This is a genomic window from Streptomyces sp. NPDC005551 (assembly GCF_042871785.1).
GTDB lineage: Bacteria > Actinomycetota > Actinomycetes > Streptomycetales > Streptomycetaceae > Streptomyces.
Genome location: NZ_JBIAJE010000002.1, coordinates 55970 through 113640 on the forward strand (window position 1 = coordinate 55970; position 57671 = coordinate 113640).

General features: G+C 72.4%; 43 protein-coding genes (2 of these 43 running past the window's edge). 22 read left to right on the forward strand and 21 right to left on the reverse strand.

All coding sequences use genetic code 11. The features are described 5' to 3' along the window. The 3 genes from ACFYP4_RS04515 to ACFYP4_RS04525 form a co-directional block, all read left to right on the forward strand. Positions 1-501, forward strand: partial view of a winged helix-turn-helix domain-containing protein gene (locus ACFYP4_RS04515; RefSeq protein ID WP_358851644.1) — the 3' portion only. 81 nt of this gene lie to the left of the window's left edge; 501 of the gene's 582 nt are visible here — the last part of the coding sequence; its start codon lies beyond the left edge, outside the window; the stop codon is at positions 499-501. 64 nt (positions 502-565) lie between these two features. Further along, on the forward strand, positions 566-1558 hold the full coding sequence (locus tag ACFYP4_RS04520; protein WP_388782797.1) for an NAD-dependent epimerase/dehydratase family protein: 993 nt from the start codon (positions 566-568) through the stop codon (positions 1556-1558). Positions 1559-1819: 261 nt separating this feature from the next. Then, positions 1820-3367, forward strand: a complete 1548-nt coding sequence (locus tag ACFYP4_RS04525) for a DUF1996 domain-containing protein (protein WP_358851642.1) — start codon at positions 1820-1822, stop codon at positions 3365-3367. Between the two features lie 112 nt (positions 3368-3479). Here the strand turns inward: ACFYP4_RS04525 and ACFYP4_RS04530 are convergent, their stop codons facing one another. After that, complete coding sequence (locus ACFYP4_RS04530) at positions 3480-3947, reverse strand: hypothetical protein (RefSeq protein WP_358851641.1); 468 nt, start codon at positions 3945-3947, stop codon at positions 3480-3482. Positions 3948-4059: 112 nt separating this feature from the next. Here ACFYP4_RS04530 and ACFYP4_RS04535 point away from each other — a divergent pair, with 112 nt between their 5' ends. The 4 genes from ACFYP4_RS04535 (at position 4060) to ACFYP4_RS04550 (ending at position 10572) form a co-directional block, all read left to right on the forward strand. Next, complete coding sequence (locus ACFYP4_RS04535) at positions 4060-7176, forward strand: alpha-N-acetylglucosaminidase (RefSeq protein ID WP_388782801.1); 3117 nt, start codon at positions 4060-4062, stop codon at positions 7174-7176. Positions 7177-7199: 23 nt separating this feature from the next. Then, on the forward strand, positions 7200-7718 hold the full coding sequence (locus tag ACFYP4_RS04540) for a tetratricopeptide repeat protein (protein ID WP_358851674.1): 519 nt from the start codon (positions 7200-7202) through the stop codon (positions 7716-7718). Positions 7719-7773: 55 nt separating this feature from the next. Continuing rightward, positions 7774-9684 (forward strand): hypothetical protein, encoded by a 1911-nt coding sequence (locus tag ACFYP4_RS04545; protein ID WP_358851639.1) that lies wholly within the window; start codon positions 7774-7776, stop codon positions 9682-9684. Between the two features lie 186 nt (positions 9685-9870). After that, positions 9871-10572: a TetR/AcrR family transcriptional regulator gene (locus ACFYP4_RS04550; RefSeq protein WP_358851638.1), complete on the forward strand. Its 702-nt coding sequence runs from the start codon at positions 9871-9873 to the stop codon at positions 10570-10572. 10 nt (positions 10573-10582) lie between these two features. Here ACFYP4_RS04550 and ACFYP4_RS04555 read toward each other — a convergent pair whose 3' ends face one another. The 7 genes from ACFYP4_RS04555 to ACFYP4_RS04585 form a co-directional block, all read right to left on the reverse strand. Then, complete coding sequence (locus ACFYP4_RS04555; protein ID WP_358851637.1) at positions 10583-10939, reverse strand: 5-carboxymethyl-2-hydroxymuconate Delta-isomerase; 357 nt, start codon at positions 10937-10939, stop codon at positions 10583-10585. Between the two features lie 149 nt (positions 10940-11088). Beyond that, positions 11089-16518: a pullulanase-type alpha-1,6-glucosidase gene (gene pulA / locus ACFYP4_RS04560; RefSeq protein ID WP_388783803.1), complete on the reverse strand. Its 5430-nt coding sequence runs from the start codon at positions 16516-16518 to the stop codon at positions 11089-11091. A gap of 235 nt (positions 16519-16753) precedes the next feature. Continuing rightward, positions 16754-18136 carry an alpha-amylase family protein gene (locus tag ACFYP4_RS04565; RefSeq protein WP_358851636.1) on the reverse strand — a complete coding sequence of 461 codons (1383 nt, stop codon included), beginning with the start codon at positions 18134-18136 and terminating at the stop codon, positions 16754-16756. Positions 18137-18341: 205 nt separating this feature from the next. Further along, complete coding sequence (locus ACFYP4_RS04570; protein WP_358851635.1) at positions 18342-20018, reverse strand: glycoside hydrolase family 13 protein; 1677 nt, start codon at positions 20016-20018, stop codon at positions 18342-18344. A 170-nt stretch (positions 20019-20188) separates the two neighbouring features. Continuing rightward, positions 20189-21097, reverse strand: a complete 909-nt coding sequence (locus ACFYP4_RS04575; protein ID WP_358851634.1) for an ABC transporter permease subunit — start codon at positions 21095-21097, stop codon at positions 20189-20191. Between the two features lie 12 nt (positions 21098-21109). Then, entirely contained in the window at positions 21110-22114 is a 1005-nt protein-coding gene (locus ACFYP4_RS04580; RefSeq protein WP_358851633.1) for a sugar ABC transporter permease, read from the reverse strand. Between the two features lie 131 nt (positions 22115-22245). After that, positions 22246-23517 (reverse strand): extracellular solute-binding protein, encoded by a 1272-nt coding sequence (locus ACFYP4_RS04585; RefSeq protein WP_358851632.1) that lies wholly within the window; start codon positions 23515-23517, stop codon positions 22246-22248. A gap of 465 nt (positions 23518-23982) precedes the next feature. Here ACFYP4_RS04585 and ACFYP4_RS04590 point away from each other — a divergent pair, with 465 nt between their 5' ends. Next, entirely contained in the window at positions 23983-25017 is a 1035-nt protein-coding gene (locus ACFYP4_RS04590) for a LacI family DNA-binding transcriptional regulator (RefSeq protein ID WP_358851631.1), read from the forward strand. Between the two features lie 108 nt (positions 25018-25125). Next, on the forward strand, positions 25126-25992 hold the full coding sequence (locus tag ACFYP4_RS04595; RefSeq protein ID WP_358851630.1) for a phosphatase PAP2 family protein: 867 nt from the start codon (positions 25126-25128) through the stop codon (positions 25990-25992). Between the two features lie 69 nt (positions 25993-26061). Here the strand turns inward: ACFYP4_RS04595 and ACFYP4_RS04600 are convergent, their stop codons facing one another. Then, entirely contained in the window at positions 26062-29058 is a 2997-nt protein-coding gene (locus tag ACFYP4_RS04600; protein ID WP_388782810.1) for a bifunctional [glutamine synthetase] adenylyltransferase/[glutamine synthetase]-adenylyl-L-tyrosine phosphorylase, read from the reverse strand. A gap of 205 nt (positions 29059-29263) precedes the next feature. Here ACFYP4_RS04600 and ACFYP4_RS04605 point away from each other — a divergent pair, with 205 nt between their 5' ends. From ACFYP4_RS04605 to ACFYP4_RS04620, 4 genes are all read left to right on the forward strand, one after another. Next, entirely contained in the window at positions 29264-29704 is a 441-nt protein-coding gene (locus ACFYP4_RS04605; protein ID WP_388782813.1) for a VOC family protein, read from the forward strand. Between the two features lie 111 nt (positions 29705-29815). Continuing rightward, positions 29816-30703: an alkaline phosphatase family protein gene (locus tag ACFYP4_RS04610; protein WP_388782816.1), complete on the forward strand. Its 888-nt coding sequence runs from the start codon at positions 29816-29818 to the stop codon at positions 30701-30703. A 1-nt stretch (position 30704) separates the two neighbouring features. After that, positions 30705-32090, forward strand: a complete 1386-nt coding sequence (locus ACFYP4_RS04615) for an MFS transporter (protein WP_388782819.1) — start codon at positions 30705-30707, stop codon at positions 32088-32090. 5 nt (positions 32091-32095) lie between these two features. Continuing rightward, positions 32096-33118, forward strand: a complete 1023-nt coding sequence (locus ACFYP4_RS04620; protein ID WP_388783806.1) for a TolB family protein — start codon at positions 32096-32098, stop codon at positions 33116-33118. On the opposite strand, the gene ACFYP4_RS04625 is transcribed toward ACFYP4_RS04620, so the two are convergent. Together ACFYP4_RS04625 and glnA are read right to left on the reverse strand one after the other, a co-directional pair. Beyond that, on the reverse strand, positions 33040-34023 hold the full coding sequence (locus ACFYP4_RS04625) for an aminoglycoside phosphotransferase family protein (RefSeq protein ID WP_358851624.1): 984 nt from the start codon (positions 34021-34023) through the stop codon (positions 33040-33042). The two genes, ACFYP4_RS04620 and ACFYP4_RS04625, sit on opposite strands and share 79 nt — an antisense overlap. A 123-nt stretch (positions 34024-34146) precedes the next feature. Then, positions 34147-35508, reverse strand: a complete 1362-nt coding sequence (glnA, locus tag ACFYP4_RS04630; RefSeq protein WP_358851623.1) for a type I glutamate--ammonia ligase — start codon at positions 35506-35508, stop codon at positions 34147-34149. A gap of 354 nt (positions 35509-35862) precedes the next feature. Between glnA and ACFYP4_RS04635 the strand changes: the two genes are divergently transcribed. The 3 genes from ACFYP4_RS04635 to ACFYP4_RS04645 all read left to right on the forward strand — a co-directional run bounded on the left by ACFYP4_RS04635 (position 35863) and on the right by ACFYP4_RS04645 (position 39449). Then, entirely contained in the window at positions 35863-36525 is a 663-nt protein-coding gene (locus ACFYP4_RS04635) for a DUF3105 domain-containing protein (RefSeq protein WP_358851622.1), read from the forward strand. Continuing rightward, entirely contained in the window at positions 36522-37154 is a 633-nt protein-coding gene (locus tag ACFYP4_RS04640) for a DUF305 domain-containing protein (protein WP_388782823.1), read from the forward strand. Before ACFYP4_RS04635 ends, ACFYP4_RS04640 begins: the two co-directional genes overlap by 4 nt. 354 nt (positions 37155-37508) lie before the next feature. Next, positions 37509-39449 (forward strand): protease pro-enzyme activation domain-containing protein, encoded by a 1941-nt coding sequence (locus ACFYP4_RS04645; RefSeq protein ID WP_388782826.1) that lies wholly within the window; start codon positions 37509-37511, stop codon positions 39447-39449. An 84-nt stretch (positions 39450-39533) separates the two neighbouring features. On the opposite strand, the gene ACFYP4_RS04650 is transcribed toward ACFYP4_RS04645, so the two are convergent. The 6 genes from ACFYP4_RS04650 to ACFYP4_RS04675 all read right to left on the reverse strand — a co-directional run bounded on the left by ACFYP4_RS04650 (position 39534) and on the right by ACFYP4_RS04675 (position 46615). Then, a complete protein-coding gene (locus ACFYP4_RS04650; RefSeq protein WP_388782829.1) occupies positions 39534-40397 on the reverse strand; it encodes an alpha/beta fold hydrolase in 864 nt (287 codons plus the stop codon). Continuing rightward, positions 40394-41122, reverse strand: a complete 729-nt coding sequence (locus tag ACFYP4_RS04655) for a DUF998 domain-containing protein (protein ID WP_388783809.1) — start codon at positions 41120-41122, stop codon at positions 40394-40396. The genes ACFYP4_RS04650 and ACFYP4_RS04655 overlap by 4 nt, the downstream gene beginning before the upstream one ends. A 574-nt stretch (positions 41123-41696) precedes the next feature. Continuing rightward, entirely contained in the window at positions 41697-42926 is a 1230-nt protein-coding gene (locus tag ACFYP4_RS04660) for an MFS transporter (protein WP_358851618.1), read from the reverse strand. 149 nt (positions 42927-43075) lie between these two features. Next, a complete protein-coding gene (locus ACFYP4_RS04665; RefSeq protein ID WP_358851617.1) occupies positions 43076-44113 on the reverse strand; it encodes an endonuclease/exonuclease/phosphatase family protein in 1038 nt (345 codons plus the stop codon). A gap of 221 nt (positions 44114-44334) precedes the next feature. After that, positions 44335-44958: a TetR/AcrR family transcriptional regulator gene (locus ACFYP4_RS04670; protein WP_358851616.1), complete on the reverse strand. Its 624-nt coding sequence runs from the start codon at positions 44956-44958 to the stop codon at positions 44335-44337. 67 nt (positions 44959-45025) lie between these two features. Next, positions 45026-46615 (reverse strand): MFS transporter, encoded by a 1590-nt coding sequence (locus tag ACFYP4_RS04675; RefSeq protein WP_358851615.1) that lies wholly within the window; start codon positions 46613-46615, stop codon positions 45026-45028. Positions 46616-46837: 222 nt separating this feature from the next. Between ACFYP4_RS04675 and panB the strand changes: the two genes are divergently transcribed. The 3 genes from panB (at position 46838) to ACFYP4_RS04690 (ending at position 49751) form a co-directional block, all read left to right on the forward strand. Further along, positions 46838-47719 (forward strand): 3-methyl-2-oxobutanoate hydroxymethyltransferase, encoded by an 882-nt coding sequence (panB, locus tag ACFYP4_RS04680; protein WP_358851614.1) that lies wholly within the window; start codon positions 46838-46840, stop codon positions 47717-47719. Between the two features lie 131 nt (positions 47720-47850). Beyond that, positions 47851-48879 (forward strand): ATP-binding cassette domain-containing protein, encoded by a 1029-nt coding sequence (locus ACFYP4_RS04685; protein ID WP_358851613.1) that lies wholly within the window; start codon positions 47851-47853, stop codon positions 48877-48879. Continuing rightward, the gene (locus tag ACFYP4_RS04690; RefSeq protein ID WP_358851612.1) at positions 48876-49751 is read left to right on the forward strand and encodes an ABC transporter permease; all 876 of its coding nucleotides are present in this window, start codon (positions 48876-48878) and stop codon (positions 49749-49751) included. Before ACFYP4_RS04685 ends, ACFYP4_RS04690 begins: the two co-directional genes overlap by 4 nt. Before the next feature lie 30 nt (positions 49752-49781). On the opposite strand, the gene ACFYP4_RS04695 is transcribed toward ACFYP4_RS04690, so the two are convergent. After that, a complete protein-coding gene (locus tag ACFYP4_RS04695) occupies positions 49782-53165 on the reverse strand; it encodes a BTAD domain-containing putative transcriptional regulator (protein WP_388782836.1) in 3384 nt (1127 codons plus the stop codon). A 320-nt stretch (positions 53166-53485) separates the two neighbouring features. On the opposite strand from ACFYP4_RS04695, the gene ACFYP4_RS04700 reads away from it, so the two are divergent. Continuing rightward, a complete protein-coding gene (locus ACFYP4_RS04700; protein WP_358851610.1) occupies positions 53486-54280 on the forward strand; it encodes a site-2 protease family protein in 795 nt (264 codons plus the stop codon). Here the strand turns inward: ACFYP4_RS04700 and ACFYP4_RS04705 are convergent. The 3 genes from ACFYP4_RS04705 to ACFYP4_RS04715 all read right to left on the reverse strand — a co-directional run bounded on the left by ACFYP4_RS04705 (position 54277) and on the right by ACFYP4_RS04715 (position 56346). Then, complete coding sequence (locus ACFYP4_RS04705) at positions 54277-54459, reverse strand: hypothetical protein (protein ID WP_388782839.1); 183 nt, start codon at positions 54457-54459, stop codon at positions 54277-54279. The two genes, ACFYP4_RS04700 and ACFYP4_RS04705, sit on opposite strands and share 4 nt — an antisense overlap. Positions 54460-54527: 68 nt before the next feature. Further along, the gene (gene npdG / locus ACFYP4_RS04710; RefSeq protein ID WP_388782841.1) at positions 54528-55244 is read right to left on the reverse strand and encodes an NADPH-dependent F420 reductase; all 717 of its coding nucleotides are present in this window, start codon (positions 55242-55244) and stop codon (positions 54528-54530) included. Positions 55245-55281: 37 nt separating this feature from the next. Then, positions 55282-56346 carry an exo-alpha-sialidase gene (locus tag ACFYP4_RS04715; protein ID WP_388782844.1) on the reverse strand — a complete coding sequence of 355 codons (1065 nt, stop codon included), beginning with the start codon at positions 56344-56346 and terminating at the stop codon, positions 55282-55284. Between the two features lie 117 nt (positions 56347-56463). Between ACFYP4_RS04715 and ACFYP4_RS04720 the strand changes: the two genes are divergently transcribed. Then, a complete protein-coding gene (locus ACFYP4_RS04720; RefSeq protein WP_358851606.1) occupies positions 56464-57066 on the forward strand; it encodes a hypothetical protein in 603 nt (200 codons plus the stop codon). A 62-nt stretch (positions 57067-57128) separates the two neighbouring features. Then, positions 57129-57671 carry the start of an MFS transporter gene (locus ACFYP4_RS04725; protein WP_388782847.1) on the forward strand. The gene runs 789 nt beyond the window's last position, so 543 of the gene's 1332 nt are visible here — the first part of the coding sequence; its start codon is at positions 57129-57131; its stop codon lies off the right edge, out of view.

A 57671-nucleotide genomic window follows, 5' to 3' on the forward strand; every position in this document is an offset into this window, starting at 1 on the left:
GTCGACCGGGACGAGGTGGTCGATGTCGCGGACTTCCTCCCGCCGGGAGCCACCTGGCTGCCGGCTCCCCAGCACACCCTGCCGACGCTGCCGGGCCGCCCGCCGATGGTCGGCTACCTGGTCCTCGTCCCGGCCGACCAGCAGCCGCTGCTGCCGGTCGCCGTGCCGGACGCACCCGACGCGAGGGCGCTCGGTGAGGACGCCGGCGAACCGCTCGTCCGGATCGACCCCGTGCAGCGCACCGCGCGGGTCGACGGCCGGACGCTCGACCTGACGTACCTGGAGTTCGAACTGCTCGCCCACCTGGTCGCGCACCCCCACCGGGTGCACACCCGCGACCAGTTGGTCACCACGGTGTGGGGCTACGGGCACGTGGGCGACGGCCGTACCGTCGACGTCCACGTCGCCCGGCTGCGGCGCAAGCTCGGCGCGGAGCACCGCAAGGCGATCCAGACGGTGCGGCGGGTCGGGTACAAGTACGCCCCGCCGAGCGGACGCTGACCCCGAATCTCCTGTCAGCAGATTCCCGTTCCGTCCGGGCCGCCCCCCGGGCAGAGTCCCCGGCATGAGACTTCTGATGCTGGGCGGTACGGAGTTCGTGGGGCGCGCCGTCGTGGAGGTGGCGCTCGCCGCCGGCTGGGACGTGACCGTCTTCCACCGCGGGCGGCGGGCCGCCCCCGCGGGCGCGCGGACGCTGCACGGCGACCGCACCGCTCCCGGCGGGCTCGCGGCGCTCACCGAGGGCGAGTGGGACGTCGTCGTCGACACCTGGTCGGCGGCGCCGCGGGCGGTGCGGGACACGGCACGGCTGCTGGCGGGCCGGGCCGGGCGGTACGTGTACGTGTCGAGTTGCTCGGTGTACGCGTGGCCGGCCCCCGCCGGGTACACCGAGGACGCTCCTCTCGTCGGGGGCGCGTCGGCCGGCGCGCAACAGAGCGAATACGCGCGCGACAAGCGGGGCGGTGAGCTGGCCGTGCTGGAGAGCTTCGGTGCCGGCCGCTCGGTGCTGGTGCGCTGCGGGCTGATCCTCGGGCCGTACGAGAACATCGGGCGGCTGCCGTGGTGGCTGAACCGGATCGCGCGCGGAGGTCCCGTGCTCGCGCCCGGCCCTCGCGACCTGCCGCTCCAGTACGTCGATGTCCGCGACCTCGCCGAGTGGACCCTCGGGGCGGCGGAGGGTGCGATGAGCGGGGCGTACAACCTGGTGGGGCCGCCGGGGCACACGACGACGAGCGGGCTCCTCGACGCGTGCGCCCGGGTCACCGGCGGGCGGGCGGAGCTGCGGTGGACCGAGCCCGGGGCGATCCTCGCGGCGGGGATCGAGCCGTGGACGCACCTGCCCGTGTGGGTGCCGCCGGGCAGCGGGCTGCACGACGCGCTGCACGGGGCGGACGTGTCCCGTGCCCTCGGTGCGGGACTGCGGGTGCGGCCCGTCGAGGAGACGGTCGCCGACACGTGGAGCTGGCTGCGGAGCCTCGGAGGTGTGGCCCCGCAGCGGTCCGACCGGCCGGTGGTGGGACTCGACCCGGCCGTGGAGGCGAAGGTGCTCGGCAGGTGACCCGGGCGTGCCCGTGCCGGGTCGGTGCGGGCCCGCCCCCACCGCCGCGCCCGACCGCGCTGACTATGGTTCAAACCTGATTCGGAACATCAACTCCCTTGATTTCACAGCGTTCTGACCCCTTTGTACCGGAACTGGCCCCATGGGTTCACAAGTTCTTCCACGGTTCCTGAACACCCCACACGCCTCACGCGTATGGAAGGGAGCCGCTTCACTCCTGTCGGGCGCCTCGCTGCCCCGCAAGGAAGTCAGAGGAGTTCCATGGGACGCAACACGCGAAAACGCCGTTCACCGCTCGCCGTCCGCGCCATCGCCGCATCGGCGGCGCTGGCGATCGGCGGCGGCGGACTGGTCTGGGCGAATTTCTACGCTTCCGCGCACGAGGAGAACTCGGCGCAGAACAGCACCAAGGCCGCCGCCGCTCAGGTGGCCACCATCAAGTGCCCGGACGTGGGTCAGCAGTTGACCACTGTCCCGTACCGGGCACGATCCGGCGTCGACAGGGAGCTGGCGGCCCTCGACAAGCAGATCACCGAGGCCTACGCCCGGCTCGCCGCCACGCGCGACGCCGCGACGAAGGACACCGCTTTCGTCCAGAACGCCATCCTCGGCCCGCTGAAGGACAAGCGGACCGCGACGATCGAACGGATCAAGATCGGATTCAAGCGGGTCGGCAGCACCGCGCCGAGCTCGTTGGACGCTCTCGCGCCGTGCACCGGTGTCCCCGCGGCTCCGCCGCAGACCACCGACGGCCAGGCCGGCAACGGTCAGGGTCAGAACGGCGGTGGCCAGAACCAGAACACCGGCGGCCAGAACGGCAACGGTCAGGGCCAGAACGGCGGCGGTCAGGGCCAGGGCAACGGGGGTCAGGCCGGGATCGGCGGGCAGGCCGGCAACGGTCCGGTCGCGGCCGACTTCGTCGACATCACAAAGGTGCGGCCCAACGTGGCCCGCAAGGCACGGACCCGCGCGGCCGGCTCGTCCGGCACCTTCACCAGCTCCTGCGGTGTGAACGCCAACAAGAAGTTCAACACCGACAACGTGATCGTGGCGCCCGGTGTCACCAACGGCGCTCACCACCTGCACGACTACGTCGGCAACCAGTCGAACGACGCGTTCGCCAACAACGACACGTTCGCCGCGGCCCAGACCAGCTGCGCGAACCAGGGCGACAAGTCGTCGTACTACTGGCCGGTGGTGCGGATCCAGGACGGTACGCAGGACTTCGACCAGAACAACGACGGCGGCGGCAAGGAAGGCAACGTCGGCAAGGTCCTGCAGACCAAGCAGGCGTCCATCAAGTTCGTCGGCAACCCGCGGAGCAAGGTCGTCGCGATGCCGAAGTTCCTGCGGATCATCACCGGTGACGCGAAGACCACGACCAACGGTCTCGCGAACGCCAACGCCCACTGGAGCTGCACCGGCTTCGAGAACAAGGTGCAGCTGACGGAGCAGTACCCGATCTGCCCCCAGGGCAGCAGCGTGGTGCGCTCGTTCGCCTTCCAGAGCTGCTGGGACGGCCAGAACGCCGACAGCGCGAACCACCGTACGCACGTGGCCTTCGCCGACGCCCAGGGCAACTGCGCGAACGGTTTCAAGGCGATCCCGCAGCTGACGATGCGCCTCGTGTACGACGTGCCGCCGCCGACCGTCGCGAACGGTCAGGTCAAGAACGCCTACGCGGTGGACGGTTTCCCGGAGCAGCTGCACAAGCCGAGCACCGACCACGACGACTTCATCAACGTCTTCGACGAGAACCTGATGAACAAGATGGTCAACTGCATCAACACCGGCAAGAAGTGCAAGTGACCGGCTGAGCCGACTCACCGAGGAGGCCGGCGGCGGGAGATCCCGCCGCCGGCCTCCGGCGTTTCCCCCAGCGCTCCGGGAGTGCCCCCAGGGCACCCGCGAACCCGCGTGGTCAGCCGCTGTGGTGTCCGGAGTGCGCGGTCCCGGTCTCCGCGCCGCCACCACTCCCCGAGTGGTGCGAGGTCCCCTCCTCCATGGTTCCGCCGAGCCGGCCGCGCAGTGCCGTGACCGTCCTCGGCTCGCCGACGGCGACCCACTTGCTGCCGACGAGATACGAACCGCCGTAGTCCTTCGCCTCGTTGAGCCACTCGCGCTGACCGCGGTCGGTGGCGAAGGTGGCGAGGATGAACTTGCCGTCGGTGTTCTTGCAGACGGCCTGGCGGATCTCGTCGGCGTCCGTCTGGATGTCCGGCTCGCACTTCGCCTCGGAGGCCAGGTCCTCCAGGCTGCCGGTGGCCGTGGCCGGGACCTTGTCGTCCCCGGCTCCGGCGTCGCCCGACCCGCCGCAGCCGGTGAGCAGCAGCAGCGCCGCGGCGGCCCCCGTCGCGGCGGCCGCAAGCCCTTCGCGCGTCAACCTCATACGTTCCTCCGGTCCTATACGGCGACATGAACTCGCCAGCTCCGTTCGCACCGTTGAGCACGGACGCCCGTCCGGTTAGCGTGCCGCACCTGTCGAGACAGGGGGCGCGCAGATGAACAGTCCGTCGCGACGCACGGTGCTGGGCACGGCCGGTGCCATCGGCCTCGGGACCGCCCTCGGGGTGACGGTCCCGGCCCACGCCGCAGGGAGCCCCGGCGAGGGCCCCGCCTTCGATACGGCTCCCGCACGCTCCGCGCTCAATCGGCTGCTGCCCGGACATGCCGAGCAGTACCGCCTCGGTCCGGTCGTGTCCGCGGACGGGCGGGACCGTTTCCGGGTGACGGGCTCCACGGGACGCATCGAGGTGACGGGGACGAGCCCGGCCGTGCTGCTCACCGGCGTCCACTTCCATCTGAAGTACGTGTGCGGTGCCCACCTGGCCTGGAACGGCTCCCAGCTCCGCCTGCCGCGCCGGCTGCCCGCGCCCGCCCGCCCACTGGGCCGGGACACCGCGCTCCCCCACCGGTTCGTGCTCAACGACACCAACGACGGCTACACGGCCCCGTACGCGGACTGGCCGTACTGGGAGCACCAGATCGACCTCCTCGCCGCGCACGGGTGCAACGAGGTGATGGTCGTCGCCGGCATGGAAGCCGTCTACCACCGCCTCCTGCGGGACTTCGGGTACACCGACGCCGAGGCCCGCGGCTGGCTGCCCGCCCCCTCCCACCAGCCGTGGTGGCTGCTGCAGAACCTCGCCGGGTACGGCGGTCCGCTCTCCCCCGCGCTGATCGCCCGGCGCGCGGAACTGGGCAGCCGCATCGCCGGCCGGCTGCGCGAGCTGGGCATGGCCCCGGTGCTGCCCGGCTACTACGGGCACGTCCCCCAGGGCTTCGTGGCGCGCAACGGCGGGGACGCTCACGTCGTGCCGCAGGGCGTCTGGCACGGCTTCCAGCGCCCGGACTGGCTGGATCCGCGCACCGGCGCCTTCGCGGAGGTCGCCGCCTCGTTCTACCGCCATCAGCAAGACGTGTTCGGCGGGGCCGCCCACTTCAAGATGGACCTGCTGCACGAGGGCGGCACCGCCGGGGACGTGCCGGTGCCGGACGCGGCCCGCGGGGTGGAGCGGGCCCTGCGGCGGGCCCACCCGGGCGCGACCTGGGTGATCCTCGGCTGGGAGGCCAACCCGCTACCCGCGCTCCTCGACGCCGTCGACAAGGAGAGGATGCTGATCGTCGACGGTGTCTCGGACCGCTTCAGCGGCGTCACCGACCGCGAGCGGGACTGGGGCGGCACCCCGTACGCGTTCGGTTCGATCCCGAACTTCGGCGGCCGCACGACGATCGGCGCCCGGACGCACCTGTGGAACGAGAAGTTCTTCGCCTGGCGGGACAAGGCGGGCAGCGCGCTGGCGGGCACGGCGTTCCTGCCGGAGGCCGCCGACCGGGACCCGGCCGCGTTCGAGCTCTTCTCCGAACTGGCCTGGAGCCCCGCCCGGATCGACCGGGCCGCCTGGTTCTCGTCGTACGCCGACTTCCGGTACGGGCGGCGGGACCCCCGTGCCCGCGGCGCCTGGCGGGCCCTGCACGACACCGCCTACCAGCAGCGGGCCGTGGAGCGCAGCGACCCCCACGACTCGCTGTTCTGCGCCCGTCCCGACCTGGCGGCCGTCCGTGCCGCCGCGTACGCGCCGCGCGCCCTCACCTACGACCCCGGCCGCTTCGACGCCGCGCTGGCCGGGCTGCTCGCGGTGGCCGGGGACCTGCGGGGCAGCGCCGCGTACCGGTACGACGTGGTGGACGTGGCCCGGCAGGCGCTCGCGCACCGCAGCCGCCAGTACCTGCCGCAGCTGCGGGCCGCCCACCAGAGGCGGGACCTGCCCGCCTTCCGGGCGCTGGCCGCGCTGTGGCTGCGGCTGATGCGGCTGTCGGACGAGGTCACCGGGACGCACCCGGCGTTCCTCCTCGGGCCCTGGGTCGAGGACGCCCGCAGGCTCGCCACGGACGACGGGGAGCGCGCCGAGTTCGAGCGGACCGCCAAGGCGCTGATCACCGTGTGGGGCGGCCGGGCCACCTCCGACGCCGGGGACCTGCACGAGTACGGCAACCGGGAGTGGAACGGCCTGCTGGCCGACTTCTACCTGCCGCGCTGGCAGAAGTGGTTCGACGCGCTGGAGGCCGCCCTCGTCACCGGGACGCCACCCGCCCCCGTCGACTGGTTCGCGTTCGAGGAGCCGTGGACCCGGGAGCGCAAGGACTATCCGCTGCGGCCGTCCGGCGACCCGTACCGGACGGCCGCGCGCGTCCGGGACGTCCTGGCCCGCGCGCCCTACCAGGGCTCCCTCGCGGTCACCGCCGACCCGCCCGCCTTCCCGCCCGGCGGGCACGCGCGCGTGGAGGCCGTCTTCACCAACGTCAACGGCCTGCGCGCCACCGGCCGCGTCGACTTCGCGCTCACCGGTGTCACGGCGCATCCCGACGGCCCCACGTCCCTCGCCTCGGTGCCCGCCGCCGGGACCGGAACCGTCCGCTGGCGGGCGGACGCCCCCGGCACTCCGCTGGACCGCCCGCTGCGCCCCCTGCCCTACACGATCGGGGTCCGCTACGGCCCGCGGGGCGAGGACCGGGTGCGAGCCGACTTCGACGGCACCCTCTTCGAGGCGGGGCCGCTCGCCGACGGCTGGACGGCGTACACGAACAACGCGGCCGTCTTCGGACAGCTCGGCGACCGGTTCGCGATCGACGGCGGGGGCGCCGACCTGTGGAAGGGCACCGCGGAGTTCGGCACCCTCTACCGGGCGGGAGCCCTGACGGACGGGGCCGTCGTGACGCTGCGCGTCGACGCCCAGGCCGTCACCGGTCCCTGGGCCCGGGCGGGCATCGTCGCCCGCGACAGCCTGGCGACCCCCGGGTCCGGGGGCTTCCTCGACCTGGCGGTCACCCCGGCCAACGGGGTCGTGCTGTCGTACGACTCCAACGGCGACGGCACCCTCGACACGTACCGGCGCCTCATTGGGATCGGGGCGCCGGTGCTGCTGCGCCTGACGCGCGCCGGGGCCTCGTACACCGGCGCGTGCTCCACGGACGACGGGGCGACCTGGCGGGCGGTGGCGACCGTGCCGGTGCCGGGCGGGGCCGACGCCCAGGACGTGGGGATGTTCACGAGCGCGGCGAACGGGGGCGGGGGCGCGCGCGGGACCGCGGAGTTCAGCGGCTGGAGGATCACGTGACGCCGTGGTCCGCACCGGCACGCCTGTGCGAGGGTGGGTCTGTGAACGACGACTGGGAAAAGCGCGTGGCGTCCGCCTGGGCCACCTTCGACGACTACGACGAGGCACGGGCGGCGGACTTCCGTGCGGTGATCGACGAACTCGTCGCCGAGCTGCCGGACGACAGCCCCGTCCGCCCCTTCGAGCAGGCCTGCGCCTGGGACTCGACGGGCCACTCGGACCGGGCGGTGCCGCTCTACCGGGAGGCACTGGCGGGCGGACTCGACAGCTACCGCGCCCGGCGCACCAAGATCCAACTCGCCAGCTCGCTGCGGAACATCGGGCAGGCGGAGGACGGCGTCCATCTCCTCACCCCGGAACTGGTCGCCCCCTCGGACGAGTTGGACGACGCCGTACGCGCCTGCCTCGCGCTCTGCCTGGCCGACCTCGGCCGGGAACGCGAGGGTCTGGCCCTGGTGCTCGGCGCCCTGGCTCCCCATCTGCCGCGCTACCAGCGGTCGATGGCGAACTACGCCCGGCTGCTGGTGGAGCCCGACGCGTAGGGCCCCGGCCCGCGGGCCGAGGTGACCAACCAACGATCCGCTCGTTCTGCTGAACGTGCAGTCACAGGATGTAGCCCCGCGCCCCGCACCCGGAACGGCCGTCGACGTCGAGCAGGCCGAGGCCGCGCTCGTCGAGCACTATCCGCGGCTCGTCCGGCTCGCCTATCTGGTGCTGCCGCCCAGCCTCGGCCGTGACCGCCGGGTGCTGACGGCGCACGCCCTGACCCAGCGGGCGCTGCCGCGCGGACGGACCGCCGCGTGCGTGATCCCCGCCCAGGCGAACGGCCGCGACGGCGACCCGGGCTATGCCGTCGTGCGCCTCCACGTGGTGCGCGGCGCGCTGGACGCCGCCCTGCCCCTGAGGCGGCGGGCCTGGCCCAAGCGGTCCCAGCTGCCGCCGCTGCTGCCGCAGGTGTGGGGTCTGCGGCTCTTCCCGCGCTCCGGCGGCGCCGACGAACTCGCGCTGGACCGGCGGCTGTCCGGCCTCACCGGACCGGCCCGCGCGGCCTTCGCCCTGCGCGCCCTGGAGCAGCTGTCCGACGCCGGCGTGCGCGAGGTGCTCGACGCGGCGGGCGTCGACAAGCCGGGTGCGGCGCTCGCGGAGGCCCGCGCCCTGACCGGCCGGGACGAGCTGCTGCTCTCCCCCGCGTTCGACCCCTGCTCGCTGCACGCCCGCCCCACGGACCTGATGCGGCGCAGGCAGCACATGAAGGCCGCGCTCGCCGCCGCGGCGGCCGTCGCGGTGTGCGGGGCGCTGCTCGGGCTGCCCGGCGGCGGCTGGGGCCCGGACGGGGCCGCCGCACCCGCGTACGCGCAGAACCCGGCCGCGGAGGCAGCGCTGGACCCGGCGCGGGTGGTGAAGGTGCCCGCGACGCAGTGGCGGACGTCCCCGCGCACCGACTTCTCCGTGTGGCCCGCGCGCGGGAACCTGACCGGGGACAGGGCCCTGCTGCGCCGGGCCCTCGCCGTGTGGGCCCGCCCGGGCGAGACCGTGCGGGTCTCGGCGACCCCGGGCACGCCGTCCGGCGCTCCCCCCGGCCCGGCCCAGCTCCTGTACGCGGGTGACGTCGACTCCGCGCGCGTGGTGCTCCTGTACGACGGACTGCGCATCGTCCGGTACGCCGAGCCGAAGGGTTCCGCGAACGGCGCCGCCCTCGACTTCGCGCGGGTGGACGGCGCGAGCGACGCCGAGTCGGGCGCGGTGGTCCTCGACCGCGCCGACGGCAACGTCCGTTATCTGACGGCGCCCTGGGTGCGCGGGGCGGCCGAGCTGGATCTGCTGAAGCCCGCGCTCGCCCCCGTCGACCTGGGCCTTTCGCGGGACGGGGTGACGGGGCCGCTGGCGAGCCCGGTCCAGCAGAGGGGCACCTGCCGGTCCTGGCGGGCGCTGCGGCTGGCGGGCGGTACCGGCGGCGCGGGCCCGCGCCTGCTGAGCGACCTCGGCGAACTGACCCCGGCCCACCTCACCGCGGGCCGGCCCGGCGCGCCCCGTGAGGCCACGCCGCAGAGCTGGTCGCCCTACGCCTGCTCCCTGGCCTCGGTGCGCTCGCAGGGTGTGCGGTCGGTGAACGCCTGGCAGTTCGCGCGGCAGTCGCTGCCCGACGGGAGCGGGGCCGGCGCGTGGGTGTGCACCCGGGCGGAGACCTGGCGGGGTGCCGACGCGCGTGTGCTGGCGCAGTTCCACACGCCGGGCGGGCGCTTCGGGGCGGTGGCGGCGAAGTCCGAGAACGCTCCCGCGTGCGGGTCGCGCGATCCGCACGTGCTGGCGGGCGTGCTGTGGAAGTCGGCCGCGGGGTCCTGGTACCTGCTCGCCGCCGGCAGCAGGGACATGGTCTCGGTCAGTGCGACGGGCGGGGTCCGCGGGACGGCGCAGGGGAATCTGCTGACCCTGCGGACGAAGCAGGGGGCGCGGGCGGAGCTGACGGGGACGCTGACGAACGGCGCCTCGGTCACCGGCCTGCGCTGAGCCGCGGTGACGGCCGACAGGGCCTCCCGTCGGACACCGTGACGCCCCGTCAGCGGACGCGGAGCGTGACGGACCGACGCTGGTCCGTGTCCCGCGGGCGAAAGGCGAGCGCAGCATGCCCGTCAGCTGAACACCCCTGGCCGGACCGGCACGTTCCGGTACGGCTCCGATCGGTAAGGTGTTCGTATGACGACCGGGGTGCGCCGCAGGATGGGTGTCGAGGAGCGACGGGAACAGTTGATCGGCGTCGCCCTCGACCTGTTCAGCCGGCGCTCGCCCGACGAGGTCTCCATCGACGAGATAGCCTCCGCCGCCGGCATCTCGCGACCGCTGGTCTACCACTACTTCCCCGGCAAACTCAGCCTGTACGAAGCGGCGTTGCAGCGGGCGTCCGACGATCTCGCGGGGCGTTTCGTGGAGCCGCGGGAGGGGCCGCTCGGGGCGCGGCTGCTGCGGGTCATGCACCGTTTCTTCGACTTCGTGGACGACCACGGGCCCGGCTTCTCGGCGTTGATGCGCGGCGGCCCCGCCGTCGGCTCGTCGACCACCAACGCGCTGGTCGACTCGGTGCGCCAGGCCGCGTACGTCCAGATCCTCGCCCACCTCGGGGTGGAGAAGCCGCCCGCCCGGCTGGAGCTGGTGATCCGCTCGTGGATCTCGCTGGCCGAGTCGACGGCGCTGATCTGGCTGGACGGGCGGCGGATTCCGCGGGGCGAGCTGGAGACGCAGCTCGTGCACGACTTCGGCGCGCTGGCCGCCGTGAGCGCGGCCTACGACGCCGAGACGGCCGCGCTGCTGCGGCGGGCCTTCGAGAGCGAGCCGGCCGAGGGGCCCTTCACGGACCTCGCGGTCCGGCTGATCTCGCTGGCAACACCCCCGGCGCCGTAGCCGCGGACGCTCACGCCTCGAACTTGCGGTACGACGGGTCGAGGTCGCGCACTTCTGCGGACACGTGCAGAGCGAGGCCCCCGGCGGGCTTCACATACGTCTTGAGCAGCTCCACGACGGCCTCGGTCAGCTCGGCCTTGGTCTCCACGCTCCGCCCGGCCAGGAGCCCGAGGGTGACGTGGACGACGGCGTGCCCGCCGGTGTCGGCGCCTACGACGGTGTCCTCGGCCGGACGGAACTGCGTCTTGCAGGCGCCGATCTTCGCGGCTGCCGTGTCGACGACCCGCGCGTGCAGCGCCTGCGCGAACCCGCTGCGGTCGAAGGCGTCGGCGAGCGTCGCGGAGTAGTCGACGGTGATCTGCGGCATGGGCACTCCTGTTCCAGGGGACGTTCCCGTCACCCTAAGGGCTGTCCCGCGTGCGGTGCGATGCCGTCCCTGGACGGGGGCCCGCGCGCAGCCCCGCGCCGGGGACCGGTGGGGGCGGGCCCGCGGGCCCGCCCCCACCGCCCGCACCGCTAGCGCGAGGTGCGGGCGAACACCGCGACGGTGCGGGCCGGGACGGTGAACGTGCCGGATCCGGCCGTGTAGGCGGCGCGCTTGACGGTGGCGTCCGCGCCCGCCGCCTGCACCGGATGCAGCGCGTACGCCGTTCCGGCCAGGGCGTGGACCGTCTGTTCCCGCTTCTCGGGCGTCGCGTTGAAGACGACGACGAGGTCACCGAGCTCCATCGTGATCACGCCGGGTGTCTCGTCCTTGCCCGACAGCGGGAAGGAGAGCTCCGACTGGACCCGGCCCGCGGTGCCGAGCCGGAACGCGTCCTCGGTGGTACGGATCCTCAGCAGGTCCCGGTACGCGGCCGAGGTGCCCTCGATCTGCTCGCAGCCCACCTCGACCGATGTCAGCAGGGGCTTGGCGTAGGGCCACTTGGACTTGTTGTCGGCGGCCGGGGGCAGCCCGCGCCCGAAGCCGTTGCCGTCCTCGCAGTTCCAGTGGACGGCGTTGAACCAGTCGCCGCTGTCGTAGGAGTTGCGGTCCAGCGACTTGGAGCGCAGCAGGTCCGAGCCGGCCTGGGAGAGCGAAGGCCCCTGGGAGAGGGCCGCCGTCGCCATGGCGAGGACCTGCATACGGGCCCGGCTGTCAGCCGGGGTGCCCTCGGGCAGCTTGTACGTCAGCGCGTCGAACAGCGACTCGTTGTCGTGCGCGTCGGTGTAGGCGAGGGCGTCGCCCGGTGCGTCGGCGTATCCGGCGGGCGCGCCGTTGTAGTCGACCTCGGAGCCCTTGACGTCCTTGCCGCCGGAGTCGGTGAAGCGGTATGCGGCGAGGTTGCCGCTCAGACCGACCTTGATGAGGTCCTGGTAGTGCAGCAGGCGTGCCTTCTGCTCGGCCGAGGTGCCGTTGGCGGTGGAGGAGTTGGGGTCGGTGTACAGGCCGGAGGCGAAGCCCTGGACGCCGGGGTCCTCGTCGAAGGGGCCGCCGCCGCGCACGGCGTCCCGGGCCCGGTCGGAGAAGGTCGCGATGCCCGTGCCTGCCATGTTCTTCTGGGTGGCCTGCACGAAGCGGGCGTCGTCGGCGACCTCGCCGAAGTTCCAGCCCTCGCCGTACAGGACGATCTTCTTGCCGTCGACGCCGTCCTTGCGGAGGGTGAGCGCGTCGAGTGCCTTCCTGACCGCGAGGATGTTGGCCTTCGGGTGGTGCCCCATGAGGTCGAAGCGGAAGCCGTCGACCTTGTACTCCCGGGCCCAGGTGACGATGGAGTCGACCACCAGCTTGCCCATCATGGCGTTCTCGGTCGCCGTACCCGCGCAGCAGGTGGAGGTGGCCACCGAGCCGTCGGCCAGGAGCCGCTGGTAGTAGCCCGGCACGACCCGGTCGAGCACGGAGGTGTCGGCCTGGCCGCTCGCCGCGGTGTGGTTGTAGACGACGTCCATGACGACCCGCAGGCCGTCCTTGTTCAGCGACTTGACCATGTCGCGGAACTCGACCGTGCGCCGGGTGCCGTCGGGGTCGCTCGCGTAGGAGCCTTCGGGGACCGTGTAGTGGTACGGGTCGTAGCCCCAGTTGTAGGCGTCCTCGGCGGCGGTCCTCGCCACGCACTCCTGCTGCTTCTCGGAGTCGGCCGCGTACGAGGCGAGGTCGCAGCCGGTGCTCGTGCGGCCGGTCTTCCTCTCGGGGATGGTGGCGATGTCGAAGGCGGGCAGCAGGTGCACGTACGACGTGCCGGCCGCGGCCAGTTCCCTGAGATGCTTCGAGCCGTCGCCGTCCCGGTCGGTGAAGGCGCGGTAGGTGCCCCGGTCGGCGGCCTTCACCGTGCGGTCCTCGACGGAGAAGTCCCGGATGTGCAGCTCCTGGATCTGGGCGTCCTTAAGCGGCACCGCCTTCGGCTTCTTCAGGGACGACCAGCCGGCGGGCGCGAGGGACCGGTCGGCGAGGTCGACGACGAGGCTGCGCGCGGAGCCGGCGGTCAGGGCGACGGAGTACGGGTCGGTGACCTTGTTGGTGACCACCTTGCGGACGGTCGGCGCCCACACCTCGACGACGTACCGGTAGGGCTGGTTCTTCCAGGACTTCTTCCCGGTGACGGACCAGACTCCGGTGGCGTCGTCCCGCTTCATCGCGACGGTGGAGCCGCCGAGTTCGAGGCGCACCGACTGTGCGGTGGGCGCCCATACGGCCAGCGTCGGCCGGCCCCGGTGGAACGTGGGTCCGAGGTGCGCCTTCGTCGCGTCGTACAGGTCGTCCAGTACGCCGGCGAGCTGCACGCCCGTCGCCGCGAGTACCGCGCCGTTCGCGGCGCGCTGGGAGGCGACGACCTGGCCGCGCAGGGCGGCGCGCACCCGGTCGCGGTCGCGCGGGTCGACGGACCAGGCCGTGTACCCCTTCAGGTGCGGGAACCGGGCCTTCTGCGCGTCGGTGAGGCTGGTCTTCGACAGCCGCAGCCAGCGCTCGTCGTCGCTGGTCAGCGTCCCGTTCTCGACGGTGATCGAACCGTGGCGGGAGGCGAGGAGCTGGGTCGAGGCGGCCCCGTCGGCGCCGTTCCAGGCGACCGTGTCGCGGTCGATCCACACCGCCTTGGAGGTGGTCGGGTCGAGTGCGGCGGCACTGCCCGCGGGCTGCGGGAGCAGGTACTTCTCCTGGCCGCCCAGCATCCACACCTCGTGGCCGTCCGCCGTGAGGTCGAGGGACTGGTCGGTGGGGAGGTCCTTCGTGTCGCCCTTGTGCAGGATGTAGCTGAGGCTGGTGGCGCCCTCGGCGAGCGGCACCTCGAAGACGGCGCCGTACGCGTCCTTCCTGGCCGGTTCCAGGGGCTTGGACCAGTCCGTGCCGTTCGCGGCGCCGGTCCACACGTGCAGGCCCCAGCCGTCGTAGTCGCCGTCGGCGCGGTGGTAGTGCAGGACCGCCTTGGACCTGTCCGGCGCCGGGCCGTCGGGCCGCTCCGTGCGGAGGGCCTCCTTGCCCTGTTCGACCCAGACCTCGCCGGTCTTCGTGACGTCGATGGTGCGGTCGGCGGAGACGTCCTTGTTGCCGTCCTTGTCGATGACGAGGAAGCCCACGGAGGAGGCGCCCGGCTTCAGCTTGACGTAGGCGAAAGCGCCGTAGGCGTCCCGGCCGACGAAGTCGTGCCCCGCGGGCCAGCTCGTGGACTCGCCGTCCGCGAGGTCGCCCCAGGCGTACAGCCGCCAGTCGGTGTAGTCGCCGTCGGGGCGCTTGTAGTGGACGACCGCGTAGTTCCGTGAGGAGGCGGTGGGCACCTCGGCGGCGGGCGGGGTCCCGGTGGTGCTCGTGGCCGTCGCGCTCGCGGTGCGTCCGGCGGAGTCGACGACGACCGCCTTGTAGCGCAGGGCGGTGCCGGCGGGCACGTCCTCGCCGACGGTCTGGGTGACCTTGTACGGGGCGTGGTCGGCGGAGCCGAGGGTGCGCCACTTTCCGTCGCCCACCTGGGCGGCGAAGACGACCCGGTTCATCCGGCCGCCCTCGACGTCGGCGGAGACTTCGACGGTGCCGGTCGCGCCCGCGGCGGGGGACTTGAGGGTCAGGGCCGGCTCGGCCGCGGGGGCGGCGAGCCTGCCCGCCGCCTTCAGGACGACGGCGGATCCGGCCGGGACGGTGACCGTCACCTTCTTCTCGGCGTCACTGGTCACGACGGAGGAGGTCCCGTAGATCCCGCGGAACGGCATGTCCGCCGAGCCCGTCGCGAAGGTCGCCTCGCGCTTCTCGTCGGCGTTGTTCACGGCGACGACGTACTCGACGCCGGTCCTCGCGTCCGTGCGGGAGAAGGCGTACACCCCGGGTCCGTCGGCCGCGTACCGCTCCGTCTGGACGCCGTCGGCGAGCGCCGGGTTGTCCTTGCGGAGCTCGGCGAGTGCGGCGATCCGCCGGTAGAGCGGGGCGCTCGTGTCGTAGGCGTCGCTCGCGTGCGTGCGGTCGGTGCCCAGTTCGTCGTCGTCGAGGTAGTCGGCGGCCTTCGCGGCGAACATCGGCTGGCGGGCGTCCTTGTCGCCGCCCGCGCCGGTGAAGCCCTGCTCGTCGCCGTAGTAGACGACGGGGTTCCCGCGGCCGAGGAACATCAGCTCGTTGGCGAGGCGGTCCTTCTTCAGCAGTTCGGCGTCGCTCGCCTTCGGGTTGTCCTGCTTGAGGAAGGATCCGATGCGGCCCATGTCGTGGTTGCCGAGGAAGGTGACCTGCTCGTACGCGTTGGCCTTGTCCGTCGTGTACTTGTAGTCGTCCCCGAAGACGGCGGCCAGCTTCCTGGCGCTGCCGCCCTGGGAGGCGTACGAGCGGGCCGCGTCCTGGAAGGGGAAGTCCAGTGTGGAGTCCAGGCGCCCCTGGGTCACGTACGGCGCGGTGACGGACGTGTCTGCGGAGTACACCTCGCCGAACATGAAGAAGTCGTCCCGGCCTCGCTTCTTCGCGTAGGCGTCGAGCGCCGTCGCCCACTGCGTCCAGAACTGCATGTTCACGTGCTTCACGGTGTCGATCCGGAAGCCGTCGATGCCGTAGTCGCCGACCCACTTCTCGTAGATCCGCTCCATGCCCCGCACGACTTCGGGACGCTCGGTCCACAGGTCGTCGAGGCCGGAGAAGTCGCCGTACGTGGAGCTCTCGCCGGCGAAGGTGGAGTCGCCGCGGTTGTGGTACATCGTCGGGTCGTTGAGCCAGGAGGGGACCTTGGCGTTCTTCTTCGCGGCGGGCACGACCGGCGTGCGCGGGAAGGAGTCGCGGTCGACCGGCGGGAACGGCTTCGTGCCGTCCGCGTGGTCACCGTCGTCGAACGGCTCGCCGTCCTTCGTCAGATAAGGGAAGGCGCCTTTGGAGAGGTAGCCGTAGGACTTCTCCTCGTAGTCGACGACGTCGGCCGTGTGGTTGGTGATGACGTCGAAGAAGACCTTCATGCCCTTGGCGTGGGCCCTGGAGATCAGCATCTTCAGGTCCTTGTTGGTGCCGAAGTGCGGGTCGACCCGGGTGAAGTCGGTGATCCAGTAGCCGTGGTAGCCGGCGGAGGCGTCGGCTCCCGCACCCTGCACGGGCTGGTTCTTGAAGATCGGCGCCATCCAGATGGCGGTGGTGCCGAGGCCCTTGATGTAGTCGAGCCTGCTGGTCAGGCCCTTGAGGTCGCCGCCCTGGTAGAACCCCTTGTCGGTGGGGTCGTAGCCGGTCGACAGGCGCGACCCGGTCAGGCCGCCGCGGTCGTTGGAGGTGTCCCCGTTGGCGAAGCGGTCCGGCAGGACGAAGTAGAACTGCTCGCGGGTGGCGTCGTGCCGGGACGGCTCGGCGGCCAGTCGCGCGTCGGACGGCGGCGGGGGCGGGGCCGCGGCGTGGGCCGCGACGGGCTGCACGAGGGCGGCCGCGAGGGCGCCCACGACGACGGCGGCGAGCCGTCCGCGGTGCGGGGTCAGTCCGGAGTGCGCGGCGCGGCGCGCCCCGGGCGCCCGCCATCTCGGTATCAGGGCCACAGGCGTGAACTCCTAGCGAATACGGCTCGATTGGGTCCGACCCCACCACCGCGGCCCGGCTTCTGTGCCGGGCGCCGGCGTGACCGTACCGCTCACGCAAGCTTTACAGCAAGAGTCTTGAAAGCAGCGGCAAGAAGTTTCACAGCGGGCCCGGTCCGGAGGGTGGTCCAGCACACGGCCCGGCCCGCCGTGGGGCGGCGGGCCGGGCCGTGGCGCGTGGTGCGGGGAGTCAGCAGCTGGACTTGCCGACGTGGATCGCCAGTGCCGTGTTGGCCGCGAGGGTGGCCGTGAACTGGCCGGAACCGTTCACCGTGACCGTCGTGTTGTTCTGCACGTTGCAGTACGTCCCGGCGGCGAGGGAGGTCTGGAAGGTGCGGCTCAGCGAGCCGGACTCGTGGTTGACGGCCACGAAGCCCTTGCTGCCCCGGCCGAAGGCGATGGCGTCGCCGCCGTTGTCCCACCAGTTGGTGACGGCCTGGCCGCGGGTGGCGTTGCGGAAGGCCACCATGGACTTGATCTCGGGCCAGGCGTGCTGGCACTTCCAGCCGTTCTGCCAGCAGGCGTTGACCGTACCGCCGTTGGGCGGTCCCGCGTCCGCGTCCGAGAACTCGTAACCGGAGTTGATGTCCGGTGCGCCGTACGGCCAGGCGAGCATGAAGACGTTGGCCAGGGTGTAGGTGGCGCCGTCCTTGTAGCTGAGCGTGGAGCCGTTGCGCTCGGTGTCGTGGTTGTCGACGAAGACGCCCGAGACGCCGCTGCTCAGGTAGCCCCAGCCCTCGCCGTAGTTCTTCAGGTAGGCGAGGTTCTCGTTGTTGAAGACCCGCTTGAGGTCGTAGGCGTAGCGGAACTCCTGGACGTCGCCGTTGCCGGTGTACTCGCCGGGCTGGACGGCCTCGCCCGAACCGTAAATGACCTCCTGCTTCCAGTAGGCGGAAGGGTTGGTCAGCCGGGACTTGATGTTCGCGAGGTCGGCGGCGGGTATGTGCTTGGCACCGTCGATGCGGAAGCCGTCGACGCCGTAGCCGAGCAGGGAGTTGAGGTAGCCGGCGATGGTGGCGCGGACGTACTCCTCGCCGGTGTCCAGGTCGGCGAGCCCGACGAGCTCGCAGTTCTGCACGTTGGCACGGTCGCCGTAGTTGCCGACGGTGGCCGTGCAGTCGTTCATGTCGTTGGCCGAGTACAGGCCGGGGTAGTTGTACTTCGTGTAGGACGAGCCGCCGGTGCCGGTGCCCGAGCCGGCGGACATGTGGTTGACGACGCTGTCGGCGACGACCTTCACACCCGCCGCGTGGCAGGTGCTGACCATGTTCCGGAAGGCGGTGGCGTCACCGAGGCGGCCGGCGATCCGGTAGCTCACGGGCTGGTACGAGGTCCACCACTGCGCGCCCTGGATGTGCTCGGCGGGCGGGGACACCTGGACGTATCCGTACCCGGCCGGGCCGAGGGTGCTGGTGCACTCCTTGGCGACCGAGTCGAATTTCCACTCGAAGAGGACGGCGGTGACGTCCTTGGTGCCGGGTGGGGACGCCTGGGCCACTCCTGTGGGAAGGGTGACCGAGGCCGCCATGCCCGCCGCGAGGACGGATATGGCGGCCAGAGTTCTCCTGGCCATGTGATCTCCTGCACTTCGTCGTGCGGGTGGGGGAGGTGCGGGGACCGGAGGTTGCGGACTGAACAACGCCGGTGTGATCGGGACCGTAGCGCTTGCCGACAAGTTTCAGCAAGATGTCGCAAGAAATTCCAACTCGCTTCGCGGTACGGCCCCTTGGCCCGCCCTCACCCCTGCCCGCCGAGGCACAGGAAGCTCACCCGTTCGGTCAGACGCCCCACCAGACGGTGGTGTCCGCGGGCAGCTTCACCTCGTCGTCCACGACGGTCACCGCACCGTTGGAGACCAGCACCCGCCCGTACGCCGGGACCGTCACGGACGCGGCGCCGGTGTTCGCCGTGCAGACGAAGTCGCCGCGGCGGAAGGCCAGTACGCCCTCGGGTGCCGGCAGCCACTCGACGGCGTCGCCCGCCCCGAGGTCGGCGCGCTCACGCCGCACGGCCAGCGCGGTGCGGTACAGCTCCAGGGTGGAGCCCGCCACTCCCGTCTGCGCCTCGATGCTCAGCTCGCCCCAGCCGGCCGGCTGGGGGAGCCAGCTGCCGCCGTCGCCGAAGCCGTACGAGGAGCCCTCGCGGGTCCACGGGATCGGCACCCGGCAGCCGTCGCGGAATCCGTCCTGCCCGGCGCCCCGGAAGTACGCGGGGTCCTGGCGCACCTCGTCCGGCAGGTCCACGACGTCCGGCAGGCCGAGCTCCTCGCCCTGGTAGAGGTACGCGGAGCCGGGCAGCGCCAGCATCAGCAGGGTCGCGGCCCGCGCCCGCCGCAGTCCGAGCTCACGGTCGCCCGCGGTGCGGATCTGCGTGCCGAGGCCGGCCTCGTTGGCGAAGCGCGTGGCGTGCCGGGTCACGTCGTGGTTGGAGAGCACCCAGGTGGCGGGGGCGCCGACCGGGCGCATCGAGTCCAGGGTGCGGTCGATGACGGAGCGCAGTTCGGCCGCGTCCCAGTAGGTGCCGAGGTACTGGAAGTTGAAGGCCTGGTGCAGTTCGTCGGGGCGCACGTAGTTGGCGGTGCGCTCGATGGTCGGGGTCCACGCCTCGGCGACGAAGATCCTCTCGCCCGCGTACTCGTCGAGGATCGTGCGCCACTGCCGGTAGACGTCGTGCACGCCGTCCTGGTCGAAGAACGGCATGACATCGTTGCCCAGCAGTTTCAGCTGCTCGTGGGATCCCAGGTCCGGCAGGCCCGTGGCCTTCACCAGCCCGTGGGCGACGTCGATGCGGAAGCCGTCGACGCCCATGTCGAGCCAGAAGCGCAGGATCGAGCGGAACTCGTCGCCGACCGCCGGGTGCTCCCAGTTGAAGTCTGGCTGCTCGGGTGCGAAGAGGTGCAGGTACCACTCGCCGGGGGTGCCGTCCGGCTCGGTGACCCGGGTCCACGCCGGGCCGCCGAAGATGGACTCCCAGTCGTTGGGCGGCAGTGCGCCGTCCGGGCCCTTGCCGGGCCGGAAGTGGTAGCGCTCCCGCAGCGGCGAGCCGGGGCCCTCCCGCAGCGCGCGCTTGAACCACTCGTGCTGGTCGGAGGAGTGGTTGGGCACCAGGTCGACGATGATCCGCAGGCCCAGCCCGTGGGCGTCGCGGATCAGCGCGTCGGCGTCCAGGAGGTTGCCGAACATGGGGTCGACGGCGCGGTAGTCCGCGACGTCGTAGCCGGCGTCGGCCTGCGGCGAGGCGTAGAAGGGGCTCAGCCACACGGCGTCGACACCGAGGTCGCGCAGGTACGGAAGTCGGGAACGTACGCCCTCCAGGTCGCCCATGCCGTCGCCGTTGCTGTCGGCGAAGCTGCGCGGATAGACCTGGTAGATCACCGCGTCGCGCCACCAGTCGCGGTGTGCGGCGACGGTGGCGAGAGCGGAGGTCGGGGCCTGGTCGGTGGAGTGCTGGCTCATGGCGTCCTTGATGCGATGGGGGTCCCCCCGGGCGGCCGGGGCCGGGAGCGGGGGGAGCAGTTCGGGTCATGGAAGCGGGTGATGAGGCGGCCGCGACGCCGGCGGGGTCGGATGGGCGTCGCGGCCGCCACCCGCGCGCGGTGCGCGCGGGAGTCCTGGCGTGGCGGGCGTCAGCCCTTGGTGCCGCCCGCCGTCAGGCCGCTCACCAGGTTCTTCTGCACAAGGTAGAAGAAGGCGGAGACGGGTATGGCGACCAGCACCGCCGTGGCGGCCATGAGGTTGCGCTGCGCGTCGTGCTCGCTGACGAAGCTCTGCAGGCCGACGGCGAAGGTGTACTTCGTGTCGGACAGCATGAACGTCGAGGCGAAGGCGACCTCGCCGAACGCGGTGATGAAGCTGTAGAAGGCGGCCACGGCCAGGCCCGGCTTGGCGAGCGGCAGGATCAGCCGCAGGAACGTGCCGAAGGGGTTCAGCCCGTCGACGCGGCCCGCCTCGTCGATCTCGAAGGGGATGGTGTCGAAGTATCCCTTGAGCAGCCAGGCACAGTACGGCACCGCGGTCGAGCAGTAGACCAGGATGAGGCCCAGGTAGCTGTCGATGAGCTGGAGGTCCGACAGGATCTGGTACATCGGCACGATCAGGACGGCGATCGGGAACATCTGGGTGACCAGGAGCACCCACATGAACTTCCGGTAGCCGGGGAAGCGCATGCGGGAGACCGCGTAGCCGGTGGTGGCGGCGACCATGACGCCGATGGCCGAGGTGCCGAGCGAGACGATGAGCGAGGTCTTCATCCACGCGAAGAAGTTCGTGTGCTGAAGCACGAACGCGTAGTTGTCGAACGTCATCTTGTCCCAGATGCGCCCGGGGTGGAGGTAGTCGTCCTTGTCCGGGCCGAGGGACAGGTAGACCAGCCAGGCGATCGGGAAGAGCGCGATCAGGCTCGCGACGATCAGGACGCCGTGGGACACGACGGAGCCGGCGCGGGTGTTCTCTCCCCGCCGGGGACCCCTGCGCGGAGCGTGGCCCGGGGAGACCTGGTCCGCCGGGGCGGACGTCGGAAGGGTCGTGGTGCTCATAGGGCTCCCGCCTCAGATCGCGAGCTGCTGGTCATTGCGGTTCAGCCAGCGGCGGTAGAAGGAGGTGAAGACGATCAGGATGGTCAGCAGCAGGATGCCGTAGGCCGCCGACTGCGCGAAGTCACGCGGCTGCTGGCCGAAGCCCAGGTAGTAGGCCCAGGTGACGAGGATCTGCGCGTCCGGGGCGGTGTTGCCGAACAGCAGGAAGATGACGGCGAACTGGTTGAACGTCCAGATGACGCCGAGGAGCACGACGGTGGAGCTGACGGACCGCAGACCCGGCAGGGTGACGTGCCGGAACCGCTGCCAGGCGTTGGCGCCGTCCATCTCGGAGGCCTCGTACAGGGTGGAGTCGATGGACTGAAGGCCGCCCAGCAGCGAGACCATCATGAACGGCACACCGCACCAGGTGTTGACCATGATCGCGGCGAACCGCTGCCAGAAGGTGTCCTCAAGCCACAGCGGTGTCGGCAGGTGCACCGACTCCAGCACGGAGTTGATGACGCCGCCGTCGGCGAGCATGAAACGCCAGCCGAAGACGGTGACGAACGTCGGCACGGCCCAAGGCAGGACCAGCAGCAGGCGGTAGAAGGTGCGGCCGCGCAGCTTCTGGTTGAGCAGCAGCGCGAGGCCGAGGCCGATGACGTAGTGCAGCGTGACGCAGAGCGCCGTCCACACGATCGTCCAGATGAAGTGCGACCAGAACCGGTCGTACGACGTCGGGCCCCACAGGATGTCGGCGTAGTTGTCGAGGCCGATGAACTCGTAGGTGGCGTCGATGTGGTTGACGCCGATCGTGCGCGCCGAGTTGAGGCTGTTGGCGTCCGTCAGCGTCAGGTAGAGGCCCCGCGCCAGCGGGTAGAGCACCAGCACGCCGAGCACGAGGACCACCGGGGCGATCATCGCGTACGCGTACCAGTACTTCTGGTACGAGTGCCGGATGCGCTCGATCCGGCCTGGCCGGCGCCCGCGGTCACCACGCCGCTCGCCGGTCGCTCTGTCGATGGCGACTGTCATGATTCGACACCTTCTGCAAGTTCAGGAGTAGGTCGCACGCCCGGCCCCCGCGACGGCTCGGCCGGGGCGCACAGGCCGGATGGCCGTCGGATCCGTCCCCCGGTGCAGGCGGATCCGACGGCCACGCGGGGTCACTTCTTGAAGTCGGGGACCAGCTTCGCGATCGCGGTCTCCGCGTTGCTCAGGCCCTTGTCCAGCGACTCCTTGCCGCCGGCGATCTTCGGCAGTTCGGTGTCGAGCGGACCCCACAGCGAGCTGTACTCGGGCAGCGCCGGGCGCGGCTGGGCGGCGGCGAGCACCGTCTGGTAGCCGGCGATGCCCGGGTCGGCCTTGACGTCGGCGGTGTAGGCGTCGTCGCGCGTCGGCAGGGTCGAGTTCTTCAGGGCGATCGTCTCCTGGGACTTCGCCGAGGTCATGAACTTCACGAACTTCAGCGAGGCGTCCTGGTGGGCCTTGTCCGAGCCCGCGTAGACGGAGAGGTTGTGGCCGCCGGTCGGGGCGCCCGCCTTGCCGGTGGAGCCGGCCGGGACGGTGGCGATACCGAGGTTCGCCTTGTCCTTGAAGGCCGAGCCCTTGTAGAAGTTCGTGATCTCCCAGGGACCCTGGACGATCGCGGCGACCTTGCCGTTGACGAACGCGTCCTGGATGTGGGCGTACGCGTCGGCGGTCGTGTCGGCCTTGTGCAGGCCCTTGCCGCTGAACAGGCCCTGCCAGGTCTGGAAGCCCTTCCTGGCCTCGGGCGAGGCGACGGTGATCTTCTTGGCGTCGGCGTCGACCGTGTCGGTGCCCTCGCCGTAGAGGAAGGACTGGGCGTAGTAGGCCTGGGTGGAGCCCCAGTAACCGTCGACGCCCGTCTTCTTCTTCACCGTGGCGGCGGCGGTCTTCAGGTCGGCCCACGTCGTGGGCGCTTCCTTGATGCCGGCCTTCTCGAAGAGCGCCTTGTTGTAGACGAGCGCGAGGGTGTCGGTGACCAGCGGCACGCCGTACGTCTTGCCGTCGTACTTGGCCTGCTCGATCAGGTTGGACTTGAACTTGTCCTGCTCGGCGAGAGCCTCGGTGCCGTCGAGCGGCAGGAAGTAGCTCTTCTTCGCGAAGGCGGGGGTCCAGCCGACCTCGGAGCGCAGCAGGTCCGGGGCGCCCTTGGAGCCGGCGGCGGTGTCGAACTTGTTCTGCGCCTGGTCGAACGGCACGTTGACGTACTTGACCTTGACGTCGGGGTTGGCCTTCTCGAATTCCTTCACGAGGGCCTTGTACGTCGGGGCCTCGTTGGTGGCGTTCGAGGTGTCCCACCACGTGATGGTGGTGGGGCCGTCCGACTTGTCGCCGCTGTCGTCGCCGCCGCACGCCGTCGCCGAAAGGGCGATCGACGCCACCAGAGCGGTGGCCGCTATGCCACGCCGCATGAGATCTCCTTGAGGGTGAAGCCCGAGTGGTTGGGAAGCGGTCCCGCCCGCACCCCTTGCCGACTTGCCGACTGCGCCGTTGCGTCCGCCGGGCGACGTGAACGTAACAGCGTTGTAAGCGGCCACGGAAGAGCTTGCAGCAAAAAACTGCAAGGACCGTCGAGAGTTACGCCGCCGTGACCTCTCGACGGTGGTCCGCGGGCCCCGTACCGGGCCGATCAGCGGACTCCCGGCCGCCTGTGCAAGACTCTGCAAGCTCTTGCCAGGGCAGCCGTATACGAGGATCATCGGCCCGTCAGCGCCTTGCAGGAGCCACCCCTTCCCGCGGCGCACGCGCGGGACGCCGAGCCGACCAGAACACGAGGGAGCCCGATGACGCAGCAGCCCGGAGCGAGCCGTTCAACCGGCCGCGCACGGCGCCTGGTTGGTGGGCAACGGGAGACCCGGCCGGTACAGTCCAATCCCGTGACCACACGGCTTGCCGACATCGCAGCCCAGGCGGGGGTCAGTGAGGCGACTGTCAGCCGCGTCCTGAACGGGAAGCCGGGCGTCGCCGCCACCACCCGCCAGTCCGTCCTGGCCGCCCTCGACGTCCTCGGCTACGAGCGTCCGGTCCGGCTGCGGCAGCGCAGCGAGGGACTGGTGGGGCTGATAACCCCGGAGCTGGAGAACCCCATATTCCCGGCGCTCGCCCAGGTGATCGGCCAGGCGCTGACCCGCCAGGGCTACACCCCGGTGCTGGCCACCCAGACCCCCGGCGGTTCCACCGAGGACGAGCTGACGGAGATGCTCGTCGACCGGGGCGTCGCCGGCATCATCTTCGTCTCGGGACTGCACGCGGACACCTCCGCCGACATGCAGCGCTACGAGCAGCTGCGCGCCCGGGGCGTGCCGTTCGTCCTCGTGGACGGTTTCTCGCCGAAGGTGCAGGCCCCCTTCATCTCGCCCGACGACCGGGCGGCGATGAGCCTCGCGGTCACCCACCTCGTCTCGCTCGGTCACACGAACATCGGTCTCGCGCTCGGCCCGAAGCGGTTCGTGCCGGTGCAGCGCAAGATCGAGGGCTTCGTGCGCACGATGCAGGAGCAGCTGGGCCTGCGCCCCGACGACATCGAGGAGCGGTTCGTCCAGCACTCCCTCTACACCCTGGAGGGCGGCCAGGCGGCGGCCGCCGCGCTCATCGAGCGCGACTGCACGGCCGTGGTGTGCGCCAGCGACATGATGGCGCTGGGCGCGATACGGGCGGCGCGGCAGCTCGGCCTCGACGTGCCGAAGGGCATCTCGGTCGTCGGCTTCGACGACTCGCCCCTCATCGCCTTCACGGACCCGCCGCTCACCACGGTCCGCAAACCGGTGCCGGCCATGGGCCAGGCGGCGGTGCGCACGCTGCTGGAGGAGATCGGCGGGACACCCGCGCCGCACAGCGAGTTCGTGTTCATGCCGGAGCTGGTGGTGCGGGGGTCGACCGCTTCCGCCCCCGGGGACCGGAATCGTCCCTGAGGGGGAGAACCGTCCAGCCCGGGTGCTCCGCGCGGAGCAGGAAATGCGGCCTGAACCCGACCAGGGGATGATCGGTGGGGGAAGGCTTGTCTGGCAGACTCTGTCCTTATGGGTGAGATCACCGTGACGACACTGGAAGGCCGGAAGCAGGCCCCTCCCGAGTCCGTCGCGGACAGCTCCAACGACCGCGCCGGCCGGGCCCTGCTGCGCCGGCTGCGTACCCCGCGCCGCCCCCGATTCTGGTTCGAGATCCTGCTGATCGGTGTGAGCTACTGGACGTACTCGCTGATCCGCAACGCGGTTCCGGAGCAGAGGACGCAGGCGCTGCGCAACACCGACTGGATCTGGCGGGCCGAGCACCAGCTCGGGATCGCCGTCGAGGAGTCGGTCAACCACGCCGTGAACTCGGTGACATGGCTGATCGTCGGGATGAACTACTACTACGCGACGTTGCACTTCGTGGTCACGCTGGGTGTTCTCGTGTGGCTCTACCGCAGCCACCCCGGCCGGTACGCGGCGACGCGCACGGCGCTCTTCGCGACGACCGCCGTCGCCCTGGTCGGCTACTACTTCTATCCGCTCGCCCCGCCCCGGCTGATGGGCGGCACCTTCGTCGACACGGTCCTGGTCCACCAGACCTGGGGCTCCATGGCGTCGGGTGACCTGAAGAACATGTCGAACCAGTACGCGGCGATGCCCTCGATGCACATCGGCTGGTCCCTGTGGTGCGGTCTCACGATCTTCGCCCTGGCCTCCGCTCCCTGGGCCCGCGTCCTCGGCCTGCTCTACCCGGCGGCCACCCTGGTGGTCATCGTCGCCACGGCCAACCACTTCTGGCTGGACGCGGTGGGCGGCATGATCTGCCTGGCCTTCGGCTTCGTGGTCGCGGGAGCCTGGTACGGCGCCCTGCCGTACACCCTGCCGCGCCGGGTACCGGAGCCGGGCAGGCCGCTGCGGCGGCCCCTGAAGGCCTGACCGGGACTCGCTGACCCCGGGTTCGCCGCCGTCGGTCCGTCTCGCGTCCGGCGGTCCGTGTCCCCGGCGTCACCCTCCGTAGAACAGTTCGTCCACCACGGCCCGTGCCCGTCGCGTCGTACGCCGGTAGCCCTCCAGCAGGTCTCCGACGTGCCCGCTCTCGTACCCCAGGTACCGGCCCACGGCGGCCAGCTCCCGCCCGTCCGACGGGAAGGTGTCCCCGGCCCGTCCCCGCACGAGCATCACCGCGTTGCGGACCCGGGTCGCCAGCACCCACGCCTCGTCCAGGATCCCCGCCTCCTCCTGGGGCAGGAGGCCCGCGGCGCACGCGGCGGCGAGCGCGGCCCGCGTCCGGGTCGTGCGCAGCGCCGGCTCGGTGTGCCCGTGCCGCAGCTGCAGGAGCTGGACCGTCCACTCCACGTCGGACAGGCCGCCGCGGCCGAGCTTGGTGTGCAGGGTCGGGTCGGCGCCGCGCGGCATCCGCTCCGACTCCATGCGGGCCTTGAGCCGGCGGATCTCCCGTACGGCGTCGTCGCCGAGGCCGTCCGCCGGGTACCGCAGCGGATCTATCAGGTCGATGAAGCGGCGCCCGAGGTCCTCGTCGCCGGCGACGGGCTCGGCGCGCAGCAGGGCCTGCGACTCCCAGCCGAGGGACCAGCGGCGGTAGTAGGCCGCGTAGGAGTTGAGGGTCCGGACCAGGGGTCCCGACTTGCCCTCGGGCCGCAGGTCCGCGTCGATGAGCAGCGGCGGATCCGAGCTCGGCAGCTGGAGCAGCCGCCGCATCTCGGAGACGACGGCGTTCGCGGCGCGCGAGGCCTCCTGTTCGTCGACGCCCTCCCGGGGCTCGTGCACGAACAGTACGTCCGCGTCGGACCCGTAGTTGAGCTCGTGGCCGCCGAACCGGCCCATCCCGATCACGGCGAAGCGGGTGGGCAGCGTCTCCCCCCACCCGTCCCGCACGACCGCGCGCAGCGTCCCGGAGAGGGTGGCCGCGGTGAGGTCCGAGATCGCGGCGCCGACCCGGTCCACGAGCGCCCCCTGGTCGGCCACGGCCGGGGTCTCCTCGGTGCCGTAGGAGGCGACGATGTCGGCGGCCGCCGTGCGGAACAGTTCGCGGCGGCGCACCCCGCGCGCGGCCGTGACCGCCTGTTCGCCGCCGGGGGCCCGGCCGACCGCGGCGAGGATCTCCTGCTCCAGATGGGCGCGGGACCTGGCCTCCAGTCCGCCCGCGGCGCCGTCGCCGAGCAGCGCGACGGCTTCCGGGGCGCGCATCAGCAGGTCGGGCGCGAGCCGTCCCGCGGACAGCACCCGCGCCAGGTTCTCGGCGGCGGCCCCCTCGTCCCGGAGCAGCCGCAGATACCAGGGCGTCTTGCCCAACGCGTCCGACACCTTGCGGAAGTTGAGCAGTCCGGCGTCCGGGTCCGCGGAGTCCGCGAACCAGCCGAGCAGCACCGGCAGCAGGGTCCGCTGGATGGCGGCCTTGCGGGTGACGCCGGAGGCCAGTGCCTCCAGGTGGCGCAGGGCGGCGGCGGGATCGGCGTACCCGAGCGCGACGAGCCGTTCGCGCGCCGCGTCCGGGCTCAGCCGGGCCTCGCCGGGCGCGAGTTGGGCGACGGCGTCGAGCAGCGGCCGGTAGAAGAGCTTCTCGTGGAGCCGTCGTACGACGGAGGCGTGCCGCTTCCACTCGCGGTGCAGTTCGGTGACCGGGTCGGTGCGCAGTCCGAGCGAGCGTCCGATGCGCCGCAGGTCGGCCTCGCCCTCGGGCACGAGGTGGGTGCGCCGCAGCCGGTAGAGCTGGATGCGGTGTTCCATGGTCCGCAGGAAGCGGTAGGCGGCGTCGAGCTGCACCGCGTCGGCGCGGCCCACGTAGCCGCCCGCGGCCAGCGCCTTCAGGGCGTCCAGCGTGGTCCCGCTGCGCAGTGACGTGTCGGCCCGTCCGTGCACCAACTGCAGGAGCTGCACGGCGAATTCGACGTCCCGCAGGCCGCCGGGGCCGAGCTTCAGCTCGCGGTCGACCTCGGCGACGGGGATGTTCTCCACGACGCGGCGGCGCATCTTCTGCACGTCGGGGACGAAGTTCTCCCGTTCGGCGGCGTGCCAGACGAGGGGGGCGAGGGTGGCGACGTACTCCTCGCCGAGCGCGAGGTCCCCGGCCACCGGCCGTGCCTTCAGCAGCGCCTGGAACTCCCAGGTCTTGGCCCACCGCTGGTAGTAGGCGAGGTGGCTGCTCAGGGTGCGTACCAGCGGGCCGTTGCGGCCCTCCGGGCGCAGGTTGGCGTCGACGGGCCAGATGGTGCCCTCGACGGTGGACTCGGAGCAGATCCGCATCATGTGCGAGGCGAGGCGGGTGGCCGCCTGGATCGCCTTGCCCTCGTCCGCGCCGTCCGCCGGCTCCCCGACGAAGATCACGTCGACGTCGGACACGTAGTTCAGCTCGTGGCCGCCGCACTTGCCCATCGCGACGACCGCGAGCCGGCACAGCGCGCCGTCGTCGGGCGCCGCGGCCCGGGCGATCTCGAGCGCCGCGCGCAGCGTCGCCGTCGCGAGGTCGGCGAGCTCGGCGGCGGTCTGGGCGATGTCGGTGGTGCCGCAGACGTCCCGCGCGGCGATGGACAGCAGGCAGCGCCGGTAGGCGACACGCAGCGCGGCGGGGTCGTCCGCCTCCGCGAGGCCCCGCTCGAACTCCTCCACTCCCGGATGGAGGTCCCGCGGCTCGTACATCACGAGGGCCTGCCAGTCCCGCGGGTGGCGGGCGAGGTGGTCGGCGAGCGCGGCGGAGGCGCCGAGCACCCCGAGCAGCCGGTCCCGCAGCGGTTTGGACGCGATGAGCGTGTCCAGCAGCTCCCGCTGGGCGGTGTGGCCGTCCTGCGCCTCGACGAGCCGGACCAGCCCGAGCAGCGCGAGATCGGGGTCGGCGGTCGCGCCCAGCGCGTCGAGCAGCACGGGATCGGTCCTGACGGGCGCCAGCTCGGCGCCGTCCAGGAGCCGCTCGGCGGCGGACGGGTCGGTGAAACCGTGCCGCAGCAGCCGAGTGAAGGTACTGCTTCTGCGCCCCGGCGCCGTCATGCTCGGCCTCCTGTCGGATCAAGGTCGTACGGCCTTGAGCCTAACCGCAGCGGCCGGTGGCGGCTGCGGGGCGGGCACCCGCGAACCGGGTGGGTCCCTTCGGCGCAAGCGGTGGCGCGGCGGGCCGTCCTGGGCTTCGGTGAGGGGGAACCGTCCGGCCGGACGCGAGGGCGCCCCGGCCGGCGTGCGACGAAGGGATGCATTTGTGGACATGACCCTCGAAGTGATCGTGCTGCCGGTCACCGACGTGGACCGGGCCAAGGAGTTCTACCGCGACAAGGTCGGCTTCCACGTCGATCTGGACGGCGAGGTGATGGAGGGGGTGCGGATCGTCCAGCTGACGCCGCCGGGCTCGGGGTGTTCCATCGCGCTCGTCGACGGACTGCCGATCCCGACCGGGACGCCGCGGCCGGGGACGTACCACGGCATGCAGCTGTGCGTGGAGGACGCGAAGGCCGCGTACGAGGAGCTGCGGGCGCGCGGCCTCGACGTCAGCGAGCCGCAGTCGTTCGCGCCGCAGGACGGTGCCACGTTCATGTACTTCACCGATCCGGACGGCAACGGGTGGGCGATCCAGGAGTACCGGCAGCGGGCGGCGAAGCCGCTGCACAGGGTATTGGCGGAGCTGGCGGCCGGGCGGCAGTAGTTCACCCGCTCTTCACCCCTCGGGTTGGGGGACGTGGGCCACGGGAATATTGGCGTGTGCATGCTCTGTCCGCACCGCTCCCGTCCTCGTCCCCCACACCGGAGGTCTGAAGTGTCCGGCAGAACCGTGTACCACCGCAGCCGTGCCCTCGTGGCGTCCGCCCTGGCCCTCGCCGCCGCGGCGGCCGGGCTCTGGACCGGGTTCGGCGGCTCGTCCCCCGCGCGGGCCGCCGCCGGGGTCCCGACCCCGGACCACGTGGTCGTCGTGGTCTTCGAGAACCACGCCTACAGCCAGGTGATCAACTCCTCCAGCGCGCCGTACATCAACTCGCTCAGGGCCGGCGGCGCCAACCTCTCCCAGTCGTACGCGGAGACGCACCCGAGCCAGCCCAACTACTTCGCCCTCTTCTCCGGCTCCACACAGGGCATCACGAGCGACAGCTGCTACACGCCCGCCTTCTCCTCCGCGCCCAACCTCGCCTCCGAGCTGATCGCGGCGGGCAAGAGCTGGGCGAGCTTCAACGAGGGGCTGCCCAGCCAGGGTTCGACGACGTGCAGCAGCGGCAGGTACGCGCGCAAGCACAACCCCTGGTTCGGCTTCCGCAACGTGCCGACGTCCACGGCGAAGACGTTCGCCCAGTTCCCGACGGACTACGCGACGCTGCCCCAGGTCTCCTTCGTCGTCCCCGACCTGTGCAGCGACATGCACGACTGCTCGGTGTCCACCGGCGACACCTGGCTGAAGAACAAGCTGGGCGCGTACGCGACCTGGGCCAGGACCCACAACAGCCTCCTCGTCGTCACCTTCGACGAGGACAACCGGCTCAGCGGCAACCGGATCCCGACGGTGCTGTACGGGCAGCAGGTGACGGCCGGCGCGACCTCGTCGACCACCTACAACCACTACGACCTGCTCCGCACCCTGGAGGACATGCACGGCCTCCCGCACGCGGGCAACGCGGCCTCCGCGAAGGACATCACCGGGATCTGGACGTCCTGACGTGTACGTAGCGGACAGCCGGGCCGGCACCCCGGCCAAGGCGTCCGCGGCCGCCGCCGCCCGGCCCCGCGCCGGGCGGCGGCGCACCGCGGTCGCCCCCACGGTGCTCGCCCTCGGCACGGTCAGCCTGATCACGGACGTCTCGTCGGAGATGGTGACGGCGGTGCTGCCGCTGTACCTGGTGGCGGGCCTCGGCCTGTCACCGCTGGGCTTCGGGCTGCTGGACGGGATCTACAACGGGTTCTCGGCGCTGGTCCGGCTGGCCGGCGGGCATCTCGCCGACCGAGGGGGCGGCCGCCACAAGTGGGTGGCGGGCTTCGGCTACGGCCTGTCGGCGGCCTGCAAGCCACTGCTCCTGCTGGCCCACACGCTGACCCCGATCGGCCTGATCCTGGCGGTCGACCGCACGGGCAAGGGCCTGCGCACGGCGCCGCGCGACGCTCTGATCTCCCTGTCGAGCCCGCCGGGGACACGGGGGCGCGCCTTCGGCGTCCACCGGGCCATGGACACGGCGGGCGCCCTGCTGGGCCCCCTGGTCGCCTTCCTGATCCTGCGGGCGACGGTCGACGGCTACGACGCGGTGTTCACCGTCAGCTTCTGTGTCGCCGTGCTGGGCGTCCTGGTGCTGGTCCTGTTCGTACCGGGGGGTTCACCCGGGGCGGGGGCCCCCGGCACGGGGCCTCCGCGGGCGGGCTCCCTCCCGGCCGACGGCTGCGGCGGCGGCGACGGCGGCGGCGGGGAAACCGGGACACCCGCTTCCGGAACCTCGGGGGCCGCCGCGCCCCGGCCCACGCTGCGGGCCGCGCTGGGGCTCCTCCGGGAGCGCGGCCTGCGCCGCATCACCCTGTGCGCCCTGCTGCTCGGCCTCGCCACGGTCAGCGACTCCTTCGTGTACCTGCTGCTCCAGCGGCGCCTCGGCGTGGCGGACCGCTGGTTCGCCCTGCTGCCGCTCGGCACCGCGGCCGCGTTCCTGCTGCTGGCCGTCCCGCTCGGCCGGCTCGCCGACCGGGCCGGCCGGTGGCGGGTGTTCCTGGCGGGCCACGGCGCCCTGCTCCTCGCGTACGGCCTGCTGCTCTCCTCCTGGCACGGGGCCGCGCTGCCGTACGCCGTGCTCCTCCTGCACGGCGGCTTCTACGCGGCCACCGACGGCGTACTGATGGCCGCCGCGTCGGACAGCGTCCCGGAGTCCCTGCGCTCCTCCGGGCTCGCCCTCGTGCAGAGCGGGCAGGCGCTGGCCCGGTTCGTCTGCTCGCTCGGCTTCGGCGCGGCCTGGACGGCGTGGGGCGACCGTACGGCGCTCACCTCGTCGGCCGTGGCGCTGGCCGTCTGCGTCCTGTGCTCGCTCCGTCTGCGCCCCACGGCGACCCTTCCGGAAGGCCCCGCATGACCCGCATGACCCCGCGCAGCCGTGTCCTCGTCCTGGCCCTCTCCCTCGTCCTGCTGGCGGGCGTCGCCACGGCCTCCGTACTGCACGCCTCGGCCCGCGCCGACCGCCGGGACCGGGCGCGGCCCGGCGGTCCGCGGATCACCGCGGGCCCGGTCGCGCTGGCCGGCGCGGGCCCCCGCATGGTGTTCCGGAACATGGCGTGGGGCCCCCACCGCGACGAGCTGACGGCGGTGCCGGCGTCGGCCCCGGCGGGCCCGCGGACGGCGTCGAAGGTGACGTGCCTGCGCTTTCACGCGGCCGCGGGCACGGGCGTCTGCCTCCAGGCGGTCCGCGGCGCCGTCCAGGACACGTACCGGGCGGTGATCCTCGACGCCGGCCTGCACGAGAAGGCCCGCTACGACGTGCCCGGCATCCCGTCCCGGGCGCGGGTCTCGCCCAGCGGCCGCTTCGCCGCCTGGACGGCGTTCGTGGGCGGCGACTCGTACGCGGGGACGGACTTCTCGACCCGCGCGGCGATCGTCGACACGCGCACGGGCCGGTTCACGCCGTCGCTGGAGACGTTCCGGATCGTCAGGGACGGCCGCCCGTACCGGGCGGCGGACGTCAACTTCTGGGGCGTCACCTTCGCCGCCGACGACCGGCACTTCTACGCGACGCTCGCGACGAAGGGGAAGACCCACCTGGTCCGGGGCGACCTGCGCACGGGCACGGTCACCACGCTGCGTACGAACGTGGAGTGCCCGTCCCTCTCCCCCGACGGCAGGCGCGTCGCGTTCAAGAAGCGGGTGGCGGGCCGCCCCGCGGACGCCCCCTGGCGCCTGTACGTCCTCGATCTGCGCACGATGCGCGAGACCCCGCTCGCCGAGTCCCGCAGCGTCGACGACCAGGCCGTCTGGCAGGGCGGTCACACCCTGGTCTACGCACTCCCCGGCGACTACGGGGCCGACCTCTACGCGGTCCCGTCCGACGGCACGGGGACGCCGCGCCGCATCAGCGCCGCGGCCGTGTCACCTGCGTTCCTGCCCTGACCGCGCGGCGCTCCTCGGCCGGCGTCCGCGAGCACCGCCCGGATCACGTGCCGGGCGTTGCCCGCCATCGCCGGGTTCGTGGTGCGGTGGTGCGGCAGCGCGATCAGGGCCTGCGAGAGCGTCCGCGCCCGGCCGCTCGTCCAGGACGCGTCGTCCACGCCGAGCGCCTCGCGGAAGACCTTCCGGCCCTCGGCGGGCAGCAGGTTCCACGCCGGGAACAGGTCGCAGGCCGGATCGCCCACCCCCATGCACCCGAAGTCGATCACCGCTGTCAGTCTGCCTCCGTCCACCAGCAGGTTGCCCGGCATCAGATCGGCGTGCAGCCACACCGGCGGCCGGTCCCGGTCCGGGATCCGCAGCGCGTCCTCCCACACGGCGGTGACGGCGTCGCAGTCGACGCCCTCCTCGGGGATCCCGCGCAGCGCCGCGACCGCCGCCCGCGTCTCCTCGTCGAGCGAGGCGAGCGGTCCGCCGCGGTGGGCCGGGGGCGCCCCCGGCAGAGTGACGGCCCGCATCGCCGCGACGAAGGCGGCCAGGTCCCGGGCCAGCCCCTCGGGTTCGGTCAGCGCGCCCGCCTCGGGGTTCTCCCCCGCCAGCCACCGGTGCACCGTCCAGGGCCAGGGAAAGCCCTCGGCCGGCTCACCGGCCCCCAGCACCTCGGGGATGGCCGTGGGCAGCCGGGCCGCCAGACGGGGCAGCCACTCCTGCTCCCTGGACACGTCCCCGGCTCCGCCCGGAATCAGCGGCAGCCGTACCACCATGTCCTCGCCGAGCCGGTACATCGCGTTGACCGTCCCCCCGGACGGAACCCGCTCCACGGCCAGATCGGCCCACCCCGGAAACCGCCCGGCGACCAGCCGCCGCACGAGCGCCTCGTCGACGTCCCACTCCCGCCCTGTGCCCATGAGGCGTCATCCGACCGCAGGTCACGGACGGGCGTCAAACACTTTCCGGGACGCACACGGGGCCGACGGTCCGTGACCGTCGGCCCCGTGGCCGTCCGCGGAGGCGGGGCCCGCGGCCCGCGCCTACAGCACCGGCAGGTTCTTCCGCAGCTCGAACGCGGTGACCTCGGAGCGGTACTCCTCCCATTCCGACTTCTTGTTGCGCAGGAAGAAGTCGAAGACGTGCTCGCCGAGGGTCTCGGCGACGAGTTCGCTGCGCTCCATGAGCGTCAGGGCCTCGCCCAGGTTCTGCGGGAGGGGCTCGATGCCCAGGGCGCGGCGCTCCGCGTCGCGCAGGGCCCAGACGTCGTCGTCGGCGCCCGGCGGCAGCTCGTAGCCCTCCTCGATGCCCTTGAGACCGGCGGCCAGGAGCAGGGCGTACGCCAGGTACGGGTTCGTGCCGGAGTCGAGGGAGCGGACCTCGACGCGGGCCGAGCCGGTCTTGCCGGGCTTGTACATCGGGACGCGAACCAGCGCGGAGCGGTTGTTGTGGCCCCAGCAGATGTACGAGGGGGCCTCGCCGCCGGCGCCCGCCGTGCGCTCCGAGCCGCCCCAGATGCGCTTGTACGAGTTCACCCACTGGTTGGTGACCGCCGAGATCTCCGCCGCGTGCCGCAGCAGGCCCGCGATGAAGGAGCGGCCGACCTTGGAGAGCTGGTACTCCGAGCCGGACTCGTAGAACGCGTTGCGGTCGCCCTCGAAGAGGGAGAGGTGGGTGTGCATGCCGGAGCCGGGGTGCTCGGAGAAGGGCTTCGGCATGAAGGTCGCCTGCACGCCCTGCTCCAGTGCCACCTGCTTCATGACCAGGCGGAACGTCATGATGTTGTCCGCCGTGGACAGCGCGTCGGCGTACCGCAGGTCGATCTCCTGCTGGCCCGGCGCGCCCTCGTGGTGGGAGAACTCGACGGAGATGCCCATCGACTCCAGCATGGTGATCGCCTGGCGGCGGAAGTCCATGCCCACGTTCTGCGGGGTGTGGTCGAAGTAGCCGGAGTTGTCGGCGGGGGTGGGCCGCGACCCGTCCAGCGGGCGGTCCTTCAGCAGGAAGAACTCGATCTCGGGGTGGGTGTAGAAGGTGAACCCGAGGTCGGAGGTCTTGGCGAGGGCACGCTTGAGGACGTAGCGCGGGTCCGCGAAGGACGGCGAGCCGTCCGGCATCAGGATGTCGCAGAACATCCGCGCCGTGCCGGGGGCCTCCGCACGCCACGGCAGCACCTGGAACGTCGACGGATCCGGCTTGGCGATCATGTCCGACTCGTAGACCCGGGCGAAGCCCTCGATCGCGGAACCGTCGAACCCGATGCCCTCGTCGAAGGCCTGCTCCAGCTCGGCCGGGGCCACGGCCACCGACTTCAGGAAGCCGAGCACGTCCGTGAACCAGAGGCGTACGAACCGGATGTCACGCTCCTCCAGTGTCCGGAGCACGAACTCCTGCTGCTTGTCCATCTTCCGCTTCCACCCATCCTTGCTGGTCAGGCCGCCTGCTCCCACGCCTCGGGGACGATCGGAGCACAGGAGCATCCCACCACAACACCATTTCGTGCGCGTTGCGGACCTTGATCGGCAGGCCGACCATGGTCTGAACGTCTCGCGTACGGACGGTGCACTGCGCTGCTGCCCATACTGCCTGCTCATCCGGGTCCGGCGATACCGAGGAACGGGCCCGGTCCGCATCCGGCGGCGGCGGCACCGGAGCACCTCCGGACATTCCCGGGACCTGCACTCCGTACCCCGCCCGCATTCCCACTACGATCAGCAAACCCGACCGTCCCACATCCGCCAGCCCCCGAAGGACTCGCCATGGGTTCCGCCAAGAACAGCACCAACGCCTCGCGCAAGGAGCGGATAGAGGAGATGCGCCGCGCCGAGCGTTCCCGCGAGCGCCGCAGCCGGATCCTCACCATCGGTGCGAGCGTGCTCATCGTCGCGGGTCTCGCCGTGGGCGGGACGTACCTCATCACCTCGCAGTCCGACAAGGACGGCTCCAGCGACTCGAAGGGGACGTCGGGGCACTTCGTCACCGGCAAGGACGGGGTGAAGACCTGGAAGGGCACCCTCGGCCGCACCCACGTCACGAAGACGGTGAAGTACCCGATGGAGCCCCCGGTCGGCGGCGACCACAACCAGGTGTGGATGAACTGCAACGGCGACGTCTACACCAAGGCGATCGGCAACATGAACGCCGTGCACTCGCTGGAGCACGGCGCGGTCTGGGTGACGTACAACGCCAAGGCACCGGAAGCCGACGTGAAGGCGCTCGCGGCGAAGGTCAAGAAGACCCCGTACACGCTGATGAGCCCCGTCGAGGACCAGAAGGACCCGATCATGCTCAGCGCCTGGGGCAAGCAGCGCACGGTCAAGGGCGCGAGCGACCCGAACGTCGAGAAGTTCTTCGCGGAGTACGTGCAGGGCAAGCAGACGCCCGAGCCGGGGGCCGCCTGCACCAACGGACTGGCGAAGTGAGCGGTACGAAGCGGACGGGCTGGATCGCGGGGGCCGCGGCAGCCGCGCTCGTCACCGCCGGGGCGATCACGTACGCGGTCGCGGACGGCGGCGACCCGGGCACGAGCACGCCCGTCGCGGAATCCGCCGACGCGGGCTTCGCGCGGGACATGGCCGTGCACCACCAGCAGGCCGTCGAGATGTCGTACATCGTGCGCGACCGCACCGAGGACGAGGAGGTGCGGCGCCTCGCGTACGACATCGCGCAGACCCAGGCCAACCAGCGCGGCATGCTGCTGGGCTGGCTCGACCTGTGGGAGCTGCCGAAGGTCTCCGCCGACCCGCCCATGACGTGGATGGACATGGGCGGCATGGCCTCCGGCAAGGACGGCGCGCTGATGCCGGGGATGGCGACCAACGCCGAGATGGACGGCCTCCGCGAGAAGAGCGGCAAGGACGCCGAGGTCACCTACCTGCGGCTGATGTACGCCCACCACGCGGGCGGTGTGCACATGGCCCAGGGCTGCGCGCGGAAGTGCGAGGTCGGCGTCGAACGGCGGCTCGCCAAGGGCATGGTCGCGGGGCAGCGGTCCGAGATGGATCTCATCTCCGGCATGCTGAAGGAGCGCGGCTCCGCCCCGCCGGCCTGACGGGACCTGCCGGGTCCAACGGATTTCACGGACCCACCGGACCGATCAGGCGCACCGGCCGGGCTCCGGACCCGCCGGACCACCGGCGCGTCGAACCGACCGGTGCCGGACTCCGTGCAGACGGGACCGACCGGACTCCCGTGCGGAATGCGGCACATGACGGGCATGGCGCCCAATTCCCTTACGCATACGGTTCCTTGGGGGCTTCTTGGCCCCCGCATTCCCCTGGCATGAACGCTTCGTCGCGAGAGTGACCACTGCGTGATCCACTCCCTTGTGCCGCCTTGCCGCACAGGGATCCACGCAGTCACGAACCGGCCACTACATGCGACGAACCGCATCGCAGGGGGTTTCATGAGATCCAACCGCGCCACAGCGCGCGCCGGAGTGAGCCTGGCAGCGACACTGCCGCTCCTCGCCGGTGCGCTGGCGCTCGGCATACCCGCGGCCCGGGCCGCGGACGGCCCGGCCCGCGACACCCTCACCGGCACCAAGCCCGCCTGGGCCACGGCCGCGGCGGACAAGGGAGCCGCCGCCGACGGCTCCCGGGTGTCCGCCCGGGTCTACCTCGCCGGCCGGGACGCCTCCGGTCTGGCCGCGTACGCCAGGGCCGTGTCCGACCCCGCATCGGCCTCGTACGGCAGGTACCTGAGCGCCGGTCGGGCGCAGGCGCGCTTCGGCGCGACGAAGGCACAGGTGGCCGGGGTGACCTCCTGGCTGAGGTCGGCGGGCCTCGAAGTCACCGGCACGACACGGCACTACGTCTCGGTGACGGGTGACGTGGCCGCCACCGAAAAGGCCTTCGGCACACAGCTGCACAACTACGCCAAGGGCGGGAAGACCTACCGCGCGCCGACCCGGACGGCCTCCGCGCCGGCGGCACTGAACGGCGCCGTGCTGACCGTCACCGGTCTGGACAGCGCCCCGCACAAGGCCACCCACCAGGACCAACTCCCGCCGCCGGACGCCGTGTTCCGCAACGCCGGACCGTTCTCCTCGTACCACGGCTCGAACATCGCGAGCACGCTGCCGTCCGCGTACGGCAAGAAGATCCCGTACGCCGTCAAGGGGTACACCGGCAAGCAGCTGCGCGCCGCCTACGGGGCCGGCCCGCGGACCGGAAAGGGGGTGCGGGTCGCCATCACCGACGCGTACGCCTCGCCGACCATCGCCTTCGACGCGGCCACCTACGCGAAGAAGCACGGTGACGCCAAGTACCGCGGCAGCCAGCTGCGTCAGGTGCTGCCGGGGACCTACACGAAGACCGAGGAGTGCGGGGCCTCGGGCTGGTACGGCGAGGAGACCCTCGACGTCGAGGCCGTGCACGCGGTCGCGCCCGGCGCGGACATCACGTACGTCGGTGCCGCCTCCTGCTACGACGACGATCTGCTCGACTCACTGAACAGAATCGTCGACGGGCACCTGGCCGACCTCGTCTCCAACTCGTGGGGCGACATCGAGGCCAACGAGACGCCGGACATCGCGGCCGCCTACGACCAGGTGTTCCAGTTCGGCGCGGTCGAGGGCATCGGCTTCTACTTCTCCTCGGGCGACAACGGCGACGAGGTCGCCAACACCGGCACGAAGCAGGTCGACACCCCGGCCAATTCGGCCTGGGTGACGGCCGTCGGCGGTACCTCGTTGGCGGTCGGCAAGCACGACACGTACCTCTTCGAGACCGGCTGGGGCACCGAGAAGGCGAACCTGTCGGCCGACGGCAGGAGCTGGACGGGCTTCCCCGGCACGTTCACCTCGGGCGCGGGCGGCGGCACCAGCCGGACCGTGTCGCAGCCCTTCTACCAGAAGAGCGTCGTGCCGAGCGCACTCGCCGAGGCGAACGGGACGACCGCCATGCGGACCGTGCCGGACATCGCGGCGATCGCCGACCCCAACACCGGCTTCAGGGTCGGCCAGACGCAGACCTTCCCGGACGGGTCGCAGCAGTACGACGAGTACCGGATCGGCGGCACCTCGCTCGCCGCGCCGGTGATCGCGGCCGTCCAGGCCCTCGCCCAGGAGGCGCGCGGCGGCAAGCCCATCGGCTTCGCCAACCCGTCGATCTACGCGAAGTACGGCTCGAAGGTGTACCACGACGTGACGGACCGCCCGACGGGGTCCCGGCTCGCCGTGGCACGCGTGGACTTCGCCAACGGCTACGACGCGTCGGAGGGGTTGCTCACCTCCGTCCGCAGCCTCGGCAAGGACAGCTCCCTCAAGGCCGTGAAGGGGTACGACGACGTCACCGGCGTCGGCTCGCCCGCCGCCGGGTACGTCGACTCGTACCGGTCGCGCTGACGCGCCGTCACCATGCGCGGCGCCCGCTCCTCCTGGGGGGCGGGCGTCGCCGTGTCGGGTGGGATCAACTGGTTCGCTCTGCTCTCAGGTGGGTCCGGTGGCCAGTACCGCGGCCGCGACGTCCTCGGGGCGGTCGAGCATGAGGAAGTGTCCGGAGGGGCCGCGCGTGACGCGGAACGTGGCGTCCAGCCGTGCGGCCAGGGCCCGTTGCCGGGTCACCCAGCGTCCGGAGCGGGCCGCGAGGACGGTGCCGGGTGCCGCGGCGGCGGCCAGGACCGTGACCGGGGCGGCCGGGAGCGGCGAGCGCCGCCGCAGGGCCGCCAGTTCAACCGCCTCGTCGCGGTAGGTGGCGTTCTCGGCCAGGACCGCGTGCAGCGAGCGGCTGGTGGAGTACGCGCTCCTGACCAGGTCGTACGGGGCGGGGTCGCCGGCCGCCGCGCGTCCGGCTCGCACCACCGCGCTCCGCAGCGCGGGGCCGAGGGCCCGCGGCAGGCCCACCGTGGCGAGCAGCGTGCCGCACGCGCGCGTGCACGCGTCGCGCGCGGCACGCGCCCTGCGGGGGCCCGGCGTCTCCTCGACAGCGGCGTCGAGCAGGACCAGGCCCGCCGTACGGGCCGGGTGGAGCCGGGCGAACGCCTCCGCGTGGAAGCCCGCGAGGGAGTGTCCGGCGACGGTCACCGGGGCGTCGAACCCGAGCGCGTCCAGGACCCGCGCGATACGCCGCGCCTCTGCGGTCAGCGTGGGCCACGTGCGCGCGGGTCCGCTGAGCCCCAGTCCGGGGCGGTCGAACCGTACGACCGTGCGGTGCGGGGCGAGCAGGGGCACGACCGGATCCCAGTCGAACCAGGCCAGTCCGAGGCCCGCGCTCAGGACGCAGACAGGCCCGTCTCCGTCCACCCGGACGTGGTGGGGTACGCCTTCGACGCGCACGAAGCGCACGCACGTCATCGCCCCGCCCGTCCCGTCTCCGGGACAAGCCGCCGGGCGCGGGGCACGGCCTGGGCCTGCGGGGCGGGCCGGGCGAGCGAAACCCCGAGGACCCCCAGCCACACCGCGATCAGGCCCAACTGGGCACGCTGGGCGAGCCCGAGCGACCAGTCGGCGTGGTCCGCCTCCAGCGCGGCGACGGCGGCCAGGGTCCAGACCGTCGCCACCAGTTCGAGGGCGACGAGGGGCGGGCCGAGGCGGGCGAGGGGCGAGGGTGCGGGTTCGGGTGCGGGTTCGGGTTCGGGTGTGGGTGCGGCGCGGGGGGCCGCATGGCGGGCCGCCCGGGTGAGGGCCGCCATGGCCGCGAGCGCGCAGCACAGGGCGAGCGCGCTGCTCATGGTGTGCGCCAGGTGGGTCACCGGTACGAGTCCCGCGTGCTCCCGCTCGGCGCAGCGGCGGTCCACGGTCGCCGCGCAGCTCAGGGGCAGGCGTGAGTCGACCGCGGTGGCCGCGCCGAAGAGCAACAGGGCCGTCCAGCCGGCGGTCGCCCAGCGGCTGGGGCGCGGCAGCCGCAGCAGCGCCCAGAGGCCGCCGGCCCACAGGAGGGTCCCGGCGACCAGGTCCGTCGTCCGGAACAGTCCGCCTCGGGGCTGGTCCTGCGCGGCCAGCTCACTGACGTAGGTCCGCGTCGGCGCCAGGCCGGTCGGCAGGACGGCCTCCAGCGCCCACGCGGTGTACGTGAGCATGCCCAGCACGACGAGCAGGGCGACGGCGCGGCGGTCCCTTCGGCCCGGGCGGTCCGGGAGGCCCCGGTGGTGCGGGATGCCCCGGTGGTCCCGGTGGCCCCGGTGGTCCCGGCGGGACGGGGGTGGCGGGGGTGGCGGCGTCGTCATGGGGCACATGATCGACGCGTCGGGAGCGGTGTGCACGTCGGCCGGGGTACGCGGGCGGTGGTTTCGGGGGCGGGGACGGGGCGGTGCATCCGCCTGTCGCAGATCGGGCACAGAGGTCCGCCGGAAGGTCCCCGCCGGTTACGTGCCCGGTCTGCGACAGGCATCTGATGTACCGCCCCGTCCCCTCTCCCCGGACGGCGGCTGCGGGTCTCGTTCCGGGAGAGGTTGCGGGAATGGTCCCCCGCCGTCTCATGGGCGGGAGCTTCCCCGGACCGTCCGACGCCGGCTGCGGGCCTCGTTCCGGGAAAGGTTCCGAGAAAGGTCCCTTGCCGTTTCACGGGCGGCAGCTTCCCCGGACCGTCCGACGGCGGCTACGGGCCTCGTTCCGGGAAAGGTTGCGGGCTCCTCGGCGACAGCTTCCCCGGGGTCAGCGGTGGGCCGATTCCCGGTGCTGGGGGACGTGCGCCGCGATCAGCCGGCCCGTACCCGGACCGTCCGCCGGAACCAGGGCGCGTCGCCGGTCGACGGCGTACGCCACCCCCGCGACCCCCAGACCCAGCACCGCGAGCACCGCCCCCGCCACCGCGGGCGACGTCGCTCCGAAGCCCGCCGCCAGGGCGAGCCCCCCGATCCAGGCGCCGCCGGCGTTGGCCAGGTTGAAGGCCGCCTGGTTGGCGGAGGACGCCAGGGAGGGGGCCGCGGAGGCCTTCTCCATGACCATCAGCTGAAGCGGCGAACCCGTGACGAACGCGGCCGTGCCGAGGAGGGTGACCCCGACAGCGGCGCTCCACTGCGCGGTCATGAGGACCGGGAACAGCGCCAGGACGGCGGCCAGGGACACCAGACCGCCGAAGAGGGTCCCCCTGAGGGAGTGGTCGGCGAGGCGCCCGCCCAGCAGGTTGCCCGCCGTCGCGCCGACACCGAAGAGGGCGAGCAGGAGGGTGACACTTCCGTCGGCGTACCCGGCGGCGTCCGTCAGCATCGGCGTGATGTAGCTGTACGCGGAGAACAGGGCGCCGAAGCCGGCGACCGTGGTGCCCAGCGCGAGCCAGACGGGCAGCGAACCCAGGGCGGCCAGCTCGCCGCGCAGGCCGCCGGCCGGGGCGTGGGCGTGGTCGCGGGGAATGAGGAGGGCGAGCGCGGCTATCGCGGCCACGCCGATCACGCTCACGCCCAGGAACGTGGCACGCCAGCCGAGGTGCTGTCCCATGAGCGTGGCGACGGGCACACCGGCGATGTTGGCCACGGTCAGGCCGAGGAACATGAGCGAGACGGAGCGCGCCTTGCGCTCGGGTGCGACCAGGCTCGTGGCGACGACCGCGCCGACCCCGAAGAAGGCGCCGTGCGGCAGGCCGCTGAGGAAGCGGGCCGCCAGGAGCCAGTGGTGGTCGGGGGCGAACGCGGACAGCGCGTTGCCGACCACGAACAGGCCCATCAGCGCGATCAGGACCTTCCGGCGGGACATCCGGGAGGTCACGGCGGCCAGCAGCGGGGCTCCGATGACGACACCCAGGGCGTACGAGGAGACCAGGTGGCCGGCGGTGGGGATCGAGACGTGCAGGTCGTCGGCGACGTCGGGCAGCAGGCCCATCATGACGAACTCGGTGGTACCGATGCCGAAGGCGCCCACGGCGAGGGCGAGCAGGGCCAGGGGCATGAAAAGGGCCTTTCGGAAGAGCGGAGGAGCGCGCTGACGCCGGTGGGGGACGCGTCGGCGCGCAAGGTCGTGCCCGTGCACACCGCTGTGCACGGGCAGCTTAAGTTCAGCTGTGGAACAAACTCTCCCAGGCCCAGTATTCCCCGAGGTTAAGAGGCGGTTGCGTCCACCTTGACGCGCGCGGCGACCGGAAGGTGGTCGCTGCCGGTCTCGGGCAGCGTCCAGGAGGTGACCGGCTCGATGCCCCTGACCATGATCTGGTCGATGCGGGCCATCGGGAACGACGCGGGCCAGCTGAAGCCGAACCCGCTGCCCACGGCGCCCTGGGTGGAACGCATCTGCGCGGTGACCGCGTTCAGCGCGCGGTCGTTCATCGTGCCGTTCAGGTCGCCGAGGAGCACGACCCGCCGCACCGGCTCGTCGGCGATCGCCTCGCCCAGCGCGTCCGCGCTCTTGTCGCGCTGGCGGGCGGTGAACCCGGCCGCCAGTTTCACCCGGACCGAGGGCAGGTGGGCGACGTACACGGCGACCTGCCCGGCCGGCGCCGTCACCGTCGCCCGCATCGCGCGCGTCCAGCCCAGCTTGATGTCCACCGGCCCGGCGTCGCTCAGCGGGTACTTGCTCCACAGCCCGACCGTGCCTTGCACCGAGTGGTAGCGGTACGTCGGCGCGAGCGCCTTCTCGTACACCGGGACCGCCGAGGCCGTCAGCTCCTCCAGGGCCACGACGTCGGCGCCGGAGGCGGCCACGTCGCGCGCGGTGCCGGACGGGTCCGCGTTGTCGGCGTTGACGTTGTGCGTGACGACGGTCAGGTCGCCGCCGCCCCCGGTCCGGTCCGAGAGCAGCCCGCCGAACAGGTTCAGCCAGACGACCGCCGGCAGCAGGACGGCGATCAGCGCGGTCGCCGACCTGCGGACCACCGCGAGGACCAGTAGGACCGGCACGAAGATGCCCAGCCAGGGCAGGAAGGTCTCGGTGAGGCTGCCCAGGTTGCCGATGCTGTTGGGGATCTGCGCGTGCAGCAGCATGACCAGGGCCAGGATCAGCGCGAGCCCGGCGAGGACCAGGCCGCGCCGCCAGATGCCCCGGTCGCCGCGCCAGCCGTCAGCCAGGCGCCGAAGCGGGGATCCTGGGCGGTCGGGTCCCGAGCCGCCGCTGCCCGTCTCCGTCACATACGCCTGCGCCATACCGTCGCCTCACAACTTGCCGTGCACACCGTCTGTCCCGCGTCTACGACCCTAGGGGATGATCGGTGCTCTTCCCGCCGTCGTATGACGGCCGTACGGGCACGAGGACGAACAACTCGCCGTCCGGAGTTCCGGACCACGGCCTTCTGCCCGGCCACTGTGACGAAACGCGCACATACGGGCAAGTTGTTGCTCGGTGAACTACCGCCTGGGCCACGGGACTACGGCGTCGGCGGCCGCAGTCCCGCGAGCACCGCGTCTACGATCCGCGCGGCGAGGTCGTCGGGCAGGTCGGCGTCGGGCCGCATGAGGGAGCGGACCAGCATGGGCCCGACGACGATGTCGTTCACGAGTTCCACGTCGAGGTCGTCGCGGAGTTCGCCGTTCAGCTGCCCGCGGCGCAGGACCTCGAAGGTGAGCCTGCGGCGCGGTTCGACGACCATGGCGTGGTACGCCGCCCAGATCCGGGGGCTGCTCTTCATCTGGGCGTACACGTTGTGCAGGATCGCCGACGAGCGGTTCAGCAGGCCGCGTTGGCGCAGTCCCTCCACCAGGGCGACGAGGTCGTCGCGCATCGAGGTGCCGGGAAGCACCGGCTCCTGGGGCTCGGCGGCGCGCAGGACGTCGACGAAGAGTTCCTCCTTGCCGCGCCAGCGCCGGTAGATGGTCGCCTTGCCGACTCCCGCGGTACGCGCGACCCGTTCGATGGAGACCTCCCCCAACGGCACGCCGTCCTCGAGGAGTTTCATCACACCCTCGAGGATCGCGCGCTCCACGGCCTCGCTGCGGGGGCGCCCCCGGGACGCGGGTCCCTCCTGCCCTGCTCGGCTGTGCGCGAGGCTCACGTCGACTCCGTTTCTCCGAACCGCTGAAGGTGATTCTCCCCCGAGGCGGGACTCTGCGGACAGGCCCTCAGTGCTCGGCCGTCACCAACTCCGGCTCGCCCTTGCCCTCCTCCTGTGCCGGGGTGCGGCCCGGCAGGAACACGGCGACCACGACGGCGCCGATGAGCGCCACGCCCGCACCGCACAGGGCCGTGACGTGCATGGCGTGCAGGAAGGCGTCGTTGGCGGGACCGACGAGCGCCTCGCCCCGGGGACCGAGTTTCGCGGCGACGCCGAGCGTGGCCTCGATGGACTCGCCCGCGGTGTGCCGCAGGCCGGCCGGGAGCCGGGTGAGGTCGTCCTCGATGCCGTTGCGGTACGCCGTCGAGAGCACGGAGCCGAGCACCGCGATCCCGAGGGCGCCGCCGACCTGGCGGAAGGTGTTGCTGAGCGCGGAGGCGGAGCCCGCCTTCTCGCGCGGCAGGGCCTGCATGATGACGACGCTGGTCGGGGTCATGATGTGCGCCATGCCCGTACCCATGAGGAAGAAGACGACCTCGAGGATCCAGATCGGCGTGTCCGCCTCCAGGGCGGCGAACGCGGCCAGCGTCGCGGCGATGACCAGCAGCCCGGCGGTGCAGGTGGCCCGGTTGCCGAAGCGGTCGACGACCAGCCGGGCGCGGGGCGCGAAGATGAGCTGGGCCGCGGCGAGCGGCAGCATCAGCAGGCCGGTCTGCAGCGGCGAGTAGCCCCGCACGCTCTGGGTGTAGAAGACGGAGAAGAAGGTCACGCCCATCAGCGCGAAGAAGACCAGCGCGATGGCGGAGACGGCGGCCGAGAAGACCTTGTTCCTGAAGTAGGTGACGTCTATCGACGGGTGGTCGATGCGCTTCTCGTACACGACGAAGACCACCAGGACCGCGAGTCCGGCGGCGACGGCGGCGAGCACCTTCGGGTCGGTGAAGTCGGCCGACTGGCCGCCCTCGATGATGCCGAAGACCAGCAGGACGAGTCCGACGACCGACAGGACCACGCCGACCGGGTCGAGCCGGCCCGGGTTCGGGTCGCGGGAGTCGGGGACCAGCCAGATCATCAGGCCCAGCGCGAGCAGCACGATCGGCACGTTGATCAGGAAGACCGAGCCCCACCAGAAGTGGTCGAGGAGGATGCCGCCGGTGATCGGGCCGATGGCGATGGCGAGGCCGACGCCGCCGGCCCAGATGCCGATGGCCTTGGGCTGCTCGTCGCGCTCGAAGACGTTCATGAGGACGGCGAGGGTGGCGGGCATCACGAAGGCGGCGCCGAGGCCCATCACCGCGCGGAACACGATGAGCTGAAGCGGCGAACCGGACTCCGCGGCAAGGGCGGACCCCAGGCCGAAGACGGCGAGACCGGCGAGCAGCATCTTCTTGCGGCCGAGCCGGTCACCGAGCAGGCCCGCGGTGAACAGCAGTCCGGCGAAGACGAGCGTGTAGGCGTTGATGGCCCACTCCAGCTCGCCCTGGGTGGCGCCCAGGCCGGTGGGTGCCGGGGTCGAGATCGTCTTGATCGCGACGTTCAGGATCGAGTTGTCCAGGACGACGATCAGCAGGCTGAGCATGAGCACGCCGAGGATGGCCCAGCGGCGCCGGTGCACCGCCTCGGGCACCCGTCGTTCGGTGGGAGCTGGAGTTGTCATGCCGTCAGCCTAGCGACATTCGATACGGGACCGTCTCGTATCGAATATCCTTTACGGAGAACTTACCAAGAACTTACGTTCCCGGCGGTCTGCGGCCCGGACCGCAGCAGGGAGACACAGGACGCGTCACCCGGTCTGGCCTCCGATGGCACGAGGTGCCACCATGGAGGGGATCCGGGGACGCCGTCAGGGCGCCTCGAGATGACAGAAGGAGCCGTTGCGATGACGCAGCTCTCGGCTGCCCCGAAGCCGGGCCAGGACTCTGGCCCCACGTCCGACAGCAAAGCGCTGTACGGCGGCAAGGGCACTCGCCGCATCACCGTGCGTGACATCACCGCCGCCAAGGAGCGCGGCGAGAAGTGGCCCATGCTCACCGCGTACGACGCGATGACCGCGTCCGTCTTCGACGAGGCCGGCATCCCGGTCATGCTCGTCGGCGACTCGGCGGGCAACTGCCACCTGGGGTACGAGACGACCGTGCCCGTCACCCTCGACGAGATGACCATGCTCTCCGCGGCGGTCGTGCGCGGCACCGGCCGGGCCCTCATCGTCGGCGACCTGCCCTTCGGGTCGTACCAGGAGGGGCCGGTCCAGGCGCTGCGCTCGGCCACCCGCCTCGTCAAGGAAGCCGGGGTCGGCGCCGTGAAGCTGGAGGGCGGCGAGCGCTCGCACCGGCAGATCGAGCTGCTCGTGGAGTCCGGCATCCCGGTCATGGCGCACATCGGCCTGACCCCGCAGTCCGTGAACTCCATGGGGTACCGCGTGCAGGGGCGGGGCGAGGAGGCGGCCCAGCAGCTGCTACGGGACGCCAAGGCGGTTCAGGACGCGGGAGCGTTCGCAGTGGTTCTGGAGCTGGTGCCGGCGGAGCTGGCCGCCGAGGTCACGCGGGTGCTGCACATTCCCACGGTCGGGATCGGCGCGGGCGCCGAGACCGACGCGCAGGTCCTCGTCTGGACCGACATGCTCGGTCTCACCGGGGGCAGGATGCCTCGCTTCGTGAAGCAGTACGCCGATCTGCGGACGGTCATGGGGAACGCGGCGAAGGCGTTCGCCGACGACGTGGTCGGCGGGACGTTCCCCCTGGAGGAGCACTCCGTCCACTGAGCCACTGAGCCACTGCGGCACGAGCGGCCCCGCCGATCTTCCCCCGTCGGCGGGGCTGTGCCATTTCCGCACACGGCCCGCTGTCGGTGATCTGTCGGTGGTTTGTCGGTGGGGGGTGGGAGCTTGGCTCCATGACGCGAATCGACAACAACCCCAGCGACGGCGCCCGGAGCGCCGTCACCGTACGGGGGCTGGTCAAGCACTACGGCGAGACCAGGGCGCTGGACGGCGTGGACCTGGACGTGCGCGAAGGCACCGTCCTCGGTGTGCTCGGTCCCAACGGCGCCGGCAAGACCACCCTCGTCCGCTGCCTGTCCACCCTGGTCACCCCGGACGCCGGGCAGGCCACGGTCGCCGGGTACGACGTGCTGAAGCAGCCCCGGCAGCTGCGCCGGGTGATAGGACTCACCGGCCAGTACGCCTCGGTCGACGAGAAGCTCCCCGGCTGGGAGAACCTGTACATGATCGGGCGGCTGCTCGACCTGCCGCGCAAGGAGGCCCGCCGCCGGGCCGACGAGCTGCTGGAGCGCTTCTCGCTGACCGAGGCGGCCAAGCGCCCCGCGGCCACGTATTCCGGCGGAATGCGCCGCCGGCTCGACCTCGCCGCCTCGATGATCGGCAGCCCGGCCGTGCTCTACCTGGACGAGCCGACGACCGGACTCGACCCGCGCACCCGCAACGAGGTGTGGCAGGAGGTCAAGCGCATGGTCGCCGACGGCGTCACCGTGCTGCTCACCACCCAGTACATGGAGGAGGCCGAGCAGCTGGCGTCCGAGCTGACCGTCATCGACCGGGGCAAGGTCATCGCCAACGGCCGGATCGACGAGCTGAAGGCGCGGGTCGGCGGCCGGACGCTGCGGATCCGCCCGCTGGACCCGCTGCAACTGCGCCCGCTGGCGGCCATGTTCGACGACATGGGACTCACCGGCCTCGCCCCGACGATCGTGGACGGCGAGACCGGCAGCGCGCTGGTCCCGATCCTCAGCGACGAGCAGCTCACCGCCGTGGTCGGCGCGGTCACCGCGCGCGGCATCACGATCAGCTCCATCAGCACCGAACTGCCCAGTCTGGACGAGGTGTTCCTGTCCCTCACCGGCCACAAGGCCAGTGCCCCGCAGGACGAGACCCCCGCCCGCGCCTACGAGGAGGTCTCCGCATGAGTGCCCGCCCGTCGCCCACCGCCACCCTTCCGGAGAGCGGCTCCGCCGCACACCTCCCTGTCGTCGAGGCCCCCCTCGCCGCCACGGGCGACTCCCGTATCTCACCCCGTGCCCACGCGCGGCACATCGGCGCCCTGGTCCGCCGCAACCTGCTGTGGATCCGCCAGGACCCCGAGTCGATGTTCGACGCCGTCCTGATGCCCGTCGTCTTCACCCTGCTGTTCGTGTACGTCTTCGGCGGCTCCATCGGGCAGTCGCTGGGCGGCGGACAGCAGGAGTACGTGCAGTACGTGGTGCCGGGGCTGATGGCCATGATGGGCATGAACATCGCCACGGCCGTCGGCACCGGCTTCAACCAGGACTTCCACACCGGTGTCATGGACCGCTTCCGCACCCTGCCGATCGGCCAGGGCTCCGTGCTCTTCGCCAAGATCGTGGTGGAGCTGATGCGGATGCTCGTGGCGACGACGATCCTGCTGATCGTCGGCGTCCTGGTCGGCTTCGACATCGAGAGCTGGCCGGGTCTGTTCGCGGCCGTCGGACTCGCCACCCTCTTCGGCTCCGCCCTGATGTGGATCTTCCTGGTCCTCGGCGTGACGATGAAGAGCGCGCAGTCCGTACAGGCGATGGGGTTCCTGGTGCTGATGCCGCTGCAGTTCGGCTCGTCGATCTTCTCGCCGACCCAGACCATGCCCGGCTGGCTCCAGGCCTTCACGGACTACAACCCGCTGTCGGCCCTCGCGGACAGCGCGCGGGGCCTGATGGTCGGCGGCCCGGTCGCCCACGACCTGTGGGTGACCCTCGCCTGGACGGCCGGGCTCACGCTGGTGATGGCGCCGGTCGCGATCCACAAGTTCCGGACCAAGAGCTGACGCGCGGCCGGGCACCGGCCCGGGTCCGCGTCACACGAGGGCGGCGGCCTCCTCCAGGGAGAGCCCGCCGCCCTCGGCGTACGCCGCCGCGTACGCCGCCTCGTCGAGCACCGCCCGCACGGCCGCCACCGCCTGCCCGCGTACCTCGTCCTCCGTGGGGCGGGCGAAGTGGCCCGGCGGCAGCAGGTTGTCGGCGGCGCCGATGAGCCGGGCGGCGTCCCGGGCGTGCCGGCCGTCGTCGAGGCCGGCGAGGGCGATGGCCGCCGTGACCAGATGGGCGGAGGTCATGTGCGGCGCGATCATCCGGGTCAGCGGGTCCGCGGCCCGCTCCAGCGCCCGCCGGGCCTTCTCGCGGGCGCTCGCGTACTGTCCCTCGACCGTGTCCAGCCAGGCCTCGACGCCGAGGACGAACATGTCGAACACGACGAAGGAGACGGCTTCGAAGTCGGTGCGCAGCAGGCGCATCTGCTCGCGGGCCTCCGCGACCCGGCCGGTGCGGCCGAGCCACATCGCGAGGAAGAGGCGGGAGGCGGGCATCGCCTCGTTGACCGCGCCGTGCCCGGCGGCCAGCACCTCGCGCAGCAGCCGCTCGCCCCGCTCGGGCTCCCCCGACTCGACGAGGACACTGCCGAGCCGGGCGGTGAGCACCGCCGACTGCGCGTGGGCGCCGAGCCGTTCGGCGTAGGTGATCGCCTCCGTGTAGTCGGCGGCGGCGAGGGCGTACGCCCCCCGTCGCTCGTGGGCCTCGCCACGTGCCGACAGGGCCTCGGCCGCGCCCCAGGCGTCGCCGAGGCGTACGAAGATCTCCAGCGCCTCGTCGGCGTCCCGGGCCGCGTCGCCCGCCCAGTCGGACCGGTTGGCGAGGATGTTGGCGCGCATCTGGAGGGCGACGGCGAGTTCCCAGCCGTAGTCCAGTTCGCGGCAGGTGGCGACCGTCCTGTCGATCACGTCGTGCATCCGGTCCATGTCGCCGGTCAGCAGGACCGCGTAGAACCAGAGGTAGCCGGGGCTGCGGCAGGTCTGCGGCTGGCCGGGCCGGTAGGCCTCGCTGATGGCGCGCAGTTTCGCCTTGGCCTCGGGGGTCTGCCAGGCCTGGAGGTCCATGTCCATGCAGGCGAGGTGGATGAGGTGCACGCCGCGCCGGGCCTCTTCGAGGACGTCGGGACGCATCGGCGGCGGGGCGGCCGTGCAGCTCTCGTAGAGCGGGGCGACGGGCCTTTGGGGCGGCGCGAACGGGTCGGGGCCGAGCGCCATGACCTCGCGGGACCAGGTGCGGGTCTCGACGCGCTGGTCGCGGGTCTGCCAGTACCAGGCGAGGGAGAGGACGAGGCAGAGCGCCTCCTGCTCGTCCCGTTCGGCGACGGCGTGGCGCAGGGCGGTGCGGAGGTTCTCGTACTCGCGCTGGATCCGTTCGATGGCGGCGAGCTGGCCCGGGCCGCGCAGTTCGGGGTCGGTGGTGCGGGCGAGTTCGCGGTAGTGGGTGAGGTGGGCGCGGGCGGCGGCGGGGCGCCGGCCGGACTCGTCGAGGCGGGCGCCCGCGTACTCGGCGACGGTCTCCAGGAGCCGGTAGCGCATCTCGCCGTCCCCGGAGGGTGCCGCGACGACGAGGGACTTGTCGACGAGGGAGCCGAGTGCCTCCAGCGCGGCCGGGCCGCACACGGCCTCGGCGGCGGTCAGGTCGCAGCCCCCGGCGAAGACGGACAGCCGGCGCAGTACCTCGCGTTCCTCCTCGTCGAGGAGGTCCCAGGACCAGTCGACGACGGCGCGCAGGGTCTGCTGCCGGGGCAGGACCGTGCGGCTGCCCGAGGTCAGCAGGCGGAAGCGGTCGTCCAGCCGGTCGGCGATCTGGCGGGGGGTGAGCATCCGCAGCCGGGCGGCGGCGAGTTCGATGGCCAGCGGCAGCCCGTCGAGCCGGCGGCAGATCTCGGCGGCGGCGTCCGGGTCGTCCTGGACGCGGAACCCGGGGCGCGCCGCGGCGCCGCGGTCGGCGAGCAGCCGCAGCGCGACGGGCTCGGGCAGCGGCTCCACGGGACGCAGCAACTCCCCCGGCACGCCGAGGGGTTCGCGGCTGGTGGCGAGCACGGTCAGTCCGGGGCAGTGCTCCAACAGCTGTTCGACGAGCCGGGCGGCGGCGTCCACGACGTGCTCGCAGTTGTCCAGGATGAGCAGCATGCGGCGCTTGGCGCAGTGCTCGGCGAGCCGGGACACGGGGTCGTCGTGCCGGTCGGCGACGGCTCGCAGTTCCTCGGCGCCGGCGCCGCGCAGCACGGTCTCGCGGGCGCCCAGCGCGGTGAGTACGGCCTCGGGCGCGGCCTCCGGGTCGTCGACGGGCGCCAGTTCGGCGAGCCACACCCCGTCGCGCGCCGTGTCCCCGGCTCGCTCGGCGGCCTCCTGCGACAGCCGGGTCTTGCCGGCCCCGCCGGGTCCGAGCAGCGTCACGAGCCGGGCCGCCGCGAGGTCGCCGCGGATGGCATCGATGTCGCTCTCCCGGCCGACGAAGGAGGTGAGGCGGGCCCGGAGGTTGCCGGGGGGCGTGGTGGCGGGGCCGGTGCGGGGCGGTGCGGGGGGCGCGGGCCGCGTATCGGCGGCGGGGGCGCCTGGGGCGGCCGCGGTGGCTCTTGCTCCGGGTTCGGGTTCGGGTTCGGGTTCGGGGCGGGAGGGTGCCGGGGCCGAGGCGTCCGCCGGCCCGTGGTGCAGCAACTCCTCGTGCAACGAGCGCAGTTCGGGTCCGGGGTCGGAGCCCAGGCGGTCGGCGAGGAGCCGGCGTACCGCGTCGTAGGCGGCGAGGGCTTCTGCGGGGCGGCCGGCATCGCGCAGGGCGCGCAGCCGCAGGGCCTGGAGGGGTTCGTCCAGTGGGCGGAGGTCGCACAGGGCGGTGAGTTCGGGCAGCGCCTGCGCGGCGTGGCCGAGGGCGAGGGCGGCGGTGAGGCGGGCGCGTCGCGCGTCGAGGCGCCGGATCTCCCAGCGGGCCGACTCGGCGGTGCGGTCGGGCAGGTCGGCGAGCGCCGGGCCGTGCCACAGGGCGAGGGCGTCGTCGAGGACGACGGCCGCCTTGGCGGGGTCGCCGTCGGCCAGCGCCCGCGCGCCCTCAACGGTGAGCCGCTCGAAGCGGTGCAGGTCCACGTCGTCGGGGGCGGCGGAGAGGCGGTAGCCGCCGTCCGCCGAGGCGACCGCGTCCGGACCGAGCGCCCGGCGCAGCCGTCCCACCAGCGCCTGGAGCGCGCCCGTGGCGTCGGCGGGCGGGTCGCCGTCCCACACCTCGTCGACGAGGTGGGCGGCGGGCACGGTCCGCCCGGCGCGCAGGGCGAGCACGGTCAGCAGGGCACGCAGACGCGCTCCGCCGACCGGTACGGGGGTGCCGTCGGGGCGGAGTGCCTGCGTGGTGCCGAGAACGCGGTAGCGCACGGGGTTCATTGTCTCCGGTGCCGTGGGGGCGGGTGTCGGGTGCGCCGGGGGCGGTCGCAGGGGGCGGTGTCGGGTCGGCGGTCGCAGGGGGCGGTGTCGGCGGTCGTCGGGGGGCGGGTGCCCCCGGCGGCCGTCGTCGAGGGGGTGGTGTCCTGGCGACCGTCGTCGGGGGGCGGTGTCCGAGCGGCCGTCGCTGCGCCGCCGCATCCGCATGCCCCCACCTTCCCCGGAACCCTTGGGGGCTCGCGAGACGTTTTCCGGGGGCGCCCGGTACGGTCGGGCAGGCCGACCGGCCCGACCGACAGCACACCACCAGCACTGGGAGTCCCATGACCACCGCCGCGTCCCGCCGCAGCGACCGGAGGATCAGCCCCGTCTTCCTCGGGATCCTGGCCGTCACGGCGGTCACCGGCTGGGCCACCTGGACCGGCTTCGCCGAGCAGCCCGGCGTGGCCGTGTTCCTGTTCGTGACGGCCGCGTGGATCGTCTCGCTCTGTCTGCACGAGTACGCGCACGCCCGCACCGCCCTGCACGGCGGCGACATCTCGGTCGGCGCCAAGGGCTATCTCACCCTCGACCCGCTGAAGTACACGCACGCGCTGCTGAGCATCGTCCTGCCGGTGATCTTCGTGATCATGGGCGGGATCGGTCTGCCCGGCGGTGCGGTCTTCATCGAGCGCAGCCGCATCCGGGGCCGCTGGAAGCACAGCCTGATCTCGGCGGCGGGCCCGCTCACCAACGTCCTGTTCGCCGTGGTGTGCACGGCCCCGTTCTGGCTGCACGCCCTGGACGGGGTGCCCGTCGGGTTCCAGTACGCGCTGGCGTTCCTCGCACTGCTCCAGGTCACGGCAGCGATCCTGAACCTGCTGCCGGTCCCGGGCCTGGACGGCTACGGGGTCATCGAGCCCTGGCTGTCGTACGGCCTGCGCCGCCAGGTGGAGCCGTTCGCGCCGTTCGGGCTGCTGGCCGTGTTCGCGGTGCTGTGGATCCCCTCGGTGAACGTCGCGTTCTTCGACGCCGTGGACGCGATCCTGTGCGGCCTGGGGGTCGACGACCTCCAGCGGTACTGCGGCCAGGACCTGTACCGGTTCTGGCGCGGCACCGACGAGATCTGCGTCTCCTAACCGGTGACGGAACCGTCCCGCGCCTTGCCGCGGCGCGCGTAGTACCAGGTCATGTTGGACGACAGACCGGCCAGCAGCACCCACACGACGCCGAGCCAGCTGCCCTGGACGAAGGAGACCACGGCCGCGGCGACGGAGAGGACGCAGACGACAAGGGCGTACAGAGCGAGGCGGGGCATGGGGGTCGGCTCCTGACAGACGGACGTAGCGGTACGACATCCCAGTGTCCCCCATGCCCGGGCGCCCGCTACACGTCGGTCAGTCGCAGGCCCGCGTGCGCCTTGTAGCGCCGGTTCACCGAGATCAGGTTCGCGACCAGGGACTCGACCTGGTGGGCGTTCCGCAGCCGCCCGGCGAAGATGCCGCGCATCCCGGGGATGCGCCCGGCGAGCGCCTGCACGGTCTCCACGTCCGCCCGCTCCTCGCCGAGGACCATCACGTCGGTGTCGATCTCCTCGAGCGCGGGGTCCTGGAGGAGCACCGCGGAGAGGTGGTGGAAGGCCGCGGTGACCCGCGAGTCCGGCAGCAGGGCGGCGGCCTGCTCGGCGGCGCTGCCCTCCTCCGGCTTCAGGGCGTAGGCACCCTTCTTGTCGAAGCCGAGCGGGTTGACGCAGTCGACGACGAGCTTGCCTGCCAGTTCCCCGCGCAGGTTTTCCAGTGTCTCGCGGTGCCCGTCCCACGGCACCGCCACGATCACGATGTCGCTGCGCCGCGCGCACTCGGTGTTGTCGGCGCCCTCGACACCGTGGCCGAGTTCCTCGGCGGCGCCGCGCGCGCGGTCCGCGGCACGGGATCCGATGATCACCTTCTGGCCGGCCCTGGCGAGCCGGAATGCGAGGCCCTTGCCCTGCGGGCCGGTCCCGCCGAGCACGCCCACGACGAGCCCGGAGACGTCGGGAAGGTCCCAGGGGTCCTTGGCGGGGGCCTTCTGGCTGGCGGCGGAGGCACTGTCGGTAGAGGTCATGGGCCGACTTTACGTGCGCGGATCGCCGCCCCGCCGCTCAGGTGAGGGCCGTCACGGGGACGCGGCGGAAGGTGATCGTCTCGTACGCGCCGAAGTCGCCGGTCTCGTAGAGCAGTCCGACGGTCGTCGCGTCGACGCGGACGAGGTCGGAGTACGCGGCGGGGAGGCCGTCGACGGTGTGCACGGGCCGCCAGGTGGTGCCTCCGTCGGTGGAGGCGCGGACCGTCATCAGGGCGCGGAAGGCGGGGTCGGCCGGCCCGGAGTACAGCAGCAGGTCGGGGTCGCGGAGCTGGAGGAGGCTGCCCTGGACGACGGGGGTGACGAGCCCGGCCTGCGGCCGGAACGGCTTCTCCAGGCTCCGCCCGCCGTCGGACGAGTGGGCGTCCGCGCGGTTGCCGGGGGACGGCGAGTCGTTGCGCGTGTTGAAGTAGACGCGGCCGTCGGGGAGTTCGGCCGCCGTCGTCTCGTTCACGTTGACGTAGCCGTTGGGGTTCTCGTCGAGGTAGCCGAGGTACCAGGTCTGCCCGCGGTCGTCGCTCAGCAGGCAGTGGCCGCTGTTGTACCTGGCCTCGGTGCCGTTGTCCCCGCCGCCGGGCGGGACGGTGTGGTTGCCGGGGACGAGGACCCGGCCGGTGGTGAGCTGGAGCGCGTGTCCGGGCGTGGTCGCGTACCAGCGCCAGCCGGGCTTCTTCACCTGCCCGGTGATCTCCCGCGGCTGCGACCAGGTCGCCCCGTCGTCGTCGCTGTGCTGCACCCAGACGCGGCGCCCGTCGGCGGCCTTCACCTTCCCGCGCAGGATGGCGTCCTCGCTCGCGGCGGCCGCCGCGCGGACGTGGACGAGCAGGATCCGGCCGGTGTCCAGGACGACGGGTGCGGGATTGCCCGCGAGGTTGTTCCCGTTCCCGGCGACCGCCTGGAGCGGGCCCCAGGTGCGGCCGCCGTCGGTGGACCGCTTCAGCACGATGTCGATGTTCCCGTGGTCCTGCGCGGATCCGACCCTGCCCTCGCAGAAGGCGAGGAGGGTGCCGGCGACGACGGCGGGGATCCGGAAACTCGCGTACCCCTCCCGGCCCGCGCGGAACGGGATGCTTGCCTCGGTCATGGGCGGCTCCTGGGTCGGGCTCCCCCGGCGGGGAGCGGTCGTTGCCCTTCCCCATCCCGGGCGAATTCGAGGTGAACGCGGCCTGACGATCGGTCGATTGAGGCAGGATGCGTGCCCATGGACGCCGTACGGGTCGCGTTGCTGCGCGAAGTGCTCGCCGGGACCGAGTGGCTGGGGGCGACGCGACGGTTCGCCGGGGCCCTCAGAGGGTCGGTGGTGTCGCACGGCGGCGGGCTGCTGCTGGTGGGGACGGCCGGCTACGAGCCCTGGCACCTGGCCGCGCACCTGGTGGACGAGGCGGCCTGGTCGGGGACGCCGGAGCTGTCGCCGACCCTGGTCCGGCACGGCGCGCGGGCCTCGGACCCCGCCCATCTCGCGGTCGGCCTCGGCCGCATCGAGGCCGCGAGGCGCGGGGAGACGCTGCTGGTGGTGGCGCCGGACGCACCGGGGGCGCGGCTGCTCGAGCGGGTCTCCGACGCCCGGCGGGCGGGGGCGACGGTGCTGGCTCTCGACGAGAGCGACGGCGAACTGCGGTCGATGGCCCACGAGTCGCTCTCCGTCCCCGCCGGGCCCGAACTCGGTCTCGACACGGTCCAGCACCTCGTCAGCGCGGCGGCCGGGGAGAACTCGCTGCCGGTGCGACGGGGGCGCCGGCGGTTCCGTGACCGGCTGTCCCGGCTGGCGGACCAGCTGACCTCGCCTCCCCCGGCCCGCTGGTAGGCCGACCCGGCGGGCGGAAAACCGGTTGCTCCGCGCGGGTCCGCCGCTGAGCATGGCCCGTTGTGACCGATGACGCCCCCGCCACGGAGTCCGCCGCTTCCCCGGGCCTGCGTTCGGTGCTGCCCGACCTGTCGCCCTGGCGGGTGTCCGCCGACTTCCGCAGGCTGTGGCTGGCCGGGCTGATCACGAACTTCGGGAGCTTCCTGACGTTCGTGGCCCTGCCGGTGCAGATGAAGGACCTCACGGGGTCGGCCGTCGCGGTGGGGGCGATCGGGGCCGTCGAACTCGTACCGATGATCGTCTTCGGTCTGTACGGCGGGGCGCTCGCGGACGCCCTGGACAAGCGCCGGCTGATCGTCCACACGGAGATCGGGCAGGGGCTGCTCTGCGCGGGGCTGCTGGTCAACGCGCTGCTGCCGCGGCCGGCGGTGTGGCCGCTGTACGCGGTCGCCGCGCTCTCCTCCGCCCTCGGCGCGATCCAGCGGCCCGCGCTGGACTCGCTCGTCCCGCGGATCGTCCCGCACGAGCACCTGCCTGCCGCCGCCTCCCTCAACTCGCTGCGCTGGACCGTCGGCGGAGTCGCGGGCCCGGCTCTCGCGGGCGTC

Excerpts from the sequence above, each read along its gene's own strand:
- ACFYP4_RS04520 (WP_388782797.1), top strand. The coding sequence starts at position 566 with ATGAGACTTCTGATGCTGGGCGGTACGGAGTTCGTGGGGCGCGCCGTC.
- ACFYP4_RS04525 (WP_358851642.1), top strand. The coding sequence starts at position 1,820 with ATGGGACGCAACACGCGAAAACGCCGTTCACCGCTCGCCGTCCGCGCC.
- ACFYP4_RS04530 (WP_358851641.1), bottom strand. The coding sequence starts at position 3,947 with ATGAGGTTGACGCGCGAAGGGCTTGCGGCCGCCGCGACGGGGGCCGCC.
- ACFYP4_RS04535 (WP_388782801.1), top strand. The coding sequence starts at position 4,060 with ATGAACAGTCCGTCGCGACGCACGGTGCTGGGCACGGCCGGTGCCATC.
- ACFYP4_RS04550 (WP_358851638.1), top strand. The coding sequence starts at position 9,871 with ATGACGACCGGGGTGCGCCGCAGGATGGGTGTCGAGGAGCGACGGGAA.
- ACFYP4_RS04555 (WP_358851637.1), bottom strand. The coding sequence starts at position 10,939 with ATGCCGCAGATCACCGTCGACTACTCCGCGACGCTCGCCGACGCCTTC.
- ACFYP4_RS04565 (WP_358851636.1), bottom strand. The coding sequence starts at position 18,136 with ATGGCCAGGAGAACTCTGGCCGCCATATCCGTCCTCGCGGCGGGCATG.
- ACFYP4_RS04570 (WP_358851635.1), bottom strand. The coding sequence starts at position 20,018 with ATGAGCCAGCACTCCACCGACCAGGCCCCGACCTCCGCTCTCGCCACC.
- ACFYP4_RS04575 (WP_358851634.1), bottom strand. The coding sequence starts at position 21,097 with ATGAGCACCACGACCCTTCCGACGTCCGCCCCGGCGGACCAGGTCTCC.
- ACFYP4_RS04580 (WP_358851633.1), bottom strand. The coding sequence starts at position 22,114 with ATGACAGTCGCCATCGACAGAGCGACCGGCGAGCGGCGTGGTGACCGC.
- ACFYP4_RS04585 (WP_358851632.1), bottom strand. The coding sequence starts at position 23,517 with ATGCGGCGTGGCATAGCGGCCACCGCTCTGGTGGCGTCGATCGCCCTT.
- ACFYP4_RS04595 (WP_358851630.1), top strand. The coding sequence starts at position 25,126 with ATGGGTGAGATCACCGTGACGACACTGGAAGGCCGGAAGCAGGCCCCT.
- ACFYP4_RS04600 (WP_388782810.1), bottom strand. The coding sequence starts at position 29,058 with ATGACGGCGCCGGGGCGCAGAAGCAGTACCTTCACTCGGCTGCTGCGG.
- ACFYP4_RS04620 (WP_388783806.1), top strand. The coding sequence starts at position 32,096 with ATGACCCCGCGCAGCCGTGTCCTCGTCCTGGCCCTCTCCCTCGTCCTG.
- ACFYP4_RS04625 (WP_358851624.1), bottom strand. The coding sequence starts at position 34,023 with ATGGGCACAGGGCGGGAGTGGGACGTCGACGAGGCGCTCGTGCGGCGG.
- glnA (WP_358851623.1), bottom strand. The coding sequence starts at position 35,508 with ATGGACAAGCAGCAGGAGTTCGTGCTCCGGACACTGGAGGAGCGTGAC.
- ACFYP4_RS04635 (WP_358851622.1), top strand. The coding sequence starts at position 35,863 with ATGGGTTCCGCCAAGAACAGCACCAACGCCTCGCGCAAGGAGCGGATA.
- ACFYP4_RS04645 (WP_388782826.1), top strand. The coding sequence starts at position 37,509 with ATGAGATCCAACCGCGCCACAGCGCGCGCCGGAGTGAGCCTGGCAGCG.
- ACFYP4_RS04650 (WP_388782829.1), bottom strand. The coding sequence starts at position 40,397 with ATGACGTGCGTGCGCTTCGTGCGCGTCGAAGGCGTACCCCACCACGTC.
- ACFYP4_RS04655 (WP_388783809.1), bottom strand. The coding sequence starts at position 41,122 with ATGCTCACGTACACCGCGTGGGCGCTGGAGGCCGTCCTGCCGACCGGC.
- ACFYP4_RS04660 (WP_358851618.1), bottom strand. The coding sequence starts at position 42,926 with ATGCCCCTGGCCCTGCTCGCCCTCGCCGTGGGCGCCTTCGGCATCGGT.
- ACFYP4_RS04665 (WP_358851617.1), bottom strand. The coding sequence starts at position 44,113 with ATGGCGCAGGCGTATGTGACGGAGACGGGCAGCGGCGGCTCGGGACCC.
- ACFYP4_RS04675 (WP_358851615.1), bottom strand. The coding sequence starts at position 46,615 with ATGACAACTCCAGCTCCCACCGAACGACGGGTGCCCGAGGCGGTGCAC.
- panB (WP_358851614.1), top strand. The coding sequence starts at position 46,838 with ATGACGCAGCTCTCGGCTGCCCCGAAGCCGGGCCAGGACTCTGGCCCC.
- ACFYP4_RS04685 (WP_358851613.1), top strand. The coding sequence starts at position 47,851 with ATGACGCGAATCGACAACAACCCCAGCGACGGCGCCCGGAGCGCCGTC.
- ACFYP4_RS04690 (WP_358851612.1), top strand. The coding sequence starts at position 48,876 with ATGAGTGCCCGCCCGTCGCCCACCGCCACCCTTCCGGAGAGCGGCTCC.
- ACFYP4_RS04695 (WP_388782836.1), bottom strand. The coding sequence starts at position 53,165 with ATGAACCCCGTGCGCTACCGCGTTCTCGGCACCACGCAGGCACTCCGC.
- ACFYP4_RS04700 (WP_358851610.1), top strand. The coding sequence starts at position 53,486 with ATGACCACCGCCGCGTCCCGCCGCAGCGACCGGAGGATCAGCCCCGTC.
- ACFYP4_RS04705 (WP_388782839.1), bottom strand. The coding sequence starts at position 54,459 with ATGCCCCGCCTCGCTCTGTACGCCCTTGTCGTCTGCGTCCTCTCCGTC.
- npdG (WP_388782841.1), bottom strand. The coding sequence starts at position 55,244 with ATGACCTCTACCGACAGTGCCTCCGCCGCCAGCCAGAAGGCCCCCGCC.
- ACFYP4_RS04715 (WP_388782844.1), bottom strand. The coding sequence starts at position 56,346 with ATGACCGAGGCAAGCATCCCGTTCCGCGCGGGCCGGGAGGGGTACGCG.
- ACFYP4_RS04720 (WP_358851606.1), top strand. The coding sequence starts at position 56,464 with ATGGACGCCGTACGGGTCGCGTTGCTGCGCGAAGTGCTCGCCGGGACC.